Source organism: Cryobacterium sp. M15, from assembly GCF_002929675.1.
GTDB classification, from domain to species: Bacteria; Actinomycetota; Actinomycetes; order Actinomycetales; family Microbacteriaceae; genus Cryobacterium; species Cryobacterium lyxosi.
Window position 1 is genome coordinate 113,512 of the sequence record NZ_PJJW01000040.1, and the last position, 57,671, is coordinate 171,182.

Genomic DNA, 57,671 nt, shown 5'->3' on the forward strand with positions numbered 1-57,671 from the left:
CGAAGCCGGGAGTGTCCCTGGTGATCACGGCGTTTTTTCGCAGCTTACCGGCGATGACCATCGCGGTGGCGAGCGTCACTTCGTTGGTCTGCGGCGTGTTCACCACCTCGATGAGTGGCATCACGGCAACCGGATTGAAGAAGTGGAACCCGACCAGGCGCTCCGGGTGCGCGAGCTTCGCGCCGATCTGTTCGACCGAGAGCGACGAGGTATTGGTGGCCAGAATCGCGTCGGGCGAGATGACCTTTTCGATCTCGGCGAATACCGACTGCTTGACACCCAGTTCTTCGAAGACAGCCTCGATCACCCAGTCGGCGTCGGAGAACGACGATTTGTCGGTCGTGCCGGTGACGAGTGCGCGCAGGCGATTTGCCTCGTCGGGGGAGATGCGGTTCTTGGCCTGGAGCGCGGCGATTTCGTCGTGGATGTACGCCACACCCTTATCGACGCGGGCCTGGTCCAAGTCGGTGATGACGACGGGCACCTTGAGGCGCCGCACGAACAGCAGCGCGAACTGGCTCGCCATAAGGCCAGCGCCGATCACGCCGACCTTGGTGATCGGTCGGGCCAGTTTCTTGTCCGGCGCTCCGGCCGGCCGCTTGGCGCGCTTCTGAACGAGATTGAAGGCGTAGATGCTCGCCTGCAGCTGATCGCCGGCGATGAGGCCGGCCAGTGCGTCATCCTCGCGCTGAAAACCTTCGGCGCGACTGCCGCTCTTGGCCGCCTGCAGCAGGTCGAGCGCCACATACGGTGACTGGGCGACCTCGCCGATGCGGTTGACGAGCATCTTGCGGGCGATGCCGACGGCCACGTCCCACTTGACGAGGCGCTCGATCTTGCCGGGCGCATTGGGCCGCGACACCTTCTCGCTGCCCGCGATGACGCCGTCGGCCCAATTGATGGAGTCTTCGAGGAACCGCGCCGACGTGAACATGACGTCCGCGATACCGAGCGCGAGGGCATCCGTTCCACTTAGGGTGCGGTTGTTCTTGAGGGGGTTCTCGATGACGACCTTCAAGGCATTTTCGATGCCGATCAGGTTGGGCAGCAGATACGAGCCGCCCCAGCCGGGGATCAGACCGAGAAAAACCTCGGGAAGCGCGATTGCGGGTACGGACGCGTCCACGGTGCGGTATGCGGCATTCAGCCCGATTTCGAGCCCACCGCCGAGCGCGAGCCCGTTGATGAACACGAACGACGGTACGCCGAGCGTGTCGAGCTTGCCGAGGGCGTGGTGGCCAAGCTGGCTGAGTAGCTTGCCGGCCGCGAGCGAGGGAATTTCGGCGACCTTGCTGAGGTCGGCGCCGGCGGCGAGAATGAACGGCTTGCCCGTGACGGCGACACCGTGAATCTCGCCGCGCCCAGCACGAGCGGTGAGTTCGTCCATGGTGGCGGCGAACTCCAGCAGGGTGACCGGGCCGAGCGTATTCGGCCGGGTGTGGTCGCGCCCATTGTCAAGGGTGACCAGCGCGAGCGTACGGCCAGCGGCCAGCGGCACATCGCGCACAAAGGAGTGCGTGACGACCTCGTCACCGGAGATCGCGACGAGCGAACTGAAGTCGAGGGAATTGTAATCAGTGGTCGTCATCGTTTGGCTGCCTTCTTGTTGAAGTGCGGGTTTTCCCAAATCACGGAGCCGCCCTGGCCGAGGCCGACGCACATTGCGGTCAGGCCATAGCGCACCTCGGGGTGCGATTTGAACTGGTGCGCGAGCTGGTTCATCAGTCGAACGCCGGAGGAGGCGAGCGGATGCCCCAGCGCGATCGCCCCGCCGTATTCGTTCACGCGGGGATCTTCGTCGTCGATGCCGAAGTGGTCGAGAAAGGAGATGACCTGTACGGCAAAGGCTTCGTTGAGTTCGAACAAACCGATGTCGTTGATCGACAGGCCGGCCTTGCGCAGTGCTTTCTCGGTGGAGGGCACCGGCCCCAGGCCCATGACCTCCGGTTCCACTCCGGCGAAGGCGAAGCTCATCATGGTCATCTTCACGCCGAGCCCGAGTTCCCTGGCCGTGGCGCCGCTCGCCATCAGGCAAGCGGATGCGCCGTCGTTCAGCCCGGACGCGTTGCCCGCCGTGACGCGGCCATGCGACCGGAACGGCGTGCGGAGGGTTGCGAGGCCCTCGAGTGTGGTGTCCGGGCGCGGTGCTTCGTCGCGGGTTGCGAGGCCCCAGCCGGATTCGCTGCGCGTGGCAACGGGAATCAGGTCGGGCTGAATGTTCCCGGCCTCGTAGGCGGCGGCGACCTTCTGCTGGCTGCGCAGCGCGAACCGATCGGAGCGTTCCTTGGTGTACTCGGGGAACCGGTCGTGAATGCGTTCGGCAGTTGCGCCCATGTTCAGCGCGTCTTCGCTGACCAGCCGCTCGGAAAGGAATCGCGGGTTCGGGTCTGCCCCGAACCCCATCGGGTGGCGGCCCATGTGCTCGACACCGCCGGCGATGGCGAGGTCATAAGCGCCGAAACCGATGGAGGACCCCATCATGGTGACGGCGGTCATCGCCCCGGCGCACATGCGGTCAATCGCGAAACCAGGGACCGATTTCGGAAGACCGGCCAGTAGAGAGGCGGTACGCCCGAGGGTCAAACCCTGGTCGCCGGTCTGGGTCGTGGCTGCGATAGCGACATCATCGATGCGGTCGGGCGGTACACCGGGGTTTCGTTCCATCAGCCCGATAATCGCCTTGACGACGAGGTCGTCCGCTCGGGTGTTCCAGTACATACCCTTGTCGCCGGCGCGTCCGAACGGGGTTCGAACTCCATCCACAAAAACGACTTCTGCTCTTTCGGCCACAATGCCTCCCGTACGTCAAACAGATCCGAAGCGGCCTGTTAGCTCTGAACCGATCCTAGGGTGACTCAAATGGGCCTCTCGAATCGTTTGCAGGTTTCTACGACTTCAGATCCGAGATGGGATCGGCTGTTTGTGGAATCTCTACAAAAGCATCCGCTATTAATTGTGCGGTCACGTCAATTTGCCAGCGCCGGGCTCCTAAAACACTGAGGGCCTGCCCGACGGATGCCGTGTCAGCCGGTTCTGGCGGCGACCACGACACCCGACGCAGGTAGTCCGGAGTGAGCAGATTCTCGAGGGGAATCTCGAGTTCATCCGTGACAGTCTGCAGCGCAGCGCGCGCCGCCCGATAGCGCACATCGGCCTCCGGATTGCGGTCGGCCCAGGCCCGCGGCGGCGGCAGGGTATCGCTGATCGCCTTGAGCGCTGGCAGGTCGGTCGCCGTGCGACCGCGCTCAATGGCGGCCCACCAGCGTTCGAGTTCCGTGCGACTGGCACGACCGCTGAACTCGCGCAAATCGGCCAGGGCCTGTCTCGTTGCCGGCAGCACGCGTGCGGCGGCGAGCAAGGAAGCGTCGGGAACGAGGCGCCCGGGGGAGACATCGACGTCACGGGCGAATTCATCACGGGCAAGCCACAACTCGCGGGCAACGGCCAGATTGCGCTGCCCGTGCAGGGAGTGGATGCCCGCCAGTCGCCGCCAGGGATCAATGCGCGCAGCCTTGGCCTCTTTGGCCAGGGTCGCGGCGAACTCCTGGTCGGCAATGTCGGTCTTATCGGACTCGACGAGCAGGTCGACCATGCGGTCGCGGAGGTCCGGCAGTAGCTCGACGTCGAGAGCGGCATACACCAGCCACGATTCGGGCAGTGGCCGGGTCGACCAGTTCGCGGCAGAATGCTCTTTGGCGAGGTGGATTCCGAGCAGCTCTTCCACCACGGTGCCGAGCCCGACCCGCGGGATGCCGAGCAGCCGGGCGGCGAGCTCGGTATCGAAGATGTGGGCCGGGTCGAGTCCGACCTCGCGCAGGCAGGCGAGATCCTGGCTCGCGGCATGCAAAACCCACTCGGCGTCGGCGAGCGCATCGTTCAACTCGCTGAAGTTGCCGATCGGCGGCGGGTCGAACAGAAAGGTGCCAGCGCCGCGTCGGTAAATTTGAATCAGGTACGCGCGTTGCGAGTAGGTGAAACCGGATGCCCGTTCTGCGTCGACACCAACCGGCCCGTTCCCGGCGGCCAGAGCGGCCGTCGCGGCGAGGTAGGCCTCGCGAGTGTCAATGACATGGTGGTGCGATTCAGCCACGGGCTGCTCGGCGTGCTGATAACATGCTGACTCCTTCCCCAGCGGGAGGGAGTCCGGCGAGCATGCATAGCAGCTCGCCCCACCCCTCGACGTGGGCGGTGAGATTGTGATTCAGGGGCGTCCACGACGCACGCAGCTCAATCTGCGCACCATCTCCCTGTTTGGCGAGTGCGCCAAAGCCTGATGAAATTATTTTAGTCGCCGTTCCGGAGGCCGCGGTGTACTTGGCCTTGCGCGAGTCGAGGGCATCGACGAGCCACGTCCAGGTGACCTCGGCCAAGAACGGGTCGAGCCCGATCTCGACCTCGAGCGGAGCGTGCGCGAAACAGACCACGCGGAAGGCGCCATTCCAGCTTTCTGGTTCCTCCGGGTCGTACAGAAGGATGAATCGGCCGGTTCCCAGTTCGGAGTCGCTGCCGTGCCGCACCGGTCTGATATTGGCAGCCAAGGCGATCGAATACGGGGCGAGTTGTGCGGGAGCGGCAATTTCGGTGACGACCAGTTCGGCTCGGCTCGTGGCACGACGAATCGCTGTCAACGCCGCAGCAAACTCCGCGGGGAGCGATTGATCCGTTTCGGGCACGTCTGCAGACTAGAGTTTTTTCTGGGTGTTGTCCGTGAGGCACGCCGATCAGTCGGAGGTGCACGTGCACGACCCACAGCCCCCAAACAGGCGTCATGATCACGTTCTGCGCGCGATTCTCGGCGGCACCGGCATCGTCATCGCCGGCTCTGCCGTGGCCATCGTCGGTGCCGTCGGTGTACTTGCGGGGGTCATGGCGAAGACCATTGTGACACCGCCCGTACCCCGCACCGATGACACCCGGGTTGTTGCAGTCGACCTGCCAAGCGGCACGATCACACTGCAACGCCATCGCGATTCCGTCCTTGCGGGTGACTACAGCTTCTTCTTCAGCTCGGGCACCGGGCATGCGCGCATCGGTGAGATTACCGCGCGCTCGGCCGCGACCGTCACCCGGCGCATCCTCACGGTGGACTACGGCGACCTCGCCGCTGCCCGCCGAGGGCGGTTCAGCGGTTGGCTGTACACCAGCCCCACCGACCTTGGTTTCGCCTGGGCTGAGGTCATCATTCGCACTCCCGTGGGGCCGGCGCCCGCCTGGCTCGTTCCAGCGGATGCCGCCATCCGCTCGACAGGGTGGGTGATCCAGGTGCACGGCCGGGCCGTGCGCCGCGAGGAGGCTTTACGGGCCGTGCCGGTGTTTCACGCGGCCGGCTACACCTCGTTGCTCGTCTCCTACCGAAACGACGGCGACGCTCCCGCCAGCACTGATCGCCGTTACGGCCTCGGCGACACCGAATGGCCCGACGTGGACGCCGCCATCGACTACGCCGCCGCGCACGGTGCGACGAGCATCGTGCTGATGGGTTGGTCGATGGGCGGTGCCGTGGTGTTGCAGACGCTGACCCGCGGTCGACGCGCGGACCTGATCGTCGGTGTCGTGCTGGAATCGCCGGTCATCGACTGGCGAGACGTTGTTGACGCGCAGGCCACTGATCGTAAGTTGCCGAGGCTGGTCGCCCGCGGCGCCGTCGTTGTGCTGGGAGCGCGCTGGGCCCGGCGCCTGACCGGACAAGACGCTCCCATTGATTTTGCCAGGCTCGACTTTGTGGAACGCGCCGGCGACGTGCACCGTCCCGTTCTCCTGTTGCACAGCGATGACGATGGTTTCGTGCCCCCGACCGGGTCGCGTCGACTCGCCGACCGACGGCCCGACATGGTGACCTTCGTTGCTTTTACCGAAGCCAGACACACGAAGCTATGGAACTACGACCCCGATCGGTGGAACGAAGAGATCGCAGCCTGGCTGGCGCAGTTGCCAACGCCTCAAGCAGCGAGTCGCTCTCGCAGCTGACGTTTGGCCCGGCCAAGCATGGCGCTCATGCCTCGCAGGCGCAGCGGAGAGACGGCTTCGCTCAAGCCGATGGACTGGGGATAGTCATCGGGAACGGCGAGCACCTGCTGGGCGCTCAGGCCGTCGAGCCCCTGGGCGAGGATTGACGCAAACCCCCGCGTGGTCGGCGACTCGCGCGGAGCAGTGGCGTGCAGGTGGAAGGCACCGTCGGCATCCAGGTCGACGAAAATAAAAACCGGCGATTGGCATTCGACGACGCGCTCGAGCAGGTCGGGGTGGTCCTGAAAATTTTTCGGAAGTTCCGGCAGGTCATTGGCGAACTCGAGCAGCAAGAGCAGACGGTCCTTCTGCTCGAGTGCCAGAAAGTCCTCCCGAATCTCCGCCAGCAGGTCTGCGCTCATGGGCGCGGTGCCGGCGCGGTACCCGGCGCCGTACCGACCGCGATCGGCACGGCGACGGCGTTGCCCCACTCGGTCCAGGAACCGTCGTAGTTGCGCACATTCTCGAAGCCGAGCAGGTAGGTCAGCACAAACCAGGTGTGACTCGACCGCTCACCGATGCGGCAATAGGCGATCACGTCGTCGCCGTCGGACAGGCCTGCTTTCCCGCGGTAGATGTCGTCCAGCTCGGTGCGGGTGCGAAAAGTGGAGTCGGCGTCCGCGGCGAGGGCCCACGGAACAGACGCTGCCGTAGGAATGTGGCCGCCGCGCAGGGCTCCCTCCTCAGGGTAGGCGGGCATCGTCGTGCGTACGCCGCTGTACTCCTCGTCGGAGCGCACATCAATGAGCGGGTTACCAAAATGGGCGAGCACGTCGTTCTTGAAGGCACGAATCGGGGCGTCGTTGCGCGAGACCACCGGGTATTCCGTGGGGGTGACGGAGGTCGCATCCGTTGTCATCTCGCGCGCCTCGGCGAGCCATTTCGTGCGTCCACCGTCGAGCAGGCGAACGTCGTCGTGGCCGAACAGGGTGAACACCCAGAGGGCGTAGGCGGCCCACCAGTTGCTCTTGTCGCCATAGATGACCACAGTGCTGTCGCGGGTGATGCCCTTGCTGCTCATGAGGGCGGCGAATGCGGCGCCCTCGATGTAGTCGCGGTTGACCTTGTCGTTGAGGTCTGTATGCCAATCGATCTTCACTGAGCCGGGGATGTGTCCCACTTCGTACAGCAAGACGTCTTCGTCGGATTCGACCACGACCAGTCCGGCGTCATCGCGGTGTTCGGCCAGCCAGTCGGTGGAAACCAGCTTGGAAGGGTGGGCATAGGTGGCAAACTTCTCGGTTGGATCGAACGGGGCAGACATGTAACCTCCAGTGGGCAGCGGATGCATACGGATTTGGGTTGACCGCGGATTAGGCTTATCTGGTCCACCCCATAAATCTACGCGGTGCCGGCACACAGCGCATTTGCACACACTGCGCATTCGCAGCACGATGAACGAGAACGGGCGTTTCAGCATGGCTCCAGAGGCCCACGAGAAGGCGCACCACACGGTTCCGCAACTGGCCGACCGAACTCCGAGCATCACGGGCCGGGAAATAGTGGCCGAACTGGTGCCGCCTCCCCAGTTTGAACACGCCTCGTTCGAGAACTACCGGCCGGATCACGACTACCCGTCCCAGGTCGCGGCCGTTGAAAAGCTGCAGGAATTCGTGAACCCCCGGCCGGCCGGATTCTTTTCCCGCCGCCGACAGGCGAAGGACGACCTGCCGGGCATCTACCTCGATGGTGGGTTCGGTGTCGGCAAGACGCACCTGCTCGCAGCGCTCTGGCATGCCGCGACCGGCCCGAAATACTTTGGCACCTTCATCGAGTACACCGCCCTCGTGGGCGCCCTCGGCTATCAGGAGACCATCAAGGAGCTGCGCAGCGCGAAACTCATCTGCATCGACGAGTTCGAGCTCGACGATCCGGGTGACACCATGGTGATGACCCGGCTGCTCGGCGAACTCGTGGCCACCGGCACCCGCGTCGCCGCCACGTCGAACACCCCGCCCAACTCGCTCGGCGAGGGCCGATTTGCCGCGCAGGACTTTCTCCGCGAGATCTCGGCGATGAGCGCCAACTTCGAGACCCTGCGCATCGACGGTCTCGACTACCGTCGCCGCAACGTCACCGGTCAGGCCGTGGCGGTTGAGCCTGAGGCACGTGAACACCTCGTCAACACCCTGCTGGAGCGTGGTTCGAAGGTCACCGAGGATGACTTCGGTTCCCTGATTCGTCACCTGGGCACCGTGCATCCATCCAAATACATCAAGGTCATCCGTGGCGTCGAGGTTATTGCTCTGCGGGGCGTCTTTCTCCTGACCGATCAGTCGGACGCCCTGCGTCTGGTCGCGTTCATTGACCGCGTCTATGACGCTGAGATTCCGATCGTCGCCAGTGGGCGTCCGCTCAATGAGGTCTTCGACGACGAGATGATGGCGGGCGGGTATCGCAAGAAATACCAGCGGTCGCAGTCTCGCATGGTCGCCCTCACTACGGGAGAGTTGCCGCCGCACACCGACTGACCCTGAAATCTGGCGTTAACAATTCGCCAGCGCCCGTAACCGCAACGAAACACGTCGGAACGTTTGTTGTAACAGTCACCTCAGATACTGGACTCGTATCCGAGGTGGATCGCCTCGTGCTACGCCCTGCATATTTGAGACGCGTGAGGACAATTCTATGGAAACCGGAAGCATTGCCTGGGGGCTGACCGCCACCGCGCTCGTGTTGTTCATGACACCGGGTGTCGCCTTCTTCTATGGCGGGCTGGTCAAGGCTAAAAGCGTCATCAGCATGATGATGATGAGCTTTGGTGCACTGGGCCTCATCAGCGTCCTGTGGATTCTGTACGGCTATAATATGAGCGCCGTGAACGGTCCCACCGAATTCGCCGGCAACCCGTTCTCCGACTTCGGCCTGGGCAATCTCGCCATGGGAGAGACGGGTAGCATCGACCTGCTCGGTGCCACGTACGGTGCCACATTCGCCATCATCACCGTCGCGCTCATCAGCGGGGCCGTTGCCGACCGGGCGAAGTTCGGATCCTGGATGATCTTCGCGGGTATCTGGGCGACCCTCGTCTACTTTCCGGTCGCAGCCTGGGTCTGGGGCGGCGGCTGGATCATGAAGCTCGGTGAAACGTTGGGCCTACCGAGCGTCATCGATTATGCCGGTGGTACCGCGGTGCACATCAATGCCGGTGCCGCAGCTCTCGCGCTTGCCCTGGTCCTCGGCAAGCGCGTCGGGTTTCAGAAGGGCATCACCAAACCGCACAACGTACCGCTCGTGCTCATCGGCGCCTCGATTCTCTGGTTCGGCTGGTTCGGTTTCAACGCCGGTGCTGAATGGCTCAATGGCCTCGCCAATGTCGGCATCATCGTGATCAACACCCTGGGCGCCACGGCAGCGGCCATCCTCGCCTGGATGCTCGTGGAGAAATTCAAGGACGGCAAAGCCACCTCGGTGGGAGCCGCATCGGGCGCTGTTGCCGGCCTCGTCGCCATCACCCCGGCGTGCGCCAACCTGGAACCGGGTTGGGCGCTCCTGCTCGGCGGGCTCTCCGGTGCCGTTTGCGCCCTCGCCGTTGAACTCAAGTTCAAGCTCGGCTTCGATGACTCGCTCGACGTCGTCGGCATCCACCTCGTCGGTGGCATCATCGGCACCCTGTACCTCGGCTTTTTCGCCATCAACACCGGACTCTTCACCGGCGGCGACCTCGGTCAGCTCGCGGTGCAGGCCATTGCAGGCTTTTCGGTTCTCGTCTACTCCTTCATCGTCGCGTACCTGCTCGGCCTCGCGATCGAGAAGACCATCGGCTTCCGCATCAAGAACGAAGACGAACTGGCCGGAATCGACACGAGCGTGCACGGCGAAGAGGGTTACGCCCTCGAGCGTGTCTAGCTTCTGACTTCGTCAGTGTGAACGGTCTGCCTGGCATGGGGCGGCACGGAATACGGGTTGACCCGCTTCCGTGCCGCCCTTCGTGCGTTGCGCGCTTCGTTGGTCCGCGCACTGTTCGTGCGAAGCACATTGGTGCGGGGCAGAGTTCGTGCGGGGCAGAGTTCGTGCGGGGCAGAGCTGGTGCGGGCTGTGTTTCTGCGAGCGAGCGGATACCGGTGGTTCAGCCGCGAACGCAGGTTCCCGATGATACCGGGGAGCTCAGACCGGGTGCCTGGCTGATAACCGGCTGCACTTCTTCCAGCGCGAGGGCATAGCCGACGTTCTCGGTGTTGGACGCCTTGGCAAAGATAACGCCGACCACCAGGCCGGATTCGCTCAGGAGAGGTCCGCCCGATTCGCCCTGCTGCACGTCCGAAGCCACGGTATACACCTGGCGGGGCGTCGGGTCCTGCCCATAAATGTCGGCGACGCTGATGGTGCCGATCGAGATGACCTGTGCCGGATCGGAGACATACGGCCCTCCGAAGGGATACCCGTCGGCGGCCGCGCCGCTGCCCGCCGGGAGATTTGCGCCGACGGTCAGGGGTGCAGCATCAAGGCCGGGCACCGAAATGATGGCGAGGTCATCGACCGGGTCGAAGTACACGATTTCGCCGGCCATCGTTTCGCCGGCCGGCGTTTGCACGACGGGCTGGCCCACGCCAGCGACGACGTGCGCGTTTGTGACGACGCGGCCGTCAGAGACGACGAAGCCGCTGCCGGACTGGCTCTGCCCGCAGGCGTAGGCCGTTCCGGTGATGCGTACGACCGACTGCGCCGCCACGGCCAGTGCCGGGCTGCTCGTGTCGGCTTCGGCGGCATCCGGTGCCGGTCCCGCGAATGCGTCGACGATGCGCGGCAGACCCTGCTGCACGGCCAATGAGCGCAGCTCGGCCATGAACGCCTTGACCGGGTCGGGGGTGAGAGAGTCAATTCCTGAGACGACGGTGGAGGAGGCGATGGCGGGGGACAGGAACGGGATCCCCAGGGCGCCGATGCTGAATGCGACCATCGACGCGACGAGGGCCGAGGCGACAGCGGCAAACGCTGATCCCAACACGCGGTTGAGGGTGCCGAGCGGGGAACGCCGTTTCTGGCTACCGGACATGCCACCCACCGACACACCGATCGAATGGCCGATGAGGACGAGCAGAATCGCCACGGCGATCGTGGCCGGAGTGCGCCATTCGGCCGCCGGCACCCAGGCACCCACGATGGGCACGATGAAGAAGGCGGCTATCCCGCCAAGCACGGCTCCGACGATGCCGGTGAGGCTTTGCAACAGTCCGCTGCGGTAACCATTGACGAGGGCTACAAACAGGATGAGAACGAGAAAGAGGTCGAGAACGGTCGAACCCGGCATTCGTCTCCTCATCTGTGGTTCGTGTGGTGCAGCGCGACGATTTTGTCTTCTTTATGTTTACACAGGCCGCCTCCGCGATTGCTGAGCGGAACCGCCTCCCTGCATGCATTCCCGGGTGATCAACATGCGCAGGGGGTGCCCAGCGAGTACCGTGAGGCAGATCGAGAAAGGATTCGTATGGCGAACGCTGAGGCACATCCCATTTCCGCGATAGCACCGCCCCTGGCCGGAAGGGCCGCGGCGAGCCAGCGCTGGTCGCATGTGGTGTTTCTGCACTGGCGAGTGGATGCTGCTCTGGTCGCGCCGTTGTTGCCGAAAGGCCTCGTCCCCGACGAACACGACGGGTCGAGCTGGGTCGGCCTGATTCCATTTGTGCTCGATCGCGCCACCATTCTCGGGAGCCCGCCGATTCCGTACTTCGGCACCTTCGTCGAAGTGAATGTTCGACTCTATGCAGTCGACTCCGAGGGCCGTCGCGGTGTCGTGTTTGTATCACTGGAGGCCGGTCGCCTCGCGGCCGTGCTGGCTGCCCGCGCACTGTTCTCGTTGCCCTACATCTGGTCGCGCACCCGACTCACGATTGATTCCGGCCAGTACCGGTATAACTCGACGCGACACGGAAACCATGCCAAGCGCTCAGAGATCGTGGCGCGACCAGGTGCCGGTGCTGTCGTTGATGATCCGCTGGCAGATTTTCTCACCGCACGATGGGCGTTGTTCACCAATATCCGTGGGCGGACCGTGTATTTACGCAACCATCACGAGCCGTGGCCCTTGTTCGGGGCCGAGCTGGTCAGTCTCGATGACACGCTCTTGGCCGCGGCTGGTTTTGCCGGCCTCACCGATCGCGCGCCCGATTCTGTGCTTTATTCACCCGGCGTTACGACCTGGTTCGGCCGGGGAAAGTGACGACGCCAGCACTCAGAAAGATCTGGAAAAATGATCGTCACAGACAAATCCACAAGAGGAGCAATACACCATGGGATTTCTTGACTTTCTGCTGGGCCGCAAGGAGCAATCACCCACGGACAACAGGTCAAACCGTTCGACCGGCGCCCCCACGCGCAGCGAGGATGAGATCGCGGTCGAGCGCTACCAGTACCTGCTGCGCACGGCACCACCCGAAACCATCGAACAGGTGCACAGCGAAGCGTTCTCAAAATTGACTGACGAGCAGCGCAACATTCTCTTTCGCCAACTCACCGAGAACGTCGAACCGAGCGAACGCCCGGCGGACGCCGCACCGGCCACGCTCGCCCAAGCCGCGACCCGGGCTGAATTGCGTCAGCCTGGAACGCTGACGCGCTCGTTTGGAAGCCAGAACGGACAGAACGGAATGGGCTTCGGCGGCATGATGGGCAGCTCACTGCTTGGCACCGTTGCCGGATTCGTCATTGGTTCGGCACTGGTCAGCGCCTTTATGCCGATGGATGGCGGCGGTACGGATGCCGGCGGTACGGATGCCGGCGCAGACGCCAACACCGAAACCAACGCGGACTCCGCGAGCGATGCGGGCGGCGACTCCGGCGGAGATTTCGGTGGCGATTTCGGTGGCGATTTTGGTGGCGGCGACTTCGGCTTCTGAGCCTGTGAGCTTCTGGGCCTGTGAGCTTCTGGGCCTGTGAGCTTCTGGCCCTGTTAGTGGATAGCGGCTATGGCCTCGCCGATCGGCACGTCGCCGTCGGCGAATTCAATGAACGCGCCCACGGTATTGTCGTCGGCCAGCACGGCCGCCGCAACGAGCGCCACGTTCTCGCGTGAGGTGTCACCAGTCGCTTTCGAGCCCACATTGATGGAGCCCGTCGCGGCGGCCAGGGTCAACGTGCTCGGTCCGAGAATGGTCCAGTTCAACGAGGTGGCGCGCAGATAGTCATCGGCGGCAGCCTTGGCCTCATAGTAGGCAAACATGCCGTTGTCGGGTGAGGCTCCGTGATCGGCACGTGATCCCAGATACGACACCATCACGTAACGGTTGATGCCGGCTTGAGCGGCGGCATCCATCGAGCGGATGGCCGCGTCCCGGTCCACCGCGTACGTGCGCTCTGCGCTTCCTCCGCCGGCGCCGGCGGACCAGACCACCGCATCATGCCCAGCGAGCGCTTTGGTCATCTCATCCACCGACAGGTGCTCGACATCCGCTACGAGCGGCGTTGCACCGCTCGCCGTGACGTCGTCGACGTGTTCGGGGTTGCGGATGAGCGAGGAGACGTCGTGTCCGGCAGTCGTGAGCAAACGGGCCAGGTGGAGGGCAACTTTTCCGTGTCCACCGATGATCGCTATTTTTGTCATGCATTCAGCCTCCCACGATTGACTGAAAGCGAGTCCTAGATTCGAACAAAGCCGAGCAGCCGGGCGCTCAGGGCAACGCAGACCACTTGCGCGACGATGAAAACGGCCACCCAGAAAATACCCGGAAGGTGGGTGAGTCTCGTCAATTGGTCGGCGTCCGACGAGGAGCCGCCCCGACGCGACCGGGATTGCTGCAGTTCGAAAGACGTGCGCAGCGAGCCGAAAAGGAGAACCAGGGTGACCAACAGCGCGAACACACCCTGCACCTGGGGCGACCCAAACCAGGAGACACTGAACACGACGGCGCCGGTGACGGCAACCGACCAGAGCCCGAACCAGTTGCGGATCTGTATGAGCAGCAATGCCAGCAGCACGAGAAGTGCCCATAGGAGGCCCACGTCGTAGCCCAAACTGAGTAACCAGGCCGCGCCGAGGCCGAGCAGCGCTGCGGCCGGGTAGCCGGCCAGCAGGGTGAAGATCATGCCGGGGCCGGTCGGGCGTCCTCGACTCACGGTGAGCCCGGAAGTGTCCGAATGCAAGCGGATGCCGCCCAATCGCCGCCCGCTCAGCACGGCGACGATACCGTGCCCGCCCTCGTGCACGATCGTGATGACGTGTCGCGCCAGGCGCCACATCGGAGGAAAGACCACGATCACAGCAGCTGCTGCCACGGTTAGCCAGGCAATGAGCGGTTCCAGCATGGCATGTGGTGTCGTTATGCGTTGCCAGATGTCGAGGAGTACGTCCATGTCCCTCAGACTAGGTTGCCCCGACCGCGCGAGGCGGTGAACAAGAAAAAACCCCCGGTGAACGGGGGTTTTCTTGGTGGGCGATGCGGGACTTGAACCCACGACCTCTTCCGTGTGAAGGAAGTGCGCTACCAAAAATGACCCCCGAATGCGTGGGTACTCCCGCATAAAGACGGGGTTTTAGTTCAGCCTAAATCAGGGCTTTTCAGTGGGGTCACAGAATTTGGTGTTTTTTCTGTGTGTTTTTGAGCCTCCGAAACTTGCTTGATGACCTGATTCTGAAACGCTGAAAGGTACGCCTCCAGACCCGACCCAGGGGACGGACGGCGGTAAATTCGTGATCCGCGCACCAGAGACGAAAACGCCGATTGTTCGCGTGGTCGTCCGGTCAGCGAATCGGTCGACCACGACGCAGCTGCGCGTCGCCGACATCAAACCGGCGGCCAGCGTTGTAATCCCGCTCACGGCGTTCGCACAACTCCACAAGCACTTTCCAGATCATCCCCTGGAACGTATCCTCACCCTCCCGGTGGTGCGTCGCCAAATACACGGCACGCACACGAGCGCGGAGATCAGCGTCAATATCAACGGTCAAATTTGGACGCCGTTTAGCTGGAGACGGCTCAGAGGGCGGGACGAAAGATAGGGGTGAAGCCGCTGGCACGGGAGACGCCAAACTTGGCTTGGCTTGGCGTGTTGTTGGGTCAGGCATGCTGGCTTGGAAGTCAGCATCCTGGTTCTTGGGCAGCAACCGGCTCGCGTCCATCCGAGCGCGAGGCGGCGGGCTGACAGTGCGCGTGGGTTCAGCCATCAGATGCCTCGCGCGGCTAGACGCCGCACAAGCTCAGCCGCGATCGCTTGGAGGTCACCAGCGACATCGATCGCAGATTGCGTGCCAGCGTCAGCCAAATTCTTCTTCACCCGGTCATACCAAGGCTCGGCGTTGTTAACCTGTTGCTCCAACTCGTGGACAAGCAGACCTTCGCGTCGGGCGCGAGAGGCTGCAGCTGAGGCGTGACGAAGATGAGTTGGGAAGCTACGCTCTCGCTCAGATTCAGCCCTCAGAATCTCGACAACCTCGTCAAGGAAGTGGCGCCGGACACGAGTTTCACCAGTCCCCGAATCGAAAAGGATGACACCCAGTAGATCAAGCTCTGGGTTCAAATCATCCACCTGCTCGATACGGGACGCGGTGATCTCCAGGCCGCCAAGGCTTGCGGTGTCCTGCTTCACAGGGATCAAAACAAACTTTGCTGCGGCGACAGCCGCCGATTGCAGGACTTCGGATGCCGGCGGGCAATCGATCATCACAATGTCGTAGTCAGATGCGATCAGGGAAAGTGCCCGCGCGAGTGAAAGGCGAGCGGCGGTGGTGTCATGCATTGCCTGCATGAGCAGCTGGGCTGCAGCACCTTCCAAAGCTTGGCCGCCGACGAGAACGTCCAGGTTGGGGCGCACACCCCTGAGGGGTACCGGTAGGTGACCGGCGGTGAGCAGCGATGTTGACAGCTCGCGCCCACAGTCATCACCCTGCGTGCCGCGGTAGCCGAGGTCGAGACCCAGGTTGCCTTGCGGGTCAAGATCAACGAGAAGTACACGCCAGCCGGAGGCTGCGAGGATCCCACCGAGATTGGCTGTGAGTATCGTCTTCCCGACGCCGCCCTTCCCGTTGATCACGGCAATTGTCGTTTGGAGGTTGAAACGGTCCAAAGCTGGCGTCTGCTGACGTTGAGTGTAGGCGGCGACGGCCACTCCTTCGGTGAACGATCATTCAGGGTGTTGCGTAAAACCCTGAACACCCGTAACACCCGTAACACCCTGAAAGCAGGAACCGCTCTCTCAGGTCTTCGCCTGGCTCGCCCGCGCCGAAGGGCACCTTCCTGAATATGCGCGCTCCTGGGGGCCGGTGTTATTGACCTTCGGGGCCGCTGGTCGAAGGTGCAAGCAGCGTGTTAGGGAGCCACCGGATATTTCTGTTGGGGACTATCCTAAGCTTCGAGTTCAGGCCGACGCGATCATGGACGGCATCGTGCACAGTACGCTACGGGCCGAGACCGGAGGCGACGATGTGCTCGAACTCGCCGCCGGCCAAATCGAGAGACGGGCCCGTCACTCGGTCGGACACCACTGGCCCCACGAGCCGCATGATCCCCGCGTACGCCGTGGGCGGTCCGCCACCCGACGGCCGATCCGCCTAATCGGGCTGGTCAATCTCGGCTATCGTCTTGATGATCTGAGCCGAGACAAAGCCGTGGAGGGCTCGTCCGCGCGTCGAGAGAAAAACGAGAAACTGTCGCCGATCCTCCGGGCCGACCTGCCGATAAATGGATGCACGACTGACCAGAGAGTCGACATGACGGCTCAAAGTGGCCTTGCTTGCCAGAGTCTCCGCTGCGAGTTGCGACATCGACAGGCCGTCGGCCTCGCTCAGCACGTCTAAAATCAGCCATTCCTCGATGCTCAGGTTTTCGGTGAGCAGTACGGGCTCAAGGCTCGCAGTGGCTCTTCGTGCGGTCGTTATCGTCACCCGAATGTCATGAACACGACGGTCAGGCAGCCCATGTCCAGCACCTCGAGCAGTGTGAGTCTGGCTCGTTTTTTGACTCATGTTTCCCACCTATCAGTCTGTCCGCGGCTCCAGGACAGAGCATTGCTTCCATCTGATTAACAATCGGCACATCGAGCAACCTGTGTATTAGGATACACAACAATATTCTATTTGGAAATATTTCCTCATGCTTGAAATCGAGCGTAGCTAGGTATAAGTGTTCACTGTCGGAATGGTCGTCCCACTGTCGGGTCCGGGCGGTATTTATGGTCCGTCGGCGGAGGCGGTGACGGAGCTGGCCGTTCGGGAGATCAACGCTGACGGCGGCGTGCTCGGGTCCGAACTTCGAGTGACCATGATCGACGGAGGATCCGCGTCACGAATCATGACGGCCCAAGTCGCGGGCTTGTTGCGAAGCCGAGAGATACAGGCCGTGGCTGGGTGGCATATCTCGTCGGTTCGCAATGTGCTTGTCCCCATCGTTGCGAAGCGGGTTCCCTATCTGTACTCGGCACTCTACGAGGGCGGCGAACATCGCAGCGGAACGTATTGCACCGGTGAGGTCCCCCGCAATCAGCTTGCACCCGCCCTTGACTGGCTTCACGCCAACACCGGGGCACGCCGTTGGTTCGTCGTCGGAGACGACTACGTATGGCCCCGGCGGTCGTACCAGTCGGTCGTTGAGCATGCGTCGCAGCTCGACATCATCATTGTCGGTCACTCCTTTGTTCGCGACTCCGACGCTGGTCGAGCTGATTCGATGCCCAAGCTCATGGAGGACATCGCACGAAGTGGCTGCGACGGAGTCCTGGTCCTCATGGTCGGCCAAAACGCGGTGAGTTTCAATCGGGCCTTTGCCCGTCGAGGGCTCGACGAGGCCATCCTCAGGTTCGGACCGCTGATGGAGGAGAACACTCTTCTGGCCAGCGGCATCAGCGCGACACACGGTCTGTATTCGGCGGGAGCATACTATCGTTCCCTTACCACCGTGAGCTCGCTCGATTTGGTTAGTCGATATGCCGCCCTGTATGGCAGCTCAGGCCCGGCACTGAACGGCCCCGCGGAATCGTGTTACGAAGGGCTCTACGCGCTGCAGTCGATACTTCACCGAGCTGGATCTGCCGATGTCTCCGCAACGGACTCCATCATCGACGGGCATTCCTATGACGGCCCGCGCGGACCAGTCTCCTTCGCGGGGAATCAAGCGACGCAACAGCTGTACATGAGCGCCGCGGCCGGTTTTGATTTCGATGTCCTCGCCGCTCTGTAGTCGCGTGTTGGCCCCGCGCTGGGCTAGCTGTCCTGCCCAGAGAGGTTGGTTAAGCGGCTGATGGGTGGGTGGTTTCCAATGGCGGTGTGGGGCCTGTAGTGATTTTATTCGTGGATCCAGGCTGGCAGGGCGTTTCGGCGGGCTGATTCTGTGGCGTAGAAGCGGCTGAAGGCCCTCCCGTCGGCGAGGGTGCGGTGGAAGCGTTCGATCTTGCCGTTGGTCTGGGGTCGGTAGGGGCGAGTCTTCTCGACGGTGATGTTTAGGTCGCGGCAGGTGTCGCGCGAGAGGTGTGATTTGTAGGCGGATCCGTTGTCGGAGAGCATGCGTTGCAAGGTCACGCCGCGGGCGGCGAACTAGGACACGGCGCGTTGCAGGACTCCGACGGCTGTCGCGGCGGTTTCGTCGTTGTGGATTTCGGCGTGAGCGATGCGGGAATGGTCGTCGATGACCGTGTGCATGAACGCCGTCCCGATCAGTGGATTGCGGTGAACGCTACGGTTCTTGGTTGCCGTGGCGGCGCGGTTCTTGCCGCCTCGCTGCCGGCCGACGTAGCGCCATCCGCCGCCATCGGGGATATTGCCCAGCTTTTTACGTCCACGTGGATCTATGACCCCGGGGTGGCGTGCTCGTAGCGGCGGACGATCTCCCCGGTGTGCACGTCAACGTGGTGGAGCTTGTTCAGGTGGCACCGGGTCAGAACGGCGTGAACAATCGAAGGTGGCATGTCCAGTTTTGCGCCGATCGCCATCGGCCCCAGGCGTTTCTTCCAGCGCAGGTGCACGACTTTCCGAACCTGCTCCTGCGGCGTTTTCGTAGGCATGTGGTGCGGGCGGGATGATCGATCTTCCATCCCGTCCGGGCCCATTGCGGCGTATCGGTTGGCCCACCGTTTCGCGGTCGGCCACGACACGTTGAACAGCTGGGCGGCGTAGACAATGGAGCGGTCTTCCTCGACAACAAGACGCGCCAAGCGAAGACGGTGCCGCGGAGTCAAATCAGCATTAGCGTGGGACACGAGGACCTCCTGGTCTGAAGTGGTTGGCCTTTGACAGCTCCACTTCGCAACAGGAGGTCCTCCCTCATGCCCAACGACGAAAGCGTGTCGTCACATTTACTCAACCGACCTGCCTGGGCAGCACAGCTAGCGCTGAACGGCGGCGGATATCCGCTGACCGGATGCCTCGACGCGCACGCACAGGGGCAGCTCCGACCGCGTCCGCGCCTCCAGGACGCATTCCGCAACCACTCCCGCGACCTGTGTCCGAATGACGCGTCGCAAGCTCCGTGCTCCGAAAACCGGATTGAAGCCCTCCTGTACCAGGTACGAACTCACCTCGGCGGTGAAGGTGAGTTCAACAGACTTTCTCTGAAAACGGCTCTGCAGAATTCGAAGTTCGAGGCGCGTGATCTCGTGAGCCGTCAGCTCGTCGATCTCGAGAAAGACCACCGTTTCGTCGATCCTGTTCAGCAGTTCAACGTCAAAGAACTCTCTTACGGACGAGGCGAATATCTCAGCATCCGTCTGACCGATCCAAACCGGCTTCGCGCCCGGCCATCGGGAACTCAGGTAGTCCGCCACGGCCCATCGCTTGCTCTGCCGGCGACGGGCGACTGCCGTCGACCCGAGATTCGACGTCATGAACACGTAGCAGTTGCGAAATGAAATCGTATCCTGGCCGTTTGCCAGACGCAGGGTTCCATTGTCGAGGATCTGAAGCAGCGACCGAATCACGGTGGGATGTGCTTTCTCGACCTCATCAAAGAGCACGATTCCCGGCGTGTACGGATCTCCTTCGATTTTGCCTTTCTGAAAAAGCGAGAAGGCTTCCTTACTGCCGGCATATCCCGGCGGCGCACCCGAGAAGGAGGCCGCGTATTGCTCCTGGGCCAGGGCGTTCATGTCTATCCGGCACAGGTCGTCGGGACCCGACCTGAGCTCGGCTGCGATCTGGCGTACCAGTTCCGTTTTTCCAACTCCGGTCGGGCCGGTGAGGAGAATGTTGGCCAGCGGTCGATCGGGGTCGGCCGCTCCCGCCGCGGCCAGACTGACAGCTCGAGTCGCAGCTCGAATAGCGTGGTCCTGGCCGAGGATTCGCTGGCCGAGCCGGCCAGCGAATCCTGCAGAGTCAAAGATGCCCGCCCTGGGTCGAGCTGCGCTCGACTCCACCCCAACGCCACCCGCCGGGTCTTTCCCCGTAGCGTCTCGGGTACTGACCCGGTCTCGATTCGCGTTTTGTGCGTTGATCATGTCGTTGAGGTATGGCATCAGAGACGTCTTCTACCGGCTACGTTCAGAGCTCAATCGCATCTTCCACCGGCAGGTTTCCCACCCGGCAACTGGCCACTCCCACGGTGGTGCGAGTAATGGCTTCGACGTTCCTCTGCGCCAACTCCGCATCATTAACCCAGGTCTTGTAGAAATCGAAGGGGCACTCCGCCACACCCTTGTCACCGTCACCGGCAGCGTGCACTCCTGTGTATCCCCGGTGGAGCATCTTGAAGAGATGGTTCTGAGACTGGTCGTTCGCGCGGGCGTCTCGGATGGCTGAAACAGAGAGTTGGGCATACTGAATCCCGTATTCCTCCTCGCCCGTTTCGCCGAGTGTCCGCCCATCGAAGCCGATGATTGCCGAGTGGCCGAAGTAGGAGTAAACACCATCGAAGCCGGCCGCGTTGGCCACCGCGACATAGCAATTGTTGGTCCACGCCATCGCCTTGGAAATCAAAATTTGTTGTTCCTTGGCCGGGTACATGTAGCCCTGGCAGCGCACAATCAGCTCGGCTCCCTTCATGGCACAGTCACGCCAGACTTCGGGGTAATTGCCATCGTCACAGATGATGAGGGAGATCTTCATTCCCTTCGGGCCCTCGGTCACGTATGTCGTGTCACCCGGGTACCAGCCCTCGATCGGGTTCCAGGGAAAAATCTTGCGATACTTCTGCACGATCTCGCCCTGGTCGTTGATCAGGACGAGAGTGTTGTACGGCGGCTTCTTGGGGTGTTCCTCGTGCTGTTCTCCGGTGAGGGAAAAGACACCCCAGGTCTTGCTCTCCTTGCATGCCGCCGAAAAGATGTCCGTTTCTATGCCGGGGATCACAGCCGCAGTCGCGTACATCTCGTCCTCGTCGTACATGATTCCCATCGTTGAGTACTCAGGAAAAACGACGAGGTCCATACCGGGAAGCCCGGTTTTCATGCCGCGGATCATGTCGGCAATTTTGTGTGCATTTTCGATGACCTCACTTTTCGTGTGTATGCGAGGCATTTTGTAATTCACGACGGCGACGCCGACGGTGTCTGGGCTGGATGAGATATCTCCGTGACGCATTGTTGGTTCTCTTTTCTTGTCTGCAATTGCGGTCGTCGATCTGCGGAATGAGGATTCGACGTCGGTAACGCTCTGCCATGCTCGACGACAGGTGGGGACCTAGTCGAGGTGCGGAGGGAGCACGAGTTTCCCGGTCTTGTCGGTGGCCAGCATCAGAGAACTGATGTACTGCTTCGAACCATCGGCGGCCGGTATCGGGGAGGCCATCATGTCCGGGCGCTCGAATTCCATTCCGCTGACGTGGCAGCGGAGAAGCACGTCCGAGGGGTTGCCTTCGGCGTCGAACATAGGCAGTTCGATGCCATCGTGCGTGCGGCAAAGGTAGTACTTTCCACGAGTCAGGATGGCCATGACCGGCGTGCAGATTGCCGCGATAACTACGGCAAAAATGGGCGAGAAAGGCTGAACTGCGGGACCGAAAGCACCGAAGAAGATCGCGATGGAGATTCCGGCCGACAGGATCAATGAGACGAACCCCACCGGATTGACCGCGTAGAGCATTCCTCTTCTGAACTCGGGAAATTTCGGCGATAGCTTGAGCACGTATTTGTTGATGCTGATGTCGGTGGCAACTGTCACGATCCAGGCGATTCCGATGTTTGCGTAGAAGCCGAGAATTGCATTGAGAAAATCGAACATGTTCATTTCCATCAGGAGCAGCGCGATGCCCACGTTGACGATGATGAACACCAGACGGCCAGGGTAATGCCGAGTGATCCGGGTATAAGAGTTCGTCCAGGCCAGCGAACCAGAATAGGCGTTCGTTACATTGATTTTGATCTGGGAGATTACGACCAAGATGACGGCCAAGGTCATGGCGAGCCAGCCGGGCATCATCTCCGAATACACCCCGAGAAACTGATTGACCGGCTCCGCAGCAGTGCTGACCGCGTCGGGATTCAGTTTGGCGATGATATACACAGCGATGAAGAGCCCGATGGCCTGCTTGAGCGCGCCGAATATTACCCACCCTGGCCCGGCCAGAAACATTGCTCGCCACCAAGCAACGCGATTACCATCGGTCTTCGGGGGCATGAAACGCAGGTAGTCGATCTGTTCCGCGATCTGCACGATGAGGGATAGGCAAACACCCGCGGCCAGCATGATCGCCGCGAAATTTGGTGAACCGGTTCCGTTTTCTCCCTGGTATTCAAAGAAGTTGTCGATCGAGTCGGGATTGGTCAACATCAGGTAGCCGATCGGTATAACCATCAGCACCAGCCACAGCGGCGTCGTCCACAACTGCAGCTTGGACAGCGTCTTCATGCCGTAAATTACCAACGGAATGACCACCAAGGCCGAGACCGCATAGCCAATGGGTTTGGGTATTCCGAGGCCCTGTTCCAACCCCTGCGCCATGATCGAGCCCTCGAGGGCGAAAAAGATGAATGTGTAGGTCGCGAAAATGATGTTGGTGATCACGGAACCGTAGTAGCCGAAACCCGATCCACGTGTGATCAAGTCCACGTCGATGTTGTAACGTGCCGCGTAGTAGGCCAGCGGAATTCCCGTGATGAAGATGATGACGGCGGCCACCAGAATGCCCAGGAGCGCATTCGTGGTGCCATAAGAAATTCCGATGGTGGCTCCGATGGAAAAGTCCGCCAGATACGCGATGCCGCCCAATGCTCCGGTGGCCACCACTCCAGCCGTCCATTTTCGATACGACCGTGGGGCGAATCGCAGGGTGTAATCCTCCAGCGATTCCCGAGTCGCGGTGTTCGCGTGCGAACTGGGTTGCGGAGGTGCACCCTGAGCGAGGCCGGGGGGTGATTTTTCGGCGTCAGAAACGTCAGTGGACATAGGACCCTCTTTCTTTGTTTTGCTGAGGACTACAAATGAGCGATACGGGCTCGAACGTGCGTGGCAGATTGTTGCGAGGTGAAGCGGCTACAGATACAGCAGGACACCAAGCAGAGAAACGGGCTTGCGGCCGAAGTGAAGGATCGCTCCAAGTCGCCACAGATGGTCTGTACTCATACAGTACTACTTCCAAACGGAAATAAACATAGGCAAGAAATTGCATCTGCTTAACCCTGTTTTTTTGAACTATTTTGCTAGGAGACATAAGGGTTCGGCAGAAACAATGTCTCGCCTCCGCGTTAGTACCATCTAAAAATATTTAAGTGAGAGTGCGCACCAAATGGCTAGTGACGCCGCTACTTAACCCGCGGGGGTGCTGGCCTCGACCAACGCGGCGGCGATCTTGTCGGTGAGGGACAAGGCGTAGGTTTGGGCGAGGTGGTGCCCATCGCGATAGACCACAGCGCCACCGATGACGGCGGGGCACACATCCCGCGTGTAGAAGCATTCCGTGAGGTCCAGGAGCGTGGCACCGGGCGTTTTCAACATCGCCTCGCTGACGGGATCCGGCGGGAGCGCTGACGACCGGGGCGTCGCGCACGCCAGAAAATCGTCACTGTGCTTGTCCAGGCAGGCTGGCACATCCCTGACCCCGGCCCCCTCGGGTACGGGATTGTCACGGATCGCGAAAATTGAACTGCCACGGTCGGCGAGCTGAGTCCAGGCTTCGGACATGCCCGCGGAGGCGCCGTCAGGGCGCGAGTCGCTCACATAGTTGGATCCCGAAACGCGGAAACCACGACGGTATCGAACGGGTCGGCCTGGAGTCCGGCCGATACTGAATAGAGGCTTCGATGAGCACCACCAGTGGTGCGCATGAGCCCTGCTGTTCGGATGTGCGGTTCGTATCGTTCGGCCCCACCGGCGTGCTTGAGCCCCTGCGCCCGGCAAGTTGTTGAGACAGTCTGATGTGTTTTTCTTCTACGCAGCAGCGGTTTGGCGGCTGGCGCGGTGAGCGGCGAGAGCGGCCGCGGGTTGCAGCCCTCCGTTGTGCGAATGAGGTCGACGCCTGTTGTACCAGGATTCGATGTATTCCAGCACCGCGGTCCTCGCGGCGAGGTGGTTGTCGAAGTAGTGCTGGTAGTACATCTCGGTCTTCATATGGGAGAAAAAGCTCTCGGCAACGGCGTTGTCTCAACACACGCCGACGGCGCCCATCGACTGGGTGACGCCGGTCGCGGCGCACCACTTTTGAAAGTCGCCCGATGTGTATTGGGCAGATTCAACCGGTGGAAGCAACACCTCGATCATGGAGGTGGATTATGGGACGTCCTAAAGGTTGGATGGCCACACAACTTGGGCGGGAGCCGATGCGGTCACCGGGCCGACCGCCGGGGTAGCGTCGGGAGCACCGGCAGGAATTCCGGGACTTCGTCGGGCGGGGTATCTACAGCGAAGAGGCTGGCGAGCGGGCCGGCGTGTCGGCGCCGGTCGGGACTCGCTTCTTCCGCCACGCTGGCGGCATGCGAGATGTCAGCAAGGACCCGCTTTCTGGAAGATTTCTGTCTTTCGTCGAGCGTGAGGAGATCGCGATCCTGCGGTCACAAAACGAAGGTGTTCGACAGATCGCGCGGGTGTTGAATCGGTCCCCGTCGACGGTCTCACGCGAGCTTCGGCGCAACGCGGCCTCACGAGGCGGCAAGCCTGAATACCGCGCCACGAGCGCCCAGTGGCACTCCGACCGGCGCGCCTGCCGACCCAAGACTGCCAAGCTCGCGGGCAGCCCCCGGTTGCGCGAGTGAGTACGTGCAGTCTCGGTTGGATGGCGTGGTCATGCGGGCTGATGGCATGCCCGCGGCAGCTCCTGGAATTGGTGCGTGGAACGGGCGTCGTCATGGGCCATGCAAGGATCGGCGCTGGACTACCGCGTGGAGCCCGGAGCGGATCGCAGGTCGGCTCAAGGTTGATTTCCCCGACGATTTGAGCATGAGGATCTCGCACGAGGCGATCTACCAGGCCCTCTACATCGTGGGGCGCGGCGCGCTGCGTCGCGAGCTGACCACCGCTTTGCGGACCGGGCGATCACTGCGAGTTCCGCGGGCCCGGGCGAAGAGCGGCAAGAGCTTTCTGACGAAAGAGGTCATGATCGCCGCCGACCCGCGGAAGTCAACGACAGGGCCATACCCGGACATTGGGAAGCGGACCTGATCCTCGGGCTGGGCGGGGTCGCAATCGGGACCCTCGCCGAACGCACGACACGGTTCACGATGCTGCTGCACCTACCCCCAATGGACGAACACAAGATGGTCGGCTCGCAGACCAAGAACGGGCCAGCGACAGCGCTGTCTGTGACGCGATCGCGCGGACCATCACGACCCTGCCCGAGACACTGCGCGAGTCTCTGACCTGGGACCAGGGCGTCGAGATGGCCCAACACGCTCGACTCCGTAATCAGACAGGTCTGCCGATCTACTTCGCTGATGCCCACTCGCCGTGGCAGCGGCCCAGCAACGAGAACACCAACGGGCTACTACGCCAGTACTTCCCCAAAGGCACCGACTTCACCCGTTACGCACGCGTCGATCTCGAAAGCGTGGCCAAGACCCTGAACGAACGCCCTCGCAAAGTACTCGGATACAAGACACCCACCGAAGCGATGAACGAGCTACTGTTGAGCGCAAACACCGATGTTGCGACGACCGGTTGAATCCGCCTTGCGACCCTCGGTCTAAGTGAAATATGGCACCGTTCGCGTCGAAATGGCCATGATCACGGTCCATTTCCAGGGCGTCGATGATCAGGCTCGTGCGCATGTGGCTGGCCATGGACCAGCCGACCACCATCCGCGTGCACAGGTCGATCACGGTCGCCCAATACAGCCATCCCGAGCCGGTGCGCAGGTAGGTGATGTCCCCACAAGACCGGGTTCGGGGCGTCGTCGAGGTGAAATCGCGGGTCCCGTCTTTGCCCTGCATGTGGTTCTGAATGTGTTCGGTTCTGGCGTCCGGGTCCACGGTCGTGGTTTTCTTCCCCGCCCGCATCCGCACGGCCCGCAGGCCGCGACTGGTGAGGATAGATCCGACCGTGCCGCAGGCGATGCTGACGCCTTCCTGGCCCAGGATCGTGGTGATCTGATCCCGGCCAGCCATGCCCTTCTCACGCGTGTGTGTCAAGGGCCATGAAGAACGGCCCACTGGCGGCCATGAGAAATGCCCGCTGGTGGCCATGAAAACTGCCCACTCATGGCCAACAGATCTGCCGACCAGGAGTTCGGCGGCGTTGGCCAAGCGTGAGCGCGGCGTTAGCTCATCGGCGTCACGCCCTGCCCGGCGAGGGCCTGCGTGAGGCGGATCGATTCGCCTGACGTCTGGCAGACGTGAGCGTGGTGGAGCAGCCGGTCGACGGTCGCCGTGGCGAGAGTCTTGGGCATGAGCTCGTCGAACCCGGCGGGGTGCAAATTCGAGCTGACCGCGATGGATCTTTTTTCATAGGCCGCGTCGACGAGGCGATAGAGCCCCTTTGCCGCGTCGGTCCCGACGGCCAGGAGGCCGATATCGTCGATCACGATCACGATCAGGTCGGCGCGGAGGATGCGAGTGACGACTCGGGTGACGCTGTCGTCAGCGCGGTGGGCGCGCATCAGCGCGCCGAGGTCCTCGAGGCGGAACCATGCCACTCTCATGCCGGCCTCGACGACTTGCTGGCCGAGGGCCTCGAGGAAGAACGTTTTTCCGGTGCCGGAGGGCCCGCAAACGACGACGTTCTCCTTCCGGCTGATCCATTCCAGGGTGCGGAGAGCCTGCTGCGTCGGCAGCGGGATCGACGACGCGGCTGGGTCCCAGGTGTCGAAGGTCTTCCCGGTCGGGAACCCGGCGGCTTTGCGGCGGGTGGCGAGCATCGATCGGGACCGGCCGGTGACCTCCTCGACGAGGAGCGCTTTGACGACTTCGGAGGGTTCCCAACGTTGTGTGCGGGCCGTGATCAGTAGCTCCGGCGCTAATGCCCGGGCGTAGGGCATTTTCAGCTGCCGCATCAATGCCTCGAGGTCGGCGGGCAGCGCGGGTGCCGCGGTTGGGACCGGGCTCATGCGCTTTCCTCCAGCAGGTCGTCGGCGGCGTTCACTGGCAGTTGACCGATCGCGGCCCAGCCGCGTGTTCCTTGAGTGAGGGACTGGCTTTCGCTGGCGGTGTGGGTGTTGGCGCAAAGGCCGGCGGCGTTGAGGATCGAGGCGAGGTCCTTGTGGGCGAAGCGGCCGTGGATGGCCGCGGTACCGAGGGCCTGGTCGACGTCGGCCTGCCCGGCGATCTTCGCCAACGCGACGGCTTCGGCCATCTTCTGGCTATGCGCATCGTGCCGATTGCGGCTGCTTCGAGCAGCCAGGTCCGGGCGCCGGCGCCGATGGCGAGGAACTCCGTCTCGGCAGCGCTTTTCGCTTTCACGGCGTAGTCGCCGGGGATCTTGGGGGCGTGGTCGGGGAAGTGCGCGTCCCTGATGGCGGGGCTTCCCGGCCGGGCGCGGTGGTGCCGCGCGACTTCGACGGGGCCGTCGCGGCCCTCGTGGATGACGATGACCTGCTCATCGAGCCCGAGGCCATGGCTGCGCACGAACACTTTGGCGCCGAGAAGATACGACGGCACCGAGTACTGACCGTTCTCGAACGTGACCATCGGCGTGTTGTCCGGGACGCGGCGGGACATACCAAACGAGATGGTGTGGGCGGCGTCAGGCACTCGGTGCAACCGGGGTGTTTCCTCCAGAAGCATCGCGGCGGGCTTGCGGCGGGTGGCGCGGTGCTCCCGGTTGTTGACGAGGTCCATGAACTCTTGGCAGGCCGTTTCGATGTCGGCGAAGGAGTCGTATTCGAGGCGGAGGTTGGTGTCTTTGGGGACGATGTCGGCCTTGGCAAGCTTCACCGAGGACTCAACTCCGCCCTTGGTCGCAGGGTCCGCCGGCTGGCAGGTCAGGCCGGTGACGCCGTAGTGGCGGGCGAAGTCAACCGTCGCGACGTTCCTGACCGGGACGCCGGCAACGTGGGAGACGGTGACGCTTTTCTCGTTGTCGGTCAGGACGTAAGTCGGCGCGCCACCGATGATGCGAAACGTGCGATCCAGCGCCGCATAAACGCTTGGTGCGGTGCGGTCGCGCATGACGATGACGACCCGAAACCGCGACCACGCCAACCACGCAATATAGAGGACCGTCTTCTTGCCGTCCATCACGGGTCCGTCGCCGAAATCGTATTGAATCCACATTCCCGGCTCCGAGATCCACGGCCGGTGCACCCGAGTATTGCCGAGGCGTCAGGCGGCGCGAACCTGCGCGAACGCGCGGCGGGTGGAACGGTCCGACCCGGTGTAGCCCAGGGCCACGAGCTTGGTGTGGGCGATGTCGGACCGGAGTTTGCCTTTGGACGCGACCATCCATTCCTCGAGCTTGGGCATGAAAGCGTCGGTGACCCGGCCGCGGTTCACGGGATTCGCGATCGGCTGGCCGGCATCGCGGGCGGCGACATGGCGGGCGACGGTGTGGTGCGAGCAGCCCGTCAGCCCGGCGGCACCCCGCAAAGATTTGGTCAGATCGTACGCAGCGAGTATTTCCATGATTTCTACGTCTACCTTCATAAGTGGGCCTCTTCCTGAGCTGTTCAATTGCGTCTTAGACACCGCAATCAAACCCCAGGAAGAGGCTCCGCCGTTTAACACGGTCGGGTTCAGAAAAGGAAGTGGGCAGATCTCATGGCCACCAACGGGCAGTTTTCCTGGCCGTCAGTGGGCAGTTCCGTGGCCGCTTATGGGCAGCTTGTCATGGCCACCGACATATGGCCCGTGGGACGTCGTAGATGACGTGCACTGTCCGTGCCCAGGATCACTGTTCCAACCTCTCAGGGCGGCTACAGCGGCCTGACACGGAATTAAACGGCGTTAGACAGTAGGCGCCTACGGGGCTTGAAGCTGCCCGGTGTTCAGCATACTGAAACTGTCACCGGGTTAGACGACCAAAGGCCCGCTTGTGTGTTTTTCGTGTCTTTTGCCGCGCCCGAAAATGCTCGAAACGAGCGTGTGTTTTGTGTGCCTTTTCGTTCCAAACCTGAGCCGTGAAGCAAAGCGTTCAGGGGCTTTCAGTATGTTTGGTGTTTTTATTGGCTATTCTCACGTCACCAGAACAGCGTTTGGGCAAAAAAAAAACCCCGCTGACCGGAGGTTTCTTTCTGTGGGCGATGCGGGACTTGAACCCACGACCTCTTCCGTGTGAAGGAAGCGCGCTACCAGCTGCGCCAATCGCCCAATTGCTTTTCGCACAACAGCCAAGGCTTGTCGTGCGACTTTTGATACTAGCCCAGTCTGGCGCGCCGCCGCACATCGAGACCGCACCGGGAGTGGCGCGTGTGCCGTGCGCGGCCGCCAGGTGGGTCTCGACAGGCCGTCGCGCCGACCGACGCAACACGCCGTAAACAGCTCGGTTTGGTTTCCGTCTTGCTATTCGGCTAGAGTCTCCAAGTACGCAGAAATGCGGACAGTTGCGGATGTGGCGCAGTGGTAGCGCATCACCTTGCCAAGGTGAGGGTCGCGAGTTCGAATCTCGTCATCCGCTCGAATGAACTGGAATCGGTCGAAAGACCGGTTCCAATTCGTTTGGTATGAACCCATATGGTGTGAACCCACATGGTGGATTGGCCGAGAGGCGAGGCAGCGGCCTGCAAAGCCGTTAACACGGGTTCGAATCCCGTATCCACCTCCATTCTTTGTGCACGTCCTGAAGAATAGGTAGTTCCCAGAATCTTGGGCGATTGGCGCAGCGGTAGCGCGCTTCCCTGACACGGAAGAGGTCACTGGTTCGATCCCAGTATCGCCCACAGAACATTTACAGCTGAACGAGAACCCCGGTCATCCGGGGTTTTTTTCTGCCCGAAGCCTCGGCGCACGACGACCGGCACGGGAACAGCGAGGTCCTCGGCGCCGATTTCGTGAGTGAACGCTCGACGGGATCGGTGTGAGGTCGGAGCCCGGACAGGACCGGACTCCGACGTCACAGCCCCTGCTACCGAGTTACCCGTACGATTTTCGGCACGGTCAACGCCTGAGCGAACTTCGGCGTGCCCAGGTAGCGGGCTACCAGCACGTGAGCGCCGACCTTGAGCGACGCGTACCTGAACGTGGCTAAACCGTTCTTGAGTGCCACCGGGGCGCCGACCTTCGTGGTCACGTCGTAGAACTGCACGAAACCGGTCACCATGGCGGTGCCGGAACGCGGAGCGAATTTCGCCACAGCCGTGACGGCGGTGCCGACAATGACCTCACCTCTCGGCGACACGGTCAGCGTTCCAGCGACCTTGCTGGCCCTGGCGGTCTTGGCCAGAACCGTGACCGTCACCGCTGGCGACGTCGACGACTCGTAGAACACGGCGAAACTTTCGGCGGTGATGCGGTGCACCCCCACGGACAGACTCGTCGTGGTCAGGGTGGAATGCCATTCGCCGAACACCTGGTTGCCAACGAGTGGCTGGCCGTTGTCGTAGAAAGTGATCTCTTCGCCTGATCGGTCACCGTTTAGGGCGCGCCCCTGACTGTCCGTGACGTTCGCCGTGAAGGTGATGCGCTGCCCGGCCGTTATGGTGCCGGACGGTGTCGCGGTCAGCGTCGTTTTCGTATCGGGACCGGTCGGCACGAAGTAGTTGAAGGTTTTCGAGGCCGGGGCAAAGTTCTTATCCCCGAGGTAGTCCACTCGAAACTGGCGCGTCCCGGCCACGCTGGGATGAGCGTCGGAGTAGAACACACCGGCCGTGTCGCTCGGCAGGAGCGTCGGCGTTTCGGTGGGGTTGCCCGGCTCGAGGGAGACGACCCGAACAGTCCCCGTCGGGACGCCTGTGGCGGGGGCGGTGGGCGTGATCTCGCCATAAACGGACGCGGCCTGCCCGGCGAAATAAATATCGAAAGTGCCGGCCACGATACTGACCGTGGCCCGCCCCGTGGAAAGGGCCGGGGCATCCGTTACCGCCGATGCTGCCGGCGCGGCGATGAGGGCGCCGAGCATCACGGCGGCCGGTAATACCAGAGCGGGAAAGCGCCACGAGCGCCTCGCGTCCGCATGGCTGGAATGGGATGGGTGCGGTGCAGGTATCATTTATCGCTTCTTTGCGGTCGGTAGTGATCGGCCCCCTAAATTACGGACAAGATACTCCGATATCGGCGGGGCTAGAAGTGCGGGCGTGCGTTTTCGCGGCGTCGCGATCTCGCAACCGACGAGCGCACCCGCGCACGCCGCTAAAGTTGACGGGTAGGCAAACAACAGGGAGTTATACACGTGGCTGACGGCTTTGCGCTTTTCACCGATCGATCCATTGTCGCCATGCGCGTCAATGGTGAGTTGAAAGACCTGGCGGCCAGCGTGTTGCCAACGGATGTTGTCGAACCGGTGGGTATAAATTCTCCCGACGGCCTCAGCATTTTGCGCCACTCCGCCGCTCACGTGCTCGCCCAGGCAGTGCAGACGGTCAACCCGACCGCCAAGCTTGGCATCGGCCCGCCCATCACCGACGGGTTCTATTACGACTTCGACGTCGAGGTTCCGTTCACCCCGGACGACGTGAAGTCACTGGAAAAAGCGATGGATCGCATTATTCGTCAGGGGCAGCGCTTTGTGCGCCGAGTCGTGACCGATGACGAAGCCCGAGCCGAACTGGCTGCCGAACCGTACAAGCTCGAACTCATCGGGCTGAAGGGCGGCTCCAGCACCGAAGACAACGAGTCCGTCGAGGTCGGCGGCGCCGAACTCACCATCTACGACAACGTTGACCCGAAGACGGGGGAGACGGTCTGGAAAGACCTCTGCCGCGGTCCGCACCTGCCCAATACGCGCATGATCGGCAACGGCTACTCGCTCACCCGGCTGGCCGCCGCCTATTGGCGTGGCTCCGAGAAGAACCCGCAGCTGCAGCGCGTCTCCGGCACCGCCTGGCCCACCAAGGACGAACTGCGCGCCTACCAAACCCGCCAGGAAGAGGCCGCCAAGCGCGATCATCGCAAGCTCGGCGCCGAACTCGACCTGTTCAGCTTTCCTGAGGAGATCGGCTCGGGCCTGGCCGTGTTCCACCCTAAGGGCGGCATCATCCGTCAGGAGATGGAAAGCTACTCCCGCAAGCGCCACGTTGAAGCCGGCTATGACTTCGTCTACTCGCCGCACATCACCAAGTCGACCCTGTTCGAGACCTCGGGCCACCTCGACTGGTACCGCGAAGGCATGTTCCCGCCGATGCACCTCGACGAGGAACGTGACGAGACCGGCCATGTCACCCGCCAGGGCGTCGACTACTACCTCAAGCCCATGAACTGCCCCTTCCACAACCTCATCTTCAAGTCCAGCGGCCGCAGCTACCGCGAGCTGCCGATGCGCCTGTTCGAATTCGGGTCGGTCTACCGCTACGAGAAGTCCGGCGTGCTCAACGGGCTCACCCGGGTGCGCGGCATGACTCAGGACGACGCCCACATCTACACGACCAAAGAAGGCATGAAAGAGGAGCTCACCAGTACGCTCAACTTCGTGCTGCAGCTGCTCGCCGACTATGGCCTCGAGGACTACTACCTCGAACTGTCCACGAAAGACCCGAAAAAGTTCGTCGGCAGCGACGACGCCTGGGACGAAGCCACCGAGACGCTCCGTGAGGTCGCGGAGGCATCCGGTCTCGATCTCGTCGCCGACCCGGGCGGGGCGGCGTTCTACGGCCCCAAGATCTCGGTGCAGGCCCGCGATGCCATCGGCCGCACCTGGCAGATGTCGACCATTCAGCTCGACTTCAACCTGCCCGAACGGTTCGATCTCGAATACACGGCGAACGACGGCAGCCGCCAGCGCCCGGTCATGATCCACCGCGCCCTATTCGGCTCGATCGAGCGCTTCTTCGCCGTGCTCACCGAGCACTATGCCGGGGCGTTTCCGGTCTGGCTGGCGCCGGTGCAGGTCGTCGGCATCCCCGTCTCCGAGCAGTACGGCCCGTACCTCGACGACGTGATCGCCACCCTGAAGAAGGCTGGCGTGCGCGCTGAGGTCGACCATTCCGACGACCGCATGCAGAAGAAGATTCGCACCCACACCAAAGCCAAGGTGCCCTACCAGCTCATTGTGGGCGAAGACGACCAGGCCAATGGAGCGCTGAGTTTTCGTTTTCGTGACGGTACGCAGCAAAATGGCGTGCCGGTCGCCGAGGCCGTGCGCCTCATTGTGGAATCGATCGAGAACCGCGCCCAGGTCACCACGAGCCCAGTTGCCCCGATCGCGGCCGAAGTACAGGCGTAGCATGACGGAAATTCCGGACGATCGGCTGCGCGGCTCGGACACTGGCGACGCGGGTGCGAGCGAAACCGCTGCAGAGTTCGCGGCGGTTCCGGATGCCTTCCAACGGCTCTGGACGCCGCATCGGATGGTCTATATCCAGGATGGGCAGCAGCCGCACCCGGATGACTGCCCGTTCTGCATCGCTCCGGGGCTGGACGATGAGAAGGCGCTGATAGTGGCGCGCGGTACCCATGCGTACGTGCTGCTCAACCTATTTCCGTACAACAGCGGTCACCTGCTGGTCTGCCCGTATCGGCACGTCGCCACCTACGACCAGGCCACACCGGCGGAGGTCGCCGAGATCGGCGAACTCACGCAGATCGCCATGCGGGTTCTGACGCAGGTGTCTAATTGTGACGGATTCAACATCGGCATGAATCAGGGGCGCATCGCCGGGGCGGGTATCGCCGAGCATCTACACCAGCACATCGTGCCGCGTTGGGCCCTCGACTCGAATTTCTTTCCGATCATCGCCGGCACCAAGGCCATTCCGCGCCTGCTCGGCGACGTGCGGCGCGAAATCGCTGACGGCTGGCCCAGCATCGTGAAGCCCGCTGCGGCGACCCGCTAACTCGATTCACACTGGACGCATGTTGGTGCGCGCCCGGTCTTACCCTGTCAGTGCACCAGCCGCCGACCAGACCACCACCGTGCAAGGAATACAATCGTATTATGACTAAATCAACCTCCGCCGAGCAGTTCGGTTCGAGCCGCGTCAAGCGTGGACTCGCCGAAATGCTCAAGGGCGGCGTCATCATGGACGTCGTCACCGCTGCCCAGGCTCGTATTGCTGAAGACGCCGGCGCTGTCGCCGTCATGGCTCTTGAACGCGTTCCCGCCGACATTCGCTCACAGGGTGGCGTAGCCCGGATGAGCGACCCTGACCTCATCGACAGCATCATCGCGGAGGTCAACATTCCGGTCATGGCCAAGGCTCGTATCGGCCACTTCGTCGAGGCGCAGATTCTTGAAGTGCTCGGCGTTGACTACATCGATGAGTCCGAGGTGCTCAGCCCGGCCGACTACATGAACCACATCGACAAGTGGAATTTCACCATTCCCTTCGTCTGCGGTGCTACCAACCTCGGGGAGGCGCTTCGCCGTATCAATGAGGGCGCGGCCATGATCCGTTCCAAGGGAGAGGCCGGTACCGGCGACGTCTCCGAAGCCACCAAGCACATCCGCACCATCAACGGCGAGATCAAGCGTCTCACCTCACTCAGTCGCGACGAACTGTACGTCGCCGCCAAGGAGCTGCAGGCACCCTACGAGCTCGTCGCCGAGATCGCCTCCACCGGTAAGCTGCCCGTCGTGCTGTTCACCGCCGGAGGCGTGGCCACCCCGGCTGACGCTGCAATGATGATGCAACTCGGCGCTGACGGCGTTTTCGTCGGCTCCGGCATCTTCAAGTCGGGCAACCCCGAGCAGCGCGCAGCAGCCATCGTCAAGGCCGTCACCTTCTACGACGACGCCAAGGTCATCGCAGATGTCTCGCGTGGCCTCGGCGAAGCCATGGTCGGCATCAACGTGTCGGACATTCCTGCGCCGCACCTCCTCTCGACCCGCGGCTGGTAACTGAGCGGTTCGTGACGATCCTCTCTATGCGCACCCGACCGGCAGAAACCGCTCTACCGGCAGGTCTGCGGGTCGGGGTGCTCGCCCTGCAGGGCGATTTTCGCGAGCACGCGCACGTGTTGCGCGAACTCGGCGCTCACGTCGACCCGATACGCCGCCCGGAAGAACTCGACCGAATCGACGGTCTGGTCATCCCGGGCGGTGAATCGAGCGTCATGGACAAACTGGCCCGCACGTTCGGTCTCGCCGAGCCGCTGAAGGCCGCCATTCGGGGCGGATTGCCGGTCTACGGTACGTGCGCCGGCCTCATCATGCTTGCCGATACGGTTATCGACGGTATGAACGGTCAACAGAGTCTCGGCGGACTCGACATCGTGGTGCGCCGCAACGCCTTCGGGTCGCAGACGGCCTCCTTTGAGACCGACCTTGACATTCCGGTGCTCGGTCAGCAGCCGGTGCATGCCGTGTTCATTCGAGCGCCGGTCGTGGAGACCATCGGTGCGCGGGCGACCGCGCTGGCCACCCTCGATGACGGGCGCTGCGTCGCTGTCGAGCAAGGAAACCTGCTCGGAACCTCCTTTCACCCGGAAATCACCGGCGAATATCGTTTTCACCAGTATTTCCTGCAGAAAGTGATTTCCGCCGCACGGTGAGAAGTCGGCTTAATTGTGCCGGGTGCGCGAGTGTGGCTAGGGTTCAGACATGACTCAGACAACCGGTGGTCAACGATGACCCGATATGTAGCACTGCTCCGTGGCATCAACGTCAACGGCATCACCATAGCCATGACGGATCTTGCTGAAACATTCCACGAACTCGGTTACACCGACGTCAAAACCGTGTTGGCAAGTGGCAATGTGATCTTCAGTATCGACAGTCCGCTCGTTGATAAAACGGATGCTGCCGCGCTCAAGGCCCGCATCGAGAAGGCCCTGGCCGCTCGGTTTGACTACGAGGCGTGGATCGTGCTCGTCGACGCCGAATCCCTCGACCGGATCGTTCGCGCGTACCCCTTCGACGCGGACCGCGACGGCTGGCATCCGTATGTGATGTTCTCCTCCGACCCGGGACATCTCAGCGAGCTCGCCGGACACCGCAAAGAACTCGAGGCCGCCGAGGAACGCATCGAACTCGGCCATGGTGTGCTCTACTGGGAGGTTCGCAAGTCGGTCGGCATCAAGAGTGCTTTCAGCAAGAAGAGTGCCAAGCTCAAGTACCGCAACACGACGACCACCCGCAACCTGCACACTCTGCACAAGCTGCTGGAACTCACACCGGGATAGACTGCTTGAGCACTTACGCGTGCACCGACCACGCACTGCCGGCGCCCGCAGCATAACGGCCAAATGGCCAGGGGCCCCCGCGCCTGCTGCACCACGTCCAAACGATCGAGCACAACAACGGGAGATGTATGTCCGGGCATTCCAAATGGGCCACCACCAAGCACCAGAAGGCGGTCACCGACTCCAGGCGGGCCAAGGCGTTCGCCAAGCTCATCAAGAACATCGAGGTTGCGGCTCGATTGGGCGGCGCTGACCTCTCGGGTAACCCGACGCTGGTCGACGCCATTCAGAAGGCCAAGAAGACCTCGGTACCCAACGACAACATCGACCGCGCGGTCAAGCGCGGTGCCGGCCTGTCGGGCGAGCAGGTCGACTACACGACCATCATGTACGAGGGCTACGCCACTCACGGTGTCGCGATCATGATCGAGTGCCTTACCGACAATAAAAACCGCGCAGCGGCCGAGGTGCGCACCGCGATGGCCCGCAACGGTGGGGCCATGGCCGATCCGGGCAGCGTCGCCTACAACTTTCACCGCAAGGGCGTCGTTGTGGTCAAGCACCTGCCGACGCTCACCGAAGACGACATCATGCTTGCCGTTCTCGATGCCGGCGCCGAAGAGGTCATTGACGAGGGTGAGACCTTCGAGATCCATTCCAATGTGAGCGACCTTGTCGCTACCCGCACCGCGCTGCAGGCCGCCGGAATCGACTATGAGTCAGCGGATATCGCGTTCATTCCCTCGCTCAAGATCGAGGTCGACGCCGAAACGGCCCGTAAGGTGTTCCACCTGATCGACGCCATGGAAGATCTCGACGACGTGCAGAACGTGTATTCCAATTACGACCTGTCGGCTGAGGTGCAGGCCGCACTCGCGAGCGAGTCCGAGTAATTCGATGGCGGTACGGGTTCTCGGCATCGATCCGGGCCTCACCCGTTGCGGTGTGGGCGTGGTCGACGTCGAGGGTAACCGCTCGGCTCGCCTGGTGGATGTGACGGTGCTGCGCAGCGCACCCGACCTGCCCCTGGAGCAGCGTCTGCTGCTCCTGGCCCAGGGCTTGGAAGACATGCTCGACCGCCATCGGCCCCAATTCATTGCTATTGAACGCGTCTTCGCCCAGCACAACGTGCGCACCGTCATGGGCACCGCGCAGATCAGCGGTGTCGCCCTGATGCTCGCCGCGAAGCGCGGTCTGCCGGTAACCCTGCACACCCCGAGCGAAGTGAAGGCGGCCATCACCGGCTATGGTGCCGCCGACAAGAAACAAGTCGGCACTATGGTCGCGCGCATCCTGGGGCTCACCGAGATTCCCCAACCAGCCGACGCAGCGGATGCCCTCGCCCTCGCGATCTGCCATGCCTGGCGTACCGGGGCATCCGGTGGCACTCTGCCGACCGTCACCTCGGTGAAAGCGGCCGCCATCATGCCCGGAGCGCTCACCCCAGCCCAGAAAGCGTGGCGCGACGCCGAACGCAAATCGGTGCCAGCAGTGTCGGTGGTGCCCCGTAGTCTTAAGCGGTGATCTCCTCCGTACGTGGCCCTGTCCGCTCAGCTGTCGGCTCAACCGTCGTGATCGAGGTCGGCGGTGTCGGTCTCGCCGTGCAGGTGACGCCGGCCACCGCACTCGGCCTGCGCATCGACGAGGAAGCCCGGCTGGTGACCGTACTCATCGTGCGCGAGGATTCGCTCACGCTCTATGGCTTTCCGAGCGGCGATGAGCTCGCCGTCTTCGAACTGCTCGTCGGTGTGACCGGTGTGGGCCCCAAGTCCGCTCTCGGCGTGCTCGCGGTGCTCACCCCCAACCAGATCGCGCAGGCTGTCGCCGGTGATGACGACGGCGTGTTCCGCAAGGTCAGTGGCATCGGACCGAAAACGGCAAAACTTATCGTGCTCTCCCTGGCCGGCAAACTCGCTGTGACGGCGGCAACTTCTCCAACCCGAACACGTGGGCCCGCCTCGGTTGCAGCCAGCGTGCTGGCTGCACTGATCGGCCTCGGCTGGTCGGAGCGGGTCGCGGCGGAGGCGGTCGACGAGACCCTGTCCGAGCTGGGGGATGCCGCCGGCACAGACTCCGCGCCGCCGGCGGTTGCCGCTGTGCTCCGGTTAGCCCTCGGCCGGCTTGGACCGGCAGCGCATCACGTTACCGGTGCGGCGGCCGCAGCGAGCACCGGAACGGCTCGCTCGTGACAACCGATCCATCCATCGAGAACCCGGCCGTCCAGCTGGTCAACCCCGCGCTGGAAAGCGAGTCAGAGCTGGCGTTCGAGGGCGCCCTGCGCCCGGCGAGTCTGACCGAATTCGTCGGCCAGAAGAAGGTGCGTGGGCAGTTGCAGCTGCTGCTGACTGCCGCCACGATGCAGAATCGCACACCCGACCACATCCTTCTGGCCGGCCCTCCCGGCCTCGGCAAGACCACCCTGGCCATGATCGTCGCCTACGAGGGCAATCGTCCGCTGCGCATGTCGAGCGGTCCGGCCATTCAACACGCCGGCGATCTCGCGGCCGTGCTGTCGTCCCTGGTGCCCGGCGAGGTACTCTTCATCGACGAGATCCACCGTATGGCTCGCTCCGCCGAAGAGATGCTCTACCTCGCCATGGAGGACTTTCGCATCGACATCATGGTCGGCAAGGGCGCCGGCGCTACCTCGGTCCCGCTCGAACTGGCCCCGTTTACCCTGGTCGGCGCTACTACCCGGTCCGGGCTGCTGCCGAACCCCTTGCGCGACCGATTCGGTTTCACCGCCCATCTCGAGTTCTACGCTCAGAGCGAGCTCGAACAAGTACTCGCTCGGGCAGCACACTTGATCGGCCTGCCGATCAAAAAGGATGCTCTCGCTGAGATCGCTGGGCGATGCCGCGGCACGCCGCGCATCGCGAATCGCCTGCTGCGTCGGGTACGGGACTATGCGCTCGTGCACGGGGGAGCGGCCGACATTGCGGCGGTGCACGCGGCTCTCGAACTCTATGACGTCGATGCGATCGGCCTCGACCGCCTCGACCGCGAGGTGATGAAGATCATCCTGACCCGGTTCGGGGGCGGGCCGGTAGGGCTCAACACTCTGGCCGTGTCCGTCGGTGAAGAGTCCGAAACGGTGGAGGCGGTCGTAGAGCCGTTTCTGGTGCGGATAGGATTTCTCACGCGCACCCCGCGAGGTCGAGTTGCCACCAGCGCAGCGTGGCAACATTTCGGTCTGACCTCTCCTCAGGGCAGTGCGACCCTTCTTGACCTATAATTCAATTTGGCCCGTGTGCCTACAGCTCTAATCCAGTAGGCGCGTTCCCGTAAATCGGGCCCCCATCACAAGCTTCGGCCACTCGTGCCGCAATCGAAAGGTAATACAGTTTTATGGATTCATTGACTCTCGTCATGTTGGCGGTTTTGGCCGTCCTCGTCTTCTTCATGTTCCGAAACGGCCGCAAGCGCAAAAAAGACCAGGAAGCGCTGCAGGCCACCATGGTTGCCGGCGCGGACGTCATGACCAACTTCGGCATGTACGGCACGATCATCGCTATCGATGAAGAGGCCAACAAAGTCGAGCTGCAGATCGCCCCCGGCGTCATCGTCGAAATTCACCGTCAGACCATCGCCCGTGTGGTGGAGCCGGTTGTCGTCGACGTTTCTGAGGACTCAAATGTTGATAGCATCGACTCGCTCACCGAGCCGGAATTCGGCCAGCGTGTTGCCGACGTAGACACCGACACCACTGAACAGCCCAAAAAGGGTGACGCGTAGTTTCTCACTTTTAGGTAATACTTCGCTTGGCACCATAGTTAGCACAACGCACGTACTGCATCACGCGGCGCGCCCACGCATGTTGGCGTGGGCGCCAACAGAAAGCTGAGTTCATAGGTGGCTAAGTCGTCTCCGGTCAAGAAGGCCTGGCGTTCCCTGACCTGGCTTGGCGTGATTATCGTCGGTCTGATCGCCCTCAACGCTTTTGGGGTGCTGACCCAGAACGGATCATGGACGCCGAAACTGGCCCTTGACCTTGAGGGTGGAACACAGATCATCCTCGCCCCCCGGGTTGAGAGTGGCGCAACAGTGACGTCGGAGCAGCTCACTGAAGCCGTGGGTATCATTCGCCAGCGTGTCAACTCGTCGGGGGTATCCGAGGCGGAGGTCAACACTCAGGGCGGACGAAACATCGTCGTGTCGATCCCCGGTACGCCCGATGACGCCACCCTGGAACGCATCAAGTCGTCAGCGAAGCTCGAGTTTCGGGCGGTGCTCGTCGCCGGTCAGCCGTCCGGCCAGACCGTCGGTGCTGACGGAACGGCAACGCCGGTGCCGCAAGCTCCGGTCGATCCGAGCCTGTCGACCACTCCCGCCGTGGCGCCGACCAACGCAAGCGACTTGAACTACGTCACCCCAGCGCTCCAGGCCGAGTACGACGCCTTCGACTGCAGCAAAATCAATACCACCAACGTGGCACCGGCCGACCAGCCCCTGATCACCTGCGAAACAGATGGCTCCGTCAAGTACATCCTGGGTCCGGTCGAAGTAGACGGTTCCACGATCGCCGACGCGACCAACGGCCAGGTCACGACGCAAAACGGTGCAACCACCGGCGAGTGGGCTGTCAATATCGTCTTCAACAATGATGGAACCACGAAGTTCGCTGACGTCACGACCCGGCTATTCGACCTCACCGGTGTGCAGAACCAGTTCGCGATTGTGCTCGATGGCCGTGTCATCTCTGCGCCAGCCACCCAGGGCGCCATCCTCGATGGCAAGCCACAGATCACCGGGTCATTCGACCAGGACAGTTCTAAGGCCCTGGCCGACCAGCTCAAGTTTGGTGCCCTTCCGATCAGCTTCACCGTGCAGAGCCAAGACACCATTTCGGCGACGCTCGGGTCGACCCAGCTGGTCAACGGGCTGATCGCCGGCCTGATCGGCCTGATCCTCGTGGTCTTGTACTCGCTCGCGCAGTACCGTCTTCTCGGCCTGATCACGGTTGCATCACTCGGCGTGGCTGCGGTGATCACCTACCTGCTCATCACCATCTTGTCCTGGCGCGAGGGCTATCGCCTGTCTCTGGCTGGTGTGGCCGGTTTGATCGTGGCTATTGGTATCACCGCCGACTCGTTCATCGTGTACTTCGAACGTGTCCGCGATGAACTGCGTGACGGTCGCGGGTTGGAGTCCTCGGTCGAGGCCGGCTGGAAGCGGGCTTTCCGCACCATCGTCGCCTCTGACGTCGTCAATTTTCTTGCCGCTGCCGTGTTGTTCGTGCTCGCCGTCGGCAACGTGCGCGGTTTCGCGCTGACGCTTGGCCTCACGACGGTCGTCGACCTGCTCGTGGTCAGCTTGTTCACGCACCCGATGCTGCAGCTGGTCGCGCAGACGAAATTCTTCAATGAGGGCCACAAACTCAGCGGGCTTGATCCGCGAGCACTCGGCGCCGTCTACCGGGGACGGGCCCGATTCGAACCATCGGCGTCGATGTCCGCCTCCAAGGTCTCATCCTCGAGCAAAGAGGCAGCGAAGCGACAAACCATCGCCGAGCGTAAAGCTTCCGAGCTCGTAAGCAGCAGCACTGAACGATCGACTAACGGGAAGGATTCCTGATGGCTAGCTTCTCGAAATTTGGAAACGACCTCTATACGGGCGCTCGTTCGCTCGATATCGTCGGGCGTCGAAAGCTCTGGTACTTGATCGCCGGGGGAATGGTCCTCATTGCCTTGGTCGGTCCGTTCCTGTTGCGCGGCGGCTTCGTCTTCGGTATCGAATTCACCGGGGGCAGCGAGTTCGTTGTCTCGCAAACGACCAGCCAGTCAGAGACCACGGCAACGGATGCCGTCGCCAGCGTCGTTCCAAATGCCATCCCGAAGGTCTCCACGATCGGCAACGACGGCGTCCGGGTGCAGACCGACCAGCTGTCGGAAGCGGAGACGACGAGCGTGCGAGACGCTCTCGCAACCGCTTACGACGTTCCCGTCGCTGAAGTCGCCACCTCGTTTATCGGTGCGACCTGGGGGCAGGACATCACCGGGCAGGCTCTTCGTGCCCTGGTCGTGTTCCTCGTGCTGGCCGGAATCATCATGGCGATCTACTTCCGTACCTGGAAGATGTCCGTTGCGGCAATGGTCGCCCTACTGCACGACCTCGTGATCACCGCCGGCTTCTATGGAATAACCGGTTTTGAAATCACGCCAGCGGCCGTGATCGGATTTCTCACGATCCTCGGGTACTCGCTCTACGACACCGTCGTTGTCTTCGACAAGATTCGCGAGAACACGAATTTCGACGGGTCAGGTTCAAGCCGAACCTTCTCTGAGTCGGTCAACCTCGCGGTCAACCAGACACTCGTGCGATCCATCAACACCTCCGTCGTGGCGGCCCTGCCCGTGGCATCCATTTTGTTCATCGGTGCGTTCGTTCTGGGCGCCGGTACCCTGCGCGACATCTCTCTCGCCTTGCTTATCGGAATCCTGGTCGGCACCTACTCGACCATCTTCATTGCGTCACCGATGTATGCCCAGCTGCGAAATGGTGAGGATGTCATTCGTAAGCACGACAAGAAAGCCCTCGCCGCTCGCGCCAAGGCGTCAGCTCCAAGCGCGGAGAGCGTCACGGTGTAGCCGCCGGAACGTGCACGACGAGAAGCGGCCGGCCCTTTCGGGTCGGCCGCTTTTGCGTGTGAACGAGACGTGATCGCTGGGGGCGTAAGGGTGAGCCTCAGAGAACCGGCATAATTGACAGTACGCACACCCGCCCCTGCAGAGCGTGAAGTACGAGGTGAGACTATGACCGACACGACGACACCATCCCCGGCCTCGCTGCGCCGACTTGTGCCGCGCATCTTCTCCCGCGCGCAGCCTGCCGGTGCCGTCGATCGCTTGATCAAGACGGTCCGGTCGAACCACCCCAAGGTTGATCTATCGGTCATCGAACGCGCGTATACCGCTGCCGAGCGAGCACACGACGGGCAGTTTCGGCATAGCGGGGAGCCGTATATCACGCACCCGGTTGCGGTAGCGCAGATTCTGGCCGACCTGGGCATCGGTACCAAGACCATCGCCGCAGCGCTGCTGCACGACACCGTGGAAGACACCGAGTACACCCTCGACGCACTCCGGGCTGACTTCGGCGATGAAATCGCGATGCTGGTGGACGGGGTCACCAAGCTCGACAAGGTGAAGTACGGCGATTCGACCCAGGCTGAGACCGTGCGCAAGATGATCGTCGCAATGTCCAAAGACATTCGGGTGCTCATCATCAAACTCGCCGACCGACTGCACAATGCACGTACCTGGGGCTTCGTGCCCAACGAATCCGCCGTGCGAAAAGCAACAGAGACCTTGGAGATCTACGCGCCCCTGGCGCATCGGCTGGGAATCCAGACCATCAAATGGGAACTCGAAGACCTGTCTTTTGCGGTGCTGTACCCCAAGTTGTACGCCGAGATCGAAAGTCTGGTCAAGCAGCGCACGCCGCAGCGCGAAGAGTTCGTTCAGCAGGTCATCGACACCATCAACGACGACCTCAAATCAGCACGCATTCGCGGCAAAGTTGCCGGTAGACCCAAGCAGTATTACTCGATCTACCAGAAGATGGTCGTGCGCGGCCGGGAGTTCGATGAGATCTACGACCTCGTCGGTATTCGCGTTCTCGTGAACTCTCTGCGGGACTGCTACGCCGTGCTGGGTTCCATCCACGCCAGATGGACACCACTGCCCGGCCGGTTCAAGGACTACATCGCCACCCCGAAGTTCAACCTGTACCAGTCCCTGCACACGACCGTGCTCGGCCCGAGCGGTCGCGCAGTGGAAATCCAGATTCGCACCACCGAGATGCACCAGCGTGCTGAGTTTGGCGTTGCCGCGCATTGGATGTACAAGGAACAGGTCAACGGTAAGAGCACCGGCGGGCCAGGTCTCCAGAGCGATACCGATATGGCGTGGCTCGCGCACATCTCTGACTGGCAAGCCGAAACGGCCGACCCGGGCGAGTTCCTCGACTCCCTGCGTTATGAGATCGGCGCCAAGGAGGTTTACGTCTTCACGCCGAAGGGCCGGGTCATCGGCCTGCCCTCCGGCGCCACCCCGGTCGACTTCGCCTATGCGGTGCACACCGAGGTTGGCCACCGCACCATGGGTGCCAAAGTCAACGGCCGACTGGTGCCGCTGGAGAACGAACTGATCACCGGCGACGTCGTCGAGGTGTTCACTTCCAAGAACCCTGACTCCGGCCCGAGCAAGGATTGGCTGAACTTCGTCAAGAGCCCCCGGGCGCGCAACAAGATCCGGCAATGGTTCACGAAAGAACGCCGCGACGAAGCCATCGAACAGGGTCGCGACGCCATCGCGCGTGCGATGCGCAAGCAGAACCTGCCCCTGCAGAAGCTGATGAACCAGGATTCCTTCGCGGAGGTCGCGGCCCAGCTCAAGTACGAAGACGTTTCGGCGCTCTATGCCGCTGTGGGTGAAGGTCACGTTTCAACCCAGTCGGTGCTCGAAAAGGTTGTCTCGTCGGTGCAAAGCATCGAAGACAACGACAACAACGACTTTCCGGTCGCCGCACGGGGTCGCACCCAGTCCACCCGCAATACAGATTCGGGAGTGCTCGTGCGCGGTGCGCCCGACATTCTGGTCAAACTCGCGCGTTGTTGCACTCCCGTGCCCGGTGACAAGATCGTCGGGTTCGTCACTCGTGGCGCCGGCGTTTCGGTGCACCAGGCTTCCTGCCACAATGTGCAGTCGCTGCTCAAAGAACCGGAGCGCATGATCGAGGTCGATTGGGCACCCACCTCCAAGAGCCTGTTCCTCGTGCATATACAAATTGAAGCTCTCGACCGTGCCGGGCTCCTCTCCGACGTCACCCGGGTGCTGTCAGAGCACCACGTGAACATTCTCTCGGCTACCGTCAACACCTCGAGTGACCGGCTGGCGCTGAGCCGTTTTGTGTTCGAAATGGGTGACACGACTCATCTCGACCGCGTATTGAACGCGGTGCGTCGCATCGATGCCGTTTATGACGTGTACCGGGTCAGCGACGGCTAACCTGCGGTGATGGTTGCAGTATGCTGCGGGCTCTGCAGCCGCAGGGCTTGCAGGGGTGCCCGGACGGCCGCCAATCGCTCCACGGCGAGTGTGCTGTGAGCGGGGCTGCCGCGTTTGCAGAGGCGAATGGCGGCCGAGACATCGGGGTACTCGCCGTAGTGCAGGAGGCGAGCCAGCAGGGCGGTGAGTCCGGCGGCTGACGTGGTGCTGGGCGTGTAGCGGGCGAGGTCGACCGCGGTACGCAGTGGCGTGGTGACCCGCACTCCCGAGATGGTGCGGACGTCATCGGGAGAACGCACGATTTCACGTACCTGTGCCCGGGGAGACCACACGGCGGTGGTGCGCGCGCTGATCAGCACGCAGAACTGGTGGCGGCGCGGCTCCGGTGCGAGGCCGTAGATCCACGCGGCGGTGAGTTGTTCGGCGATGGCGCGGGGCGGGACCAACTGGCTGGCGGCGATAGCCCGGGTGTCGCATCCGTCTATCTCATCGATCACGCACCAGGAGTCTGCGACTTGAAAGACCTGGCCATCGAGGCGGGCGCTGTAGAGCTCGGTGAGCGGGAGATCGTTTATGGTGAGCGGTCGTCCCGGTAGGTTCGTCATGCTCTTAGAGTGACGGTCCTACCCATTCAGATCCCTCGAGGGGCCGCATCTGTGGATAAAGTGCGGACCCCCGTGGAGTGTGCATAACTCCGCGGGGAGTCCGCTGCCGCCCTGGCTACTGGCCGATCGCCTTTAGCCAGGCCTTGCGCGCCTCGAGCGCTTCGGTGGCGTCCTTGATGGCGCGCGCGTTCTGCCCCTTCTGCGCCGCGACGAGCTCAGCCTCGAGCTTGGCAATCGCGTCGTTCAGCTGGCCGGCGAGGCCCTCCGTGCGGGCCTTCGTCTCCGGGTTGTTGCGCTTCCAGTGATCGTCATCGAGTTTGCGGACGACGGCTTCCACCTTGCGAAGACGATCCTCGATCGGCTTGACCTGGTCGCGGGGGACCTTGCCGATTTCATCCCACTTGCGCTGGATCACGGTGAGCGTGTCGCGGCCGGCGTTGCGGTCGCTCGTGGTGAGCAGGGTTTCGGCCTCGGTCAGCAGTTCAAGCTTGAGCACGAGGTTCGCCGAGAACTCTTCGTTGTCCTGGGCTTCGACCTCGCTCTTGACCGCGTAGAGCACATCGCCGGCGGCCTTGAACTTCGCCCACATAGCGTCGTCCTGCTTCTTGCCGCTGCGACCGGCCTTCTTCCACTCGTCGAGCAGGTTTCGGTACGTCGAGACGCCATCGGCACCCTTCGGGGCCAGGGCCTCCGCCTGTTCGATCAAGTGCTGCTTCTTGGTGCGCACATCTTTGTGAGCACTGTCGAGCTCGGCGAAGAAGGCCTTGCGGTTTTGCTCGATCGTCGTGCGTGCGGCACGGAAGCGCTTCCACAGGTCGTTGGCTTCCCCCTTGGGAATGCGCGGGGCATCGTGCTGGTGTGCCTGCCATTTGGCGAACAGGGCGTCCAGGGCGGCACTGGTCTGCTTCCACTGCGTCTTCGCCGGATCTTCGGCGGCGAGACGCTCGGCCTCGGTCACGATCTCGGCCCGCTCAGCGACGGCGGCAGCGGACGCGGCCTTGGTCTCGATGCTCTGCTGCTCGGTGAGCTCAGTGACGGCCCCGCCGAGGGCTCCGAGACGTTCGGCCAGTGCGGCGAGATTGCCAACGGCGTTGGCGTTGGCAACGGCGACGGTGAGGTTGGCGACCGATTTGGCGATATCCGCTGCCGGAGCGCCACCCTTCGCGCGCTGTTCGAGCAGGGTGACTTGCCCGTTGAGCTCAACGTACTTGCGTTCGAAGTAGGCCAGGGCCTCTTCCGGAGTGGCATCCGGGTACTGGCCAACGGCGCGTTCACCGTCGGCCTCGCGCACGTAGACCGTGCCGGTTTCGTCTACGCGACCCCATGGTTGCTGATCTGTCGTAGTCAAGAGCCTCACCTTTGCTGAGTTGTTGTGTGTGGATCCGCGGGAGGGACGAGTGCGGAGCCAGGAAATACCCTGATAATCCTATTGCAATAGCGCAGGCGGATCGATTGATCCTACTGAACTGTTATGCCCGTGATCGTCGTTGGCACCTTCGGCGCACCGTCACCGGCACCATCCGCGGTTCCGGCATCCGTGATCTGGGCCTTGAGTTCGTCCAGGCCACTCGTGACGTGGCCGAGCACGGTATAGCCACCGCCCGCGTCTGATGGGATGGTCGTGTCGTCATAGACCACGAAGAACTGACTACCCATGCTGTACCCATTTCCGCCTTGACGGGCCATCGCGAGTGTTCCGGCAGGGTAGATATCGTCGGCCGGGGCGTTCTCCACAGGCCCGTAACTGTAACCCGGGCCGTGCGTAGCCTCTGCGCCAGTTTTTTCGGCGTCAGGATCGCCGCATTGCAACACGAAGAACCCACCCGTGGTGAGGCGATGGCACGTGACGCCGGTGTAGAAACCGCTCTGGGCGAGGCTGATGGTGGAAGAGACCGCCTGAGGTGCGAGCGCACCGTCAAGCTCGATGCCGAGGTTGACATCGTTGAGGGTGAGGGTTCCAGTCCAGGTGCGGCCTTCGGCGAGGGTGCTCGCGGGGACGTCTCCGCTGTTCTCACCCGCGGCTGTGCCGGGGGCTGTCGGAGTGGTAGTCGCCGCTCCTGTGGGCGCAGGGGTACCGGGGCCGCCGTCGAAATAGAAGACCTGAGCGATTACGATCAGGGTCAGCACCACGAGCAGACCGCCCCCGGCGATCACGTTGTCGCGCACACGACGCTTCTTCTGGTGCTCGTGCACGGCCCGTCTGGCTTGGTAGGAACGAACGCGTCCGCGCTCTTCACGTGCCGCACGCTCGAGCTTGTAATTCGAAGCCACTAGAACCCCTCCAGGGTCGTCGGGGTTGGCGACGACCGAACACAAAGCAATCGGACGCGTCGTGCTCCCGATCTCGTAGAACTCTACGCACAAACTACGCTGGAAGAATGTCGGATGCTCAACCGGGTCTGCGCAGTGGTGCGACCCCCCTCGCCGTACGAATGCGCCCAAAAACTCTTGACGAGGTCGCCGGCCAGCGCCACCTGCTGACGCCGGGTTCGCCATTGGTGAGTCTCGCGAGCGACAAGACCGGGGAGCGCGGCAGCGTGTCGGTCATCTTGTGGGGACCGCCCGGTACCGGAAAAACCACGCTCGCGCAAGCTATCGCGCACAGCTCAGGGCGACGATTCGTCGAGCTGTCCGCCGTGACGGCCGGCGTACGTGACGTGCGGCAAGTGATGGAAGATGCCCGTACCAATCGCGATTTGTACGGCCTCGCGACGGTGCTGTTTCTCGACGAGATCCACCGCTTCTCCAAGGCCCAACAAGACACCCTGCTGCCCGGGGTCGAGAACGGCGTCGTCATCCTGGTCGCCGCGACGACCGAAAACCCGTCGTTTTCGATCATCTCCCCCTTACTGTCTCGGTCCCTGTTGCTCACCCTCGAAGTTCTCAGCGACGACGACCTCGGCATCGTCGTCGATCGTGCCGTCACCGATGCGCGCGGCCTGGCCGACCGGTTCGAGCTCGAACCCGAAGCCCGAGGCGCGATCATCCGACTCGCCTCCGGTGATGCGCGGCGGGCACTGACCGCGCTGGAGGCAGCATCCGTTTCGGCCGAGTCGACGTTCGAAGCGGGAGCTACCGGCAAGCCCGTCATCACGACCGATGTTGTCGCCCTCGCCGTTGATCGTGCCTTACTGCGCTACGACCGCAACGGTGACGAGCACTACGACGTGATCAGCGCGTTCATAAAATCGGTGCGCGGCAGCGACGTCGACGCTGCGCTGCACTACCTGGCGCGCATGATCGAGGCCGGCGAAGACCCGCGCTACATTTGCCGGCGCATTATCGTTCTCGCCTCGGAGGACATCGGTATGGCGGACCCGCAATCGCTCCTGATCGCTGTAGCCGCCGCCGACGCCGTGCAACTGATCGGCATGCCTGAGGGCCGTATACCGCTGGCTCAGGCCGTCGTGCACCTCGCAACGGCCCCCAAGTCCAATGCCGCCTACATGGCGCTCGACGCGGCGATCGCCGACGTGCGGGCCGGCAAGATGGGCCGAGTGCCCAAGGGCATGCGCGACGCGCATTACCCTGGTGCCAAACGACTCGGTCATGGCAAGGGGTACGTGTACCCGCACGATGATGCGCTCGGCGTGGTCACCCAACAGTATCCGCCGACCGAATTGAAAAACACGCGTTACTACGAGCCCACCGAGCACGGCCACGAACGCGACATTTCCGCGCGCCTGCTCAAAATTCGTAGGATAGTGCGCAATCAGTAAGAGTGCCCCCGTGTGCTAGCCTTATCCCTGCCTACAACTGGTTTCGGCATGCGGCTGCGTCCGTTTCCAGTTTGGAGGGGATTCGTTCTGTAGCCGAACGTCCCGTGGCACCCAATCCTCTGATCTCCCATGACCTGTGTCGGTTACGTCCACACTCGCCCTGGTATCCCTGTTATTGAGTCCGATCGAAAGGAAACCGTGTCTACCAAGTCACGTACCCGCAGTAAAACTCGCCTCTCGCGCGCCCTGGGCATTGCCCTCACGCCGAAGGCAGCTCGCTTCCTCGAGAAGCGCCCCTATGCACCCGGTGAGCACGGCCGCACCAAGCGCAAGACCGATTCGGACTACGCCGTGCGCCTTCGCGAAAAGCAGCGCTTACGCGCCCAGTACGGCATCCGCGAAGCCCAGCTCAAAATTGCCTTCGAGCAGGCTCGTCGTCGTCAGGGACTGACCGGTGAGAACCTCGTGGAGATCCTCGAGACCCGTCTCGACGCCCTTCTCGTTCGTTCCGCGATTGCGCGCACCACGGCCCAGGCGCGTCAGATGATCGTGCACCGTCACATCCTCGTTGATGGAGAGCTCGTCGACCGGCCGTCCTTCCGCGTGAAGCCGGGCCAGCTCATGCACGTCAAGGCTCGCAGCGAGGGCATGGAGCCCTTCCAGGTTGCAGCAGCCGGCGGACACGTCGACCTGCTCCCCAAGCTCCCGCCGTACCTCGAGGTTGAGCTCGACAAGCTTCAGGCCCGCCTCGTGCGCGCTCCGAAGCGCATCGAGATTCCGGTGACCTGTGAAGTTCAGCTCGTCGTGGAGTACTACGCAGCTCGCTAAGTACCTGACCGATTGAGGGCAGCCCCCGGCTGTGTGAAACGGTACGCTGAAGGGCGGATCACCCCAGGGTGATCCGCCCTTTTTGTATACCCGCGCTCCGCAGGAGCAGATCGAACTGAGTGGAGTCACCGTGTCAGGTGGAGATATTGCCGGTCTTATCGCAGCCGGCGTGTTCGCGATTCTGGTCGCGGTCATCGCTATTCCGCTGGTCAAATTGGGTCGGGTGTTTGATGAAACCACCGCGGCCATCCATGAACTCAGCGAGGGGATCACTCCGATGCTGACCGAAACGACCGATGCTATTCGCGGGGCCAACCAACAACTGGCTCGAGTGGACACCATCACGAGCAACGTGGCGGATGTCACCGGTAACGTTTCCGCGCTCGTCGCGTTGTTCGCCGCGACGGTTGGCGGACCGCTGATCAAGCTCGCCGGGTTCTCTGCCGGCGTACGTGCGGCGTTTCGCGCCGGGCGGCCGCGGCCTCGGCGTGATCGGGGTTGACCGGCTACTCTGGACTCGGCGCTGATATTCTCGCGCCCGACTTATCGATGGCTCCGGCTAGCGCAGATTCAGGGAGAAGTGCAATGAAGAACGTCATCTGGTTGGTCATTGGCGTGGCCGCAGGCTTCGTGGTGGCCCACGAGGTCAACAAGACCCAGCAAGGCAAGCAGTTCTTCACCGAACTCGACACCAAGGCCCGCGAGTTCGGCGAGGCCATCTCTGAGGGCTACCGCCAGCGCGAGGCCGAACTGCACGCCGCGGTCGGCGACGCGCCGACGCCCACCGCGCCGTAGGCGTCCGGTCACACAGAACCACAGTCTTTCGCATCACCACACTCACGCACCATCAAAGCTACGGACACCATGCAGACTGCTGACATTCGCGGGCGCTGGCTCGACTTCTTCGCCGATCGTGGACACACCGTTGTGCCGTCCGCGTCATTGGTGAGCGACGATCCCACCCTTCTTTTCACCGTGGCCGGCATGGTGCCGTTCGTGCCATACCTCACCGGGCTCGTTCCAGCGCCATATCCGCGCGCCACGAGCGTGCAGAAGTGCATTCGCACTAACGACATCGAAGAGGTCGGTAAAACACCCCGGCACGGCACCTTCTTTCAGATGAACGGCAACTTCAGCTTCGGTGACTACTTCAAGGAAGAAGCCATCGGCTTCGCCTGGGAGCTGCTCACCACCCCGGAGAACCAGGGCGGCTACGGCTTTCGCGAAAGCGAACTGTGGGTCACCATCTACCTCGATGACGACGAGGCCTACCGGTACTGGCGTGCCATCGGCGTGCCGGACAACCGCATTCAGCGCCTCGGCATGGAATCCAACTACTGGTCTACCGGCCAGCCCGGCCCGGCTGGCCCCTGCTCAGAGATCTTCGTCGATCGCGGCCCAGCGTATGGAGCCGATGGCGGCCCGGCCACGGACGATGACCGTTACGTCGAGATCTGGAACCTCGTCTTCATGCAGTACCTGCGCGGCGAAAGTACCGGTAAAAACGACTTTCAAATTCTTGGCGACCTGCCCAAGAAGAACATCGACACCGGCATGGGCCTCGAACGCGTCGCCTTCCTCAAGCAGGGCGTCGAGAACATGTACGAAATCGACCAGGTGCGTCCGGTCCTCGACCGTGCCGCCGCACTCGCTGGCCGCCGCTACGGCGCCGACCACGACGATGACGTGCGCATGCGCATCGTCGCCGACCATGTGCGCTCCTCCCTCATGCTCATGAGCGATGGCGTCATGCCGTCCAACGAAGGTCGCGGCTATATCCTGCGCCGCCTCCTGCGCCGTAGCGTGCGCGCCATGCGCCTGCTCGGCGTCGACACCGTCAGCCTTCCCGAATTGCTGCCCGCCTCGCGTGACGCCATGAGCGCCGCCTACCCCGAGGTAAAGAGCGACTTCGGACGTATCAGTCAGGCAGCGTTCGCCGAGGAAGAAACCTTCCTGCGCACCCTCGCGAGCGGCAGCACCGTGCTCGACCTTGCCGTGGCGAAGACGAAAAAGGCCAACAAGACCGAACTGGCCGGCCCGACGGCCTTCCTGTTGCACGATACCTACGGGTTTCCCATCGAGATCACCCTCGAGATTGCCGAAGAAGCCGGCCTGAGCGTCAACCGTGACGCCTTCGACGTGCTCATGACCAAGCAGCGCAGCCTGGCTAAGGCCGACGCGAAATCCAAGAAGACGACCCTCGCCGACCTCGGCGTCTACAGCCCGTTCCGAGCCCTTGGTGAGACCGTCTTCACCGGGTATGACAACCTGCGGAACGAGTCAACCGTGCTGGGCCTCATCGTCGACGGCGAGTCCGTCACGGGCGCGGTTGCCGGTCAAACAGCCGAAGTTATCCTCGCCGAGACCGCGCTCTGGGCCGAATCCGGTGGGCAAGAGGCGGACGCCGGCCTCATCGTCGGTGCCGGTTACGAGCTCAAGGTGCTCGACGTGCAGAAGCCGGTCAGGGGCCTCATCAGCCACAAAGTACTCGTGCTCTCCGGCGAGGTAGGTGTGGGAGAGCGCGCCACGAGCGTCGTCGACGAAAGTTGGCGCCGCGGTGCCCGCCAGGCGCACTCCGGAACGCACGTGCTGCACGCCGCGTTACGGCAGGTTCTCGGCCCCAACGCCCATCAGTCCGGCTCCTACAACAAGGCTGGGTTCTTCCGACTCGACTTCTCCTGGAACCAGGCACTGTCGCCGGCGACCCGCACCGAGATCGAAGAGATCTCCAACAACGCCATTCGTGACAACCTGCCAGTCACCACGCGGGAGCTGCCTCTCGCTGAAGCGAAGGCGCTTGGCGCTATGGCGCTGTTCGGCGAGAAGTACGGCGATGTCGTGCGCGTCGTCGACATTGGCGGCCCCTGGTCGCGTGAACTCTGCGCCGGAACGCACGTGTCCAGCAGCGCTGAGATCGGCATGATCAACCTCATCAGTGAAGCCTCGGTCGGATCGACCAACCGCCGCGTCGAGTCTCTGGTCGGCCTTGAAGCCTTCCGCGATCTCGCCGCTGAACGGGCCCTCGTCTCGCAGCTCACGTCGAGCCTGAAAACGCCGCGCGAACAGCTGCCAGAACGCATCAGCGACCTCGTGACGAGCCTCAGGGCGGCGGAGAAGAAGATCGCCGCCTTCGAGGCCCGCGCCCTGACCGACCGTGTTCCGGCCCTGCTGTCAACGGCGCGCCGGGTCGGCGCCGTGACCGTTGTCGCCGAAGACCTCGGCGTGCTCGGTTCGCCCGACGACCTGCGCGTGCTGGCTCTGGCGACCCGAGATCGCCTCGGCACCGACGCGGTGGTTGTGGCGCTCTCCGCCATTGCCGCGGGCAAGCCCGTCGTGATCGTCGCCACCAACACGGGCGCGCGAGCTGCCGGTCACAAGGCCGGAAGCCTCGCCAAGACCGTTGCGGGAATTCTCGGCGGAGGCGGTGGCGGCAAGGACGACGTCGCGCAGGGGGGCGGCCCCAACGGCGACGCCATCCCGGCCGCGCTGCAGGCCGTCGTAGCAGCGATCAGCCGCTAACGATGCGGTCAGGGGTGCGTGTCGGCGTCGACGTCGGCAAGGTGCGCATTGGCGTCTCCCGCAGTGACAACCACGGGATGCTTGCTACACCGGTCGAAACCGTTGCCCGCGACCTGGCCGGGCTGACCGACCTCGTGCGCATTCGAGCTGTGGTGCTCGAGCTTGACGCGGTCGAGGTCATCGTCGGTTTGCCCCTGGCTTTGTCGGGAAACGTGACCGCGTCGACCGACGACGCGATCGATTTCGCAGCGCGGCTCAACCGAATTCTCGACGTGCCGGTGCGCTTGGTCGATGAACGGCTCTCGACCGTGTCTGCGCAGTCGGCGTTGCGGGCGTCCGGTCGGTCCACGAAAACGCACCGGCCAGTGATTGATCAGGTGGCCGCGACTATCATTCTGCAACACGCGCTCGACAGTGAGCGTGCCTCAGGGCGGCCGCCAGGGTCGCCCGTCGAACCGACAGAGAGGCCGTAACCGTGTCGAGTTCCACCCCGGAAGAGCCGTTGCCGAGCCGTCGGCAGTTGCGCGCGCAGCAGGCCGCAGCGGAACAAGCGGCCGCGGGAGAGAGCCAGGCCGTGCCGCCTCCTGTCACCGTCGCCGGAGACGGACCGCTGTTGCCTCGATTGGCCAGCGAAGCAGCCGTGCCCCCTACCGACGCCACCGACTTTCGGACAACGCTCGAGAGCGTCGGCTCCGGCCACGGCCGTGCAAACCGGCGCTCACTGCTGGCCGACGAACCGCCGCGAGAAAAACGCAGCCGTAAGGGTGTCTGGGGCTGCCTCATCGTCATTGCAGTGCTGGCTGCGCTCGTGGCCGGGGCCTACTTCTTTCTCCAAGGTCCCATCTCGCAAATCATCGCGGCCACACAGGGCCCCGCCGATTTCACGACCGAGGAAGCGGCCTCCGGTGAAGACGTGGTCGTTATGATTCACGGTGGTGACGGCGGCTCGGACATCGCCACCACCCTGGTCGACCGGGGCGTAGTGAAGAGCTTCGATGCGTTTTACGCGCTTCTCTTGGAGGCTACCCCGGAGCCGGTGTTCCAGCCCGGTGCCTACCAGCTGAAGACTAAAATGGTCGCGAGCACAGCCCTGGATGCGCTGCTCGTTGACGGTACGCGACTACGCCAGACCGTCGTCGTTCCGGAGGGAACCGCGGCCGTCGACGTGTTGCAGTCGATATCCGAGGGCACTGACATTCCTCTCACCGATGTGCAAGCTGCTGCGGCCAACGTGGGCTCGTTTGGTTTACCGCCCGAAGCGACCACGCTCGAAGGTTTTCTCTTTCCTGCCACCTACACGTTCTCACCGGGGGACACCGCCCAGGTCGTCCTGCAGGCTATGGTCGATCGGCAGTTCGAGGCCCTCGACTCGGCGGGGGTCGCTGTTACCGACCGCTGGTCGACCGTCGTGTTCGCCTCACTCATTCAGCGAGAAGCTGGTCTCGCCGCCGATTACTACAAGGTATCCCGGGTCTTTCTGAACAGGCTGGAGCCAGCGCGGTGGCAGAGCGGTTTGCTGCAGTCCGATGCGACCGTCGCTTACGGTACGGGAAACACCCACCTCGTGACCACGACCGATGCCGAACGCGGCGATGCCGGCAACGCGTACAACACCTACGTGCACCCCGGCATGGTCGTCGGCCCCATCTCGAACCCGGGTGACCTGGCTATTGACGCCGCCCTGAACCCGCTGGACGGCCCGTGGCTGTTCTTCGTGACCGTCAACCTCGATACCGGCGAGACGGTCTTCTCCACGACCGTGGCAGAACACGACGCCGCAGTCGTCGTCTGGCAGAACTGGATGAGGGAGCACCCCGAATATGGATAGCCTGACCTCGAATCGGCTTGCGGTGCTCGGCTCGCCGATCAAGCATTCTCGTTCGCCGCTGGTGCACCGAGCCGCCTACCGGCAGCTGGGACTCGACTGGTCCTACGATGCCGTCGAGGTCAAATCAGGATCCCTCGCCATGTTCCTGAGCAAGCTCGAGCCAGAATGGCGAGGTTTGTCACTCACGATGCCGCTCAAGCAGGAGGTTCTGCCGTTCATCGACGACTGCGACCGGGTTGCCGAGCTGACCGGTTCGGTCAACACGGTGCTGCTGCGCCGGGTCAAGGGGCGCGGCACACTGAGTGGCTTCAACACGGATGTTGCGGGTCTGGTGCGCGCCCTCGCCGAAAGTGGCGTCACCCAGGCGACGCACGTGACTCTGCTCGGGGCGGGCGCGACGGCGTCATCCGCTTTGATGGCGGCAGCAGAACTCGGCGCCGAGTTCGTCACGGTGCTCATGCGGGACGCACGAAAAGCGCTGCCACTGGTCGAGCTCGGCCGAACGTTGGGCGTGGTCGTTGACCTGCAGGATTTCAGCGGGGTGAGCCGGGTCGATAGCGATGTCGTGATCAGCACACTGCCGGGAGGAACCGTGCTGCCGTCGCTGCTCCCGCTGGAACTGCGCGAACGTGCCGTCTTGTTCGACGTCGCGTACTCACCGTGGCCGAGTGGGGTCGCCACGTCGTGGCAGGCGGCGGGGGGCACGGTGGTGAACGGACTCGGAATGCTGCTGCATCAGGCACTCATCCAAGTGCGGGTCTTCGTTACCGCTGACCCGTTTGAACCATTGTCCGACGAGGCGTCCGTGCTCGCGGCCATGCGCGGTGCGCTCACCCGTGACACTGGCTTCGACGATGCTGTGGAAAGATAGGAACCATGCTTCGTTGGCTCACCGCCGGAGAATCTCACGGCCCCGAACTCATCGCCATTGTCGAGGGTTTGCCCGCTGGAATCCCGGTCACCCTTGAATCGATCCGCCTCGATCTGGCGCGCCGCAAGCTCGGCTACGGCCGAGGCGCGCGCATGAAATTTGAAGAGGACGAGCTCACGCTCTCCGGTGGGGTGCGGCACGGGCTCACCCTCGGCGGTCCGGTCGCACTGCGCATTGGCAACTCGGAGTGGCCCAAATGGGTCGACGTGATGAGTGCAGCGCCGGTGGACCCCGGCACGATCAGTCGCGGTCGTGGAGCACCGCTGACCCGACCGCGGCCCGGTCACGCCGACCTGGTCGGCATGCAGAAGTACGACTTCGACGAAGCCCGCCCGGTGCTCGAACGCGCCAGCGCTCGGGAAACCGCCGCACGGGTCGCGCTGGGCGCCGTCGCCAGGTCCTTTCTGAACGAGCTGGGGATTCACCTGGTCAGCCACACGATCGCCATCGGACCGGTGCGCGTGCCAGACGGCGCGCCGTTGCCGCTGCCCGAAGACGTCGACGCCCTTGACGCTGACTTGCTGCGCTGTTTCGACGCCGCGACATCCGCTTTGATGGTCGCTGAAGTGGATGCCGCGCACGATGATGGTGACACCCTCGGCGGCGTCGTCGAAGTGCTCGCCTACAATCTCCCCCCAGGCCTCGGGTCATTCGTGCACTGGGACCGCCGTCTGGATTCGCAGCTCGCCGCTGCCCTCATGGGCATACAGGCGATCAAGGGCGTCGAGGTTGGCGACGGTTTCGAGACCACCCGTCGTCGCGGGTCCGACGCGCACGACGAACTCGTGCAAGCGGATGGCG

At 62.8% G+C, this 57,671-nt stretch carries 49 protein-coding genes, 4 tRNA genes and 5 pseudogenes (2 of these 58 only partly in view); 32 read left to right on the forward strand and 26 right to left on the reverse strand.

What is annotated here, in order from left to right:
* The 4 genes from CXY83_RS13720 to CXY83_RS13735 all read right to left on the reverse strand — a co-directional run.
* Positions 1-1,588: the 5' portion of a 3-hydroxyacyl-CoA dehydrogenase NAD-binding domain-containing protein gene (locus CXY83_RS13720; RefSeq protein WP_104197889.1), read on the reverse strand. Its footprint begins 581 nt before the window's first position; the window shows 1,588 of its 2,169 coding nt (coding positions 1-1,588); the start codon lies at positions 1,586-1,588; the stop codon falls past the left edge of the window.
* A complete protein-coding gene (locus CXY83_RS13725; protein WP_104197890.1) occupies positions 1,585-2,790 on the reverse strand; it encodes a thiolase family protein in 1,206 nt (401 codons plus the stop codon). Before CXY83_RS13725 ends, CXY83_RS13720 begins: the two co-directional genes overlap by 4 nt.
* A gap of 97 nt (positions 2,791-2,887) precedes the next feature.
* The gene (locus CXY83_RS13730; protein WP_174722199.1) at positions 2,888-4,090 is read right to left on the reverse strand and encodes an HRDC domain-containing protein; all 1,203 of its coding nucleotides are present in this window, start codon (positions 4,088-4,090) and stop codon (positions 2,888-2,890) included.
* Positions 4,083-4,673 (reverse strand): DUF3000 domain-containing protein, encoded by a 591-nt coding sequence (locus CXY83_RS13735; protein ID WP_104197892.1) that lies wholly within the window; start codon positions 4,671-4,673, stop codon positions 4,083-4,085. Before CXY83_RS13735 ends, CXY83_RS13730 begins: the two co-directional genes overlap by 8 nt.
* A gap of 34 nt (positions 4,674-4,707) precedes the next feature.
* Here CXY83_RS13735 and CXY83_RS13740 point away from each other — a divergent pair, with 34 nt between their 5' ends.
* Positions 4,708-5,967: a S9 family peptidase gene (locus CXY83_RS13740; RefSeq protein ID WP_146069940.1), complete on the forward strand. Its 1,260-nt coding sequence runs from the start codon at positions 4,708-4,710 to the stop codon at positions 5,965-5,967.
* On the opposite strand, the gene CXY83_RS13745 is transcribed toward CXY83_RS13740, so the two are convergent.
* Together CXY83_RS13745 and CXY83_RS13750 are read right to left on the reverse strand one after the other, a co-directional pair.
* Positions 5,940-6,368 (reverse strand): SufE family protein, encoded by a 429-nt coding sequence (locus tag CXY83_RS13745; protein ID WP_104198102.1) that lies wholly within the window; start codon positions 6,366-6,368, stop codon positions 5,940-5,942. The genes CXY83_RS13740 and CXY83_RS13745 overlap by 28 nt on opposite strands.
* Positions 6,365-7,270: a sulfurtransferase gene (locus CXY83_RS13750; protein ID WP_104197894.1), complete on the reverse strand. Its 906-nt coding sequence runs from the start codon at positions 7,268-7,270 to the stop codon at positions 6,365-6,367. The genes CXY83_RS13745 and CXY83_RS13750 overlap by 4 nt, the downstream gene beginning before the upstream one ends.
* A gap of 154 nt (positions 7,271-7,424) precedes the next feature.
* Between CXY83_RS13750 and zapE the strand changes: the two genes are divergently transcribed.
* Both zapE and CXY83_RS13760 read left to right on the forward strand, forming a co-directional pair.
* On the forward strand, positions 7,425-8,477 hold the full coding sequence (zapE, locus tag CXY83_RS13755; RefSeq protein ID WP_104198103.1) for a cell division protein ZapE: 1,053 nt from the start codon (positions 7,425-7,427) through the stop codon (positions 8,475-8,477).
* Between the two features lie 157 nt (positions 8,478-8,634).
* Positions 8,635-9,855, forward strand: coding sequence for an ammonium transporter (locus tag CXY83_RS13760; RefSeq protein ID WP_104197895.1), 1,221 nt, complete (start codon positions 8,635-8,637; stop codon positions 9,853-9,855).
* 220 nt (positions 9,856-10,075) lie between these two features.
* Here the strand turns inward: CXY83_RS13760 and CXY83_RS13765 are convergent, their stop codons facing one another.
* Entirely contained in the window at positions 10,076-11,257 is a 1,182-nt protein-coding gene (locus CXY83_RS13765; RefSeq protein ID WP_104197896.1) for a MarP family serine protease, read from the reverse strand.
* A 177-nt stretch (positions 11,258-11,434) separates the two neighbouring features.
* Between CXY83_RS13765 and CXY83_RS13770 the strand changes: the two genes are divergently transcribed.
* A complete protein-coding gene (locus CXY83_RS13770) occupies positions 11,435-12,166 on the forward strand; it encodes a YqjF family protein (RefSeq protein ID WP_104197897.1) in 732 nt (243 codons plus the stop codon).
* Positions 12,167-12,236: 70 nt separating this feature from the next.
* A complete protein-coding gene (locus CXY83_RS13775) occupies positions 12,237-12,842 on the forward strand; it encodes a hypothetical protein (RefSeq protein ID WP_104197898.1) in 606 nt (201 codons plus the stop codon).
* A gap of 53 nt (positions 12,843-12,895) precedes the next feature.
* Here CXY83_RS13775 and CXY83_RS13780 read toward each other — a convergent pair whose 3' ends face one another.
* The 5 genes from CXY83_RS13780 to CXY83_RS13795 all read right to left on the reverse strand — a co-directional run bounded on the left by CXY83_RS13780 (position 12,896) and on the right by CXY83_RS13795 (position 16,822).
* Positions 12,896-13,546, reverse strand: coding sequence for an SDR family oxidoreductase (locus CXY83_RS13780; protein WP_104197899.1), 651 nt, complete (start codon positions 13,544-13,546; stop codon positions 12,896-12,898).
* A 35-nt stretch (positions 13,547-13,581) separates the two neighbouring features.
* A complete protein-coding gene (locus CXY83_RS17670; protein ID WP_134572262.1) occupies positions 13,582-14,295 on the reverse strand; it encodes a M50 family metallopeptidase in 714 nt (237 codons plus the stop codon).
* Positions 14,296-14,683: 388 nt separating this feature from the next.
* Positions 14,684-15,106, reverse strand: coding sequence for a hypothetical protein (locus CXY83_RS18640; RefSeq protein ID WP_369831170.1), 423 nt, complete (start codon positions 15,104-15,106; stop codon positions 14,684-14,686).
* The gene (locus tag CXY83_RS13790; RefSeq protein WP_104197901.1) at positions 15,106-16,047 is read right to left on the reverse strand and encodes a ParA family protein; all 942 of its coding nucleotides are present in this window, start codon (positions 16,045-16,047) and stop codon (positions 15,106-15,108) included. The genes CXY83_RS18640 and CXY83_RS13790 overlap by 1 nt, the downstream gene beginning before the upstream one ends.
* A gap of 442 nt (positions 16,048-16,489) precedes the next feature.
* Positions 16,490-16,822 (reverse strand): MarR family transcriptional regulator, encoded by a 333-nt coding sequence (locus CXY83_RS13795; protein ID WP_158251889.1) that lies wholly within the window; start codon positions 16,820-16,822, stop codon positions 16,490-16,492.
* A gap of 253 nt (positions 16,823-17,075) precedes the next feature.
* Here CXY83_RS13795 and CXY83_RS13800 point away from each other — a divergent pair, with 253 nt between their 5' ends.
* The gene (locus CXY83_RS13800) at positions 17,076-18,113 is read left to right on the forward strand and encodes a substrate-binding domain-containing protein (RefSeq protein ID WP_104197903.1); all 1,038 of its coding nucleotides are present in this window, start codon (positions 17,076-17,078) and stop codon (positions 18,111-18,113) included.
* Positions 18,114-18,136: 23 nt separating this feature from the next.
* On the opposite strand, the pseudogene CXY83_RS13805 reads toward CXY83_RS13800, so the two are convergent.
* From CXY83_RS13805 to CXY83_RS18205, 6 genes and pseudogenes are all read right to left on the reverse strand, one after another.
* A pseudogene (locus CXY83_RS13805) lies at positions 18,137-19,128 on the reverse strand (IS481 family transposase).
* 126 nt (positions 19,129-19,254) lie between these two features.
* Complete coding sequence (locus tag CXY83_RS13810) at positions 19,255-20,379, reverse strand: ATP-dependent Clp protease ATP-binding subunit (protein ID WP_104197904.1); 1,125 nt, start codon at positions 20,377-20,379, stop codon at positions 19,255-19,257.
* A 25-nt stretch (positions 20,380-20,404) separates the two neighbouring features.
* Positions 20,405-21,442, reverse strand: coding sequence for an aliphatic amidase (locus tag CXY83_RS13815; RefSeq protein WP_104197905.1), 1,038 nt, complete (start codon positions 21,440-21,442; stop codon positions 20,405-20,407).
* Between the two features lie 99 nt (positions 21,443-21,541).
* Positions 21,542-23,245 carry a cytosine permease gene (locus CXY83_RS13820; RefSeq protein ID WP_104197906.1) on the reverse strand — a complete coding sequence of 568 codons (1,704 nt, stop codon included), beginning with the start codon at positions 23,243-23,245 and terminating at the stop codon, positions 21,542-21,544.
* A gap of 360 nt (positions 23,246-23,605) precedes the next feature.
* On the reverse strand, positions 23,606-24,016 hold the full coding sequence (locus CXY83_RS13825; protein WP_146069941.1) for an SGNH hydrolase domain-containing protein: 411 nt from the start codon (positions 24,014-24,016) through the stop codon (positions 23,606-23,608).
* Between the two features lie 210 nt (positions 24,017-24,226).
* Positions 24,227-24,520 (reverse strand): annotated as a pseudogene (locus CXY83_RS18205) (integrase core domain-containing protein); the annotation flags it as partial.
* A 47-nt stretch (positions 24,521-24,567) separates the two neighbouring features.
* On the opposite strand from CXY83_RS18205, the pseudogene CXY83_RS13835 reads away from it, so the two are divergent.
* Positions 24,568-25,952: pseudogene (locus CXY83_RS13835) on the forward strand (IS30 family transposase).
* Positions 25,953-26,016: 64 nt separating this feature from the next.
* Here the strand turns inward: CXY83_RS13835 and CXY83_RS18645 are convergent.
* From CXY83_RS18645 to CXY83_RS13855, 4 genes and pseudogenes are all read right to left on the reverse strand, one after another.
* Positions 26,017-26,472, reverse strand: a pseudogene (locus CXY83_RS18645) (DDE-type integrase/transposase/recombinase); the annotation flags it as partial.
* Between the two features lie 74 nt (positions 26,473-26,546).
* Positions 26,547-27,332 (reverse strand): IS21-like element helper ATPase IstB, encoded by a 786-nt coding sequence (gene istB, locus CXY83_RS13845; protein ID WP_104197910.1) that lies wholly within the window; start codon positions 27,330-27,332, stop codon positions 26,547-26,549.
* A pseudogene (gene istA / locus CXY83_RS13850) lies at positions 27,329-28,866 on the reverse strand (IS21 family transposase). The gene istB and the pseudogene istA overlap by 4 nt, the downstream one beginning before the upstream one ends.
* Before the next feature lie 590 nt (positions 28,867-29,456).
* A tRNA-Val gene (locus CXY83_RS13855) sits at positions 29,457-29,529 on the reverse strand.
* A 235-nt stretch (positions 29,530-29,764) separates the two neighbouring features.
* On the opposite strand from CXY83_RS13855, the gene CXY83_RS13860 reads away from it, so the two are divergent.
* The 3 genes from CXY83_RS13860 to CXY83_RS13870 all read left to right on the forward strand — a co-directional run bounded on the left by CXY83_RS13860 (position 29,765) and on the right by CXY83_RS13870 (position 30,098).
* Positions 29,765-29,836 (forward strand) — tRNA-Gly (locus CXY83_RS13860).
* 73 nt (positions 29,837-29,909) lie between these two features.
* A tRNA-Cys gene (locus CXY83_RS13865) sits at positions 29,910-29,983 on the forward strand.
* Between the two features lie 43 nt (positions 29,984-30,026).
* Positions 30,027-30,098, forward strand: a tRNA-Val gene (locus CXY83_RS13870).
* A 185-nt stretch (positions 30,099-30,283) separates the two neighbouring features.
* On the opposite strand, the gene CXY83_RS13875 is transcribed toward CXY83_RS13870, so the two are convergent.
* Positions 30,284-31,366, reverse strand: a complete 1,083-nt coding sequence (locus CXY83_RS13875) for an Ig-like domain-containing protein (protein ID WP_104197911.1) — start codon at positions 31,364-31,366, stop codon at positions 30,284-30,286.
* A 225-nt stretch (positions 31,367-31,591) separates the two neighbouring features.
* Between CXY83_RS13875 and thrS the strand changes: the two genes are divergently transcribed.
* From thrS to CXY83_RS13940, 13 genes are all read left to right on the forward strand, one after another.
* Positions 31,592-33,535: a threonine--tRNA ligase gene (gene thrS / locus CXY83_RS13880; protein ID WP_233200983.1), complete on the forward strand. Its 1,944-nt coding sequence runs from the start codon at positions 31,592-31,594 to the stop codon at positions 33,533-33,535.
* Between the two features lies 1 nt (position 33,536).
* The gene (locus CXY83_RS13885; protein WP_104197913.1) at positions 33,537-34,145 is read left to right on the forward strand and encodes an HIT domain-containing protein; all 609 of its coding nucleotides are present in this window, start codon (positions 33,537-33,539) and stop codon (positions 34,143-34,145) included.
* Positions 34,146-34,246: 101 nt separating this feature from the next.
* Positions 34,247-35,149, forward strand: coding sequence for a pyridoxal 5'-phosphate synthase lyase subunit PdxS (gene pdxS / locus CXY83_RS13890; protein ID WP_104197914.1), 903 nt, complete (start codon positions 34,247-34,249; stop codon positions 35,147-35,149).
* A 26-nt stretch (positions 35,150-35,175) separates the two neighbouring features.
* A complete protein-coding gene (pdxT, locus tag CXY83_RS13895; protein ID WP_104197915.1) occupies positions 35,176-35,802 on the forward strand; it encodes a pyridoxal 5'-phosphate synthase glutaminase subunit PdxT in 627 nt (208 codons plus the stop codon).
* Positions 35,803-35,877: 75 nt separating this feature from the next.
* A complete protein-coding gene (locus tag CXY83_RS13900) occupies positions 35,878-36,432 on the forward strand; it encodes a DUF1697 domain-containing protein (RefSeq protein ID WP_104197916.1) in 555 nt (184 codons plus the stop codon).
* A 128-nt stretch (positions 36,433-36,560) separates the two neighbouring features.
* Complete coding sequence (locus tag CXY83_RS13905; protein WP_104129021.1) at positions 36,561-37,325, forward strand: YebC/PmpR family DNA-binding transcriptional regulator; 765 nt, start codon at positions 36,561-36,563, stop codon at positions 37,323-37,325.
* Between the two features lie 4 nt (positions 37,326-37,329).
* Positions 37,330-37,956 (forward strand): crossover junction endodeoxyribonuclease RuvC, encoded by a 627-nt coding sequence (gene ruvC, locus CXY83_RS13910; protein ID WP_104197917.1) that lies wholly within the window; start codon positions 37,330-37,332, stop codon positions 37,954-37,956.
* Positions 37,953-38,621, forward strand: coding sequence for a Holliday junction branch migration protein RuvA (gene ruvA, locus CXY83_RS13915; protein ID WP_104197918.1), 669 nt, complete (start codon positions 37,953-37,955; stop codon positions 38,619-38,621). The genes ruvC and ruvA overlap by 4 nt, the downstream gene beginning before the upstream one ends.
* Positions 38,622-38,635: 14 nt before the next feature.
* Positions 38,636-39,667, forward strand: coding sequence for a Holliday junction branch migration DNA helicase RuvB (gene ruvB / locus CXY83_RS13920; protein ID WP_174722204.1), 1,032 nt, complete (start codon positions 38,636-38,638; stop codon positions 39,665-39,667).
* 113 nt (positions 39,668-39,780) lie between these two features.
* Complete coding sequence (yajC, locus tag CXY83_RS13925) at positions 39,781-40,167, forward strand: preprotein translocase subunit YajC (protein ID WP_104197919.1); 387 nt, start codon at positions 39,781-39,783, stop codon at positions 40,165-40,167.
* Positions 40,168-40,284: 117 nt separating this feature from the next.
* Positions 40,285-42,006 (forward strand): protein translocase subunit SecD, encoded by a 1,722-nt coding sequence (secD, locus tag CXY83_RS13930; protein WP_104197920.1) that lies wholly within the window; start codon positions 40,285-40,287, stop codon positions 42,004-42,006.
* A complete protein-coding gene (gene secF, locus CXY83_RS13935) occupies positions 42,006-43,019 on the forward strand; it encodes a protein translocase subunit SecF (RefSeq protein WP_104197921.1) in 1,014 nt (337 codons plus the stop codon). Before secD ends, secF begins: the two co-directional genes overlap by 1 nt.
* A 165-nt stretch (positions 43,020-43,184) precedes the next feature.
* The gene (locus CXY83_RS13940) at positions 43,185-45,440 is read left to right on the forward strand and encodes a bifunctional (p)ppGpp synthetase/guanosine-3',5'-bis(diphosphate) 3'-pyrophosphohydrolase (protein ID WP_104197922.1); all 2,256 of its coding nucleotides are present in this window, start codon (positions 43,185-43,187) and stop codon (positions 45,438-45,440) included.
* Here the strand turns inward: CXY83_RS13940 and CXY83_RS13945 are convergent.
* The 3 genes from CXY83_RS13945 to CXY83_RS13955 form a co-directional block, all read right to left on the reverse strand.
* Positions 45,437-46,045, reverse strand: coding sequence for a type IV toxin-antitoxin system AbiEi family antitoxin (locus tag CXY83_RS13945; protein ID WP_104197923.1), 609 nt, complete (start codon positions 46,043-46,045; stop codon positions 45,437-45,439). The genes CXY83_RS13940 and CXY83_RS13945 overlap by 4 nt on opposite strands.
* 115 nt (positions 46,046-46,160) lie before the next feature.
* Positions 46,161-47,393: a DUF349 domain-containing protein gene (locus CXY83_RS13950; protein WP_104197924.1), complete on the reverse strand. Its 1,233-nt coding sequence runs from the start codon at positions 47,391-47,393 to the stop codon at positions 46,161-46,163.
* 110 nt (positions 47,394-47,503) lie between these two features.
* Entirely contained in the window at positions 47,504-48,316 is an 813-nt protein-coding gene (locus CXY83_RS13955; protein WP_104197925.1) for a peptidylprolyl isomerase, read from the reverse strand.
* Positions 48,317-48,423: 107 nt separating this feature from the next.
* Between CXY83_RS13955 and CXY83_RS13960 the strand changes: the two genes are divergently transcribed.
* The 9 genes from CXY83_RS13960 to aroC form a co-directional block, all read left to right on the forward strand.
* A complete protein-coding gene (locus CXY83_RS13960; protein ID WP_104197926.1) occupies positions 48,424-49,764 on the forward strand; it encodes a replication-associated recombination protein A in 1,341 nt (446 codons plus the stop codon).
* Between the two features lie 198 nt (positions 49,765-49,962).
* Positions 49,963-50,592, forward strand: a complete 630-nt coding sequence (gene rpsD, locus CXY83_RS13965; protein WP_092107727.1) for a 30S ribosomal protein S4 — start codon at positions 49,963-49,965, stop codon at positions 50,590-50,592.
* Between the two features lie 130 nt (positions 50,593-50,722).
* Positions 50,723-51,094: a DUF948 domain-containing protein gene (locus tag CXY83_RS13970; RefSeq protein WP_104198105.1), complete on the forward strand. Its 372-nt coding sequence runs from the start codon at positions 50,723-50,725 to the stop codon at positions 51,092-51,094.
* A gap of 83 nt (positions 51,095-51,177) precedes the next feature.
* A complete protein-coding gene (locus tag CXY83_RS13975; protein WP_104197927.1) occupies positions 51,178-51,387 on the forward strand; it encodes a hypothetical protein in 210 nt (69 codons plus the stop codon).
* A 69-nt stretch (positions 51,388-51,456) separates the two neighbouring features.
* Positions 51,457-54,111 carry an alanine--tRNA ligase gene (gene alaS / locus CXY83_RS13980; RefSeq protein WP_104197928.1) on the forward strand — a complete coding sequence of 885 codons (2,655 nt, stop codon included), beginning with the start codon at positions 51,457-51,459 and terminating at the stop codon, positions 54,109-54,111.
* A 2-nt stretch (positions 54,112-54,113) separates the two neighbouring features.
* Positions 54,114-54,584 carry a Holliday junction resolvase RuvX gene (ruvX, locus tag CXY83_RS13985; protein WP_104197929.1) on the forward strand — a complete coding sequence of 157 codons (471 nt, stop codon included), beginning with the start codon at positions 54,114-54,116 and terminating at the stop codon, positions 54,582-54,584.
* A gap of 2 nt (positions 54,585-54,586) precedes the next feature.
* A complete protein-coding gene (mltG, locus tag CXY83_RS13990) occupies positions 54,587-55,939 on the forward strand; it encodes an endolytic transglycosylase MltG (RefSeq protein ID WP_104197930.1) in 1,353 nt (450 codons plus the stop codon).
* Positions 55,932-56,810 carry a shikimate dehydrogenase gene (locus CXY83_RS13995; protein ID WP_104197931.1) on the forward strand — a complete coding sequence of 293 codons (879 nt, stop codon included), beginning with the start codon at positions 55,932-55,934 and terminating at the stop codon, positions 56,808-56,810. The genes mltG and CXY83_RS13995 overlap by 8 nt, the downstream gene beginning before the upstream one ends.
* Positions 56,811-56,815: 5 nt before the next feature.
* On the forward strand, positions 56,816-57,671 hold the 5' portion of the coding sequence (gene aroC, locus CXY83_RS14000) for a chorismate synthase (protein ID WP_104197932.1). 353 nt of this gene lie beyond the right edge of the window; the window shows 856 of its 1,209 coding nt (coding positions 1-856); the start codon lies at positions 56,816-56,818; its stop codon lies beyond the right edge, outside the window.

Coding starts and splice junctions, on each gene's coding strand:
- CXY83_RS13750 (WP_104197894.1), bottom strand. CDS start 7,270: ATGTCTGCCCCGTTCGATCCAACCGAGAAGTTTGCCACCTATGCCCAC.
- CXY83_RS13975 (WP_104197927.1), top strand. CDS start 51,178: ATGAAGAACGTCATCTGGTTGGTCATTGGCGTGGCCGCAGGCTTCGTG.
- CXY83_RS13810 (WP_104197904.1), bottom strand. CDS start 20,379: ATGCCATACCTCAACGACATGATCAACGCACAAAACGCGAATCGAGAC.
- CXY83_RS13875 (WP_104197911.1), bottom strand. CDS start 31,366: ATGATACCTGCACCGCACCCATCCCATTCCAGCCATGCGGACGCGAGG.
- ruvC (WP_104197917.1), top strand. CDS start 37,330: ATGGCGGTACGGGTTCTCGGCATCGATCCGGGCCTCACCCGTTGCGGT.
- CXY83_RS13765 (WP_104197896.1), bottom strand. CDS start 11,257: ATGCCGGGTTCGACCGTTCTCGACCTCTTTCTCGTTCTCATCCTGTTT.
- CXY83_RS18640 (WP_369831170.1), bottom strand. CDS start 15,106: ATGGCTGAACCCACGCGCACTGTCAGCCCGCCGCCTCGCGCTCGGATG.
- istB (WP_104197910.1), bottom strand. CDS start 27,332: ATGAGCCCGGTCCCAACCGCGGCACCCGCGCTGCCCGCCGACCTCGAG.
- CXY83_RS13770 (WP_104197897.1), top strand. CDS start 11,435: ATGGCGAACGCTGAGGCACATCCCATTTCCGCGATAGCACCGCCCCTG.
- CXY83_RS13780 (WP_104197899.1), bottom strand. CDS start 13,546: ATGACAAAAATAGCGATCATCGGTGGACACGGAAAAGTTGCCCTCCAC.
- CXY83_RS13800 (WP_104197903.1), top strand. CDS start 17,076: ATGGTCGTCCCACTGTCGGGTCCGGGCGGTATTTATGGTCCGTCGGCG.
- ruvX (WP_104197929.1), top strand. CDS start 54,114: ATGCGGTCAGGGGTGCGTGTCGGCGTCGACGTCGGCAAGGTGCGCATT.
- CXY83_RS13745 (WP_104198102.1), bottom strand. CDS start 6,368: ATGAGCGCAGACCTGCTGGCGGAGATTCGGGAGGACTTTCTGGCACTC.
- CXY83_RS13900 (WP_104197916.1), top strand. CDS start 35,878: ATGACCCGATATGTAGCACTGCTCCGTGGCATCAACGTCAACGGCATC.
- CXY83_RS13775 (WP_104197898.1), top strand. CDS start 12,237: ATGGGATTTCTTGACTTTCTGCTGGGCCGCAAGGAGCAATCACCCACG.
- CXY83_RS13885 (WP_104197913.1), top strand. CDS start 33,537: ATGACGGAAATTCCGGACGATCGGCTGCGCGGCTCGGACACTGGCGAC.
- CXY83_RS13995 (WP_104197931.1), top strand. CDS start 55,932: ATGGATAGCCTGACCTCGAATCGGCTTGCGGTGCTCGGCTCGCCGATC.
- CXY83_RS13815 (WP_104197905.1), bottom strand. CDS start 21,442: ATGCGTCACGGAGATATCTCATCCAGCCCAGACACCGTCGGCGTCGCC.
- secF (WP_104197921.1), top strand. CDS start 42,006: ATGGCTAGCTTCTCGAAATTTGGAAACGACCTCTATACGGGCGCTCGT.
- CXY83_RS13905 (WP_104129021.1), top strand. CDS start 36,561: ATGTCCGGGCATTCCAAATGGGCCACCACCAAGCACCAGAAGGCGGTC.
- pdxS (WP_104197914.1), top strand. CDS start 34,247: ATGACTAAATCAACCTCCGCCGAGCAGTTCGGTTCGAGCCGCGTCAAG.
- CXY83_RS13940 (WP_104197922.1), top strand. CDS start 43,185: ATGACCGACACGACGACACCATCCCCGGCCTCGCTGCGCCGACTTGTG.
- CXY83_RS13960 (WP_104197926.1), top strand. CDS start 48,424: ATGTCGGATGCTCAACCGGGTCTGCGCAGTGGTGCGACCCCCCTCGCC.
- alaS (WP_104197928.1), top strand. CDS start 51,457: ATGCAGACTGCTGACATTCGCGGGCGCTGGCTCGACTTCTTCGCCGAT.
- thrS (WP_233200983.1), top strand. CDS start 31,592: ATGCGCGTCAATGGTGAGTTGAAAGACCTGGCGGCCAGCGTGTTGCCA.
- zapE (WP_104198103.1), top strand. CDS start 7,425: ATGGCTCCAGAGGCCCACGAGAAGGCGCACCACACGGTTCCGCAACTG.
- CXY83_RS13945 (WP_104197923.1), bottom strand. CDS start 46,045: ATGACGAACCTACCGGGACGACCGCTCACCATAAACGATCTCCCGCTC.
- CXY83_RS17670 (WP_134572262.1), bottom strand. CDS start 14,295: ATGGACGTACTCCTCGACATCTGGCAACGCATAACGACACCACATGCC.
- yajC (WP_104197919.1), top strand. CDS start 39,781: ATGGATTCATTGACTCTCGTCATGTTGGCGGTTTTGGCCGTCCTCGTC.
- CXY83_RS13760 (WP_104197895.1), top strand. CDS start 8,635: ATGGAAACCGGAAGCATTGCCTGGGGGCTGACCGCCACCGCGCTCGTG.
- pdxT (WP_104197915.1), top strand. CDS start 35,176: ATGCGCACCCGACCGGCAGAAACCGCTCTACCGGCAGGTCTGCGGGTC.
- CXY83_RS13820 (WP_104197906.1), bottom strand. CDS start 23,245: ATGTCCACTGACGTTTCTGACGCCGAAAAATCACCCCCCGGCCTCGCT.